The sequence below is a fragment of the Arthrobacter sp. efr-133-R2A-120 genome (assembly GCF_030209835.1).
In the GTDB taxonomy this organism is placed as follows: domain Bacteria; phylum Actinomycetota; class Actinomycetes; order Actinomycetales; family Micrococcaceae; genus Arthrobacter.
Genome location: NZ_JARVRF010000032.1, coordinates 54,971 through 111,876, shown reverse-complemented (window position 1 = coordinate 111,876; position 56,906 = coordinate 54,971). Strand labels below are relative to the sequence as shown.

General features: G+C 64.1%; 51 protein-coding genes and 1 tRNA gene (2 of these 52 running past the window's edge). 24 read left to right on the top strand and 28 right to left on the bottom strand.

From position 1 onward, the window contains the following. A protein-coding gene (locus QRN52_RS15865; RefSeq protein ID WP_284754164.1) for a cation:dicarboxylate symporter family transporter crosses the window boundary here: on the top strand, positions 1-873 show its 3' portion. It extends 618 nt beyond the left edge of the window; 873 of the gene's 1,491 nt are visible here — the last part of the coding sequence; its start codon lies off the left edge, out of view; its stop codon occupies positions 871-873. 66 nt (positions 874-939) lie between these two features. On the opposite strand, the gene QRN52_RS15860 is transcribed toward QRN52_RS15865, so the two are convergent. Genes QRN52_RS15860 through QRN52_RS15850 form a run of 3 tightly spaced genes read right to left on the bottom strand, consistent with a single transcriptional unit; the run spans position 940 to position 3,973 of the window. Then, positions 940-1,326: a sterol carrier family protein gene (locus tag QRN52_RS15860; RefSeq protein ID WP_284754162.1), complete on the bottom strand. Its 387-nt coding sequence runs from the start codon at positions 1,324-1,326 to the stop codon at positions 940-942. A gap of 16 nt (positions 1,327-1,342) precedes the next feature. After that, positions 1,343-2,359 carry an asparaginase gene (locus QRN52_RS15855; protein ID WP_284754160.1) on the bottom strand — a complete coding sequence of 339 codons (1,017 nt, stop codon included), beginning with the start codon at positions 2,357-2,359 and terminating at the stop codon, positions 1,343-1,345. A gap of 36 nt (positions 2,360-2,395) precedes the next feature. Beyond that, complete coding sequence (locus tag QRN52_RS15850; protein WP_284754158.1) at positions 2,396-3,973, bottom strand: molybdopterin-dependent oxidoreductase; 1,578 nt, start codon at positions 3,971-3,973, stop codon at positions 2,396-2,398. Positions 3,974-4,108: 135 nt separating this feature from the next. On the opposite strand from QRN52_RS15850, the gene purD reads away from it, so the two are divergent. Further along, positions 4,109-5,419 carry a phosphoribosylamine--glycine ligase gene (gene purD / locus QRN52_RS15845; RefSeq protein ID WP_284754179.1) on the top strand — a complete coding sequence of 437 codons (1,311 nt, stop codon included), beginning with the start codon at positions 4,109-4,111 and terminating at the stop codon, positions 5,417-5,419. Positions 5,420-5,422: 3 nt separating this feature from the next. Next, positions 5,423-6,358, top strand: a complete 936-nt coding sequence (locus tag QRN52_RS15840; RefSeq protein WP_284754156.1) for a phosphoribosylaminoimidazolesuccinocarboxamide synthase — start codon at positions 5,423-5,425, stop codon at positions 6,356-6,358. A gap of 64 nt (positions 6,359-6,422) precedes the next feature. On the opposite strand, the gene QRN52_RS15835 is transcribed toward QRN52_RS15840, so the two are convergent. Beyond that, on the bottom strand, positions 6,423-7,709 hold the full coding sequence (locus QRN52_RS15835) for a helix-turn-helix domain-containing protein (RefSeq protein WP_284754155.1): 1,287 nt from the start codon (positions 7,707-7,709) through the stop codon (positions 6,423-6,425). Between the two features lie 137 nt (positions 7,710-7,846). Here QRN52_RS15835 and QRN52_RS15830 point away from each other — a divergent pair, with 137 nt between their 5' ends. Then, positions 7,847-8,110 (top strand): hypothetical protein, encoded by a 264-nt coding sequence (locus QRN52_RS15830; RefSeq protein ID WP_284754154.1) that lies wholly within the window; start codon positions 7,847-7,849, stop codon positions 8,108-8,110. A gap of 296 nt (positions 8,111-8,406) precedes the next feature. On the opposite strand, the gene QRN52_RS15825 is transcribed toward QRN52_RS15830, so the two are convergent. From QRN52_RS15825 to QRN52_RS15805, 5 genes are all read right to left on the bottom strand, one after another. Continuing rightward, positions 8,407-8,483 (bottom strand) — tRNA-Pro (locus QRN52_RS15825). An 84-nt stretch (positions 8,484-8,567) separates the two neighbouring features. After that, positions 8,568-10,385, bottom strand: coding sequence for an ABC transporter ATP-binding protein (locus tag QRN52_RS15820; RefSeq protein ID WP_284754153.1), 1,818 nt, complete (start codon positions 10,383-10,385; stop codon positions 8,568-8,570). Beyond that, on the bottom strand, positions 10,382-12,211 hold the full coding sequence (locus tag QRN52_RS15815; RefSeq protein ID WP_284754152.1) for an ABC transporter ATP-binding protein: 1,830 nt from the start codon (positions 12,209-12,211) through the stop codon (positions 10,382-10,384). The genes QRN52_RS15820 and QRN52_RS15815 overlap by 4 nt, the downstream gene beginning before the upstream one ends. 248 nt (positions 12,212-12,459) lie before the next feature. Beyond that, positions 12,460-13,422: a metallophosphoesterase gene (locus tag QRN52_RS15810; protein ID WP_284754151.1), complete on the bottom strand. Its 963-nt coding sequence runs from the start codon at positions 13,420-13,422 to the stop codon at positions 12,460-12,462. Then, positions 13,415-15,724: a transglycosylase domain-containing protein gene (locus QRN52_RS15805; protein WP_284754150.1), complete on the bottom strand. Its 2,310-nt coding sequence runs from the start codon at positions 15,722-15,724 to the stop codon at positions 13,415-13,417. The genes QRN52_RS15810 and QRN52_RS15805 overlap by 8 nt, the downstream gene beginning before the upstream one ends. Here QRN52_RS15805 and sp36 point away from each other — a divergent pair. Genes sp36 through QRN52_RS15790 form a run of 3 tightly spaced genes read left to right on the top strand, consistent with a single transcriptional unit; the run spans position 15,723 to position 17,346 of the window. Further along, positions 15,723-15,878 carry a Sp36 family protein gene (gene sp36, locus QRN52_RS15800; RefSeq protein WP_009359196.1) on the top strand — a complete coding sequence of 52 codons (156 nt, stop codon included), beginning with the start codon at positions 15,723-15,725 and terminating at the stop codon, positions 15,876-15,878. The two genes, QRN52_RS15805 and sp36, sit on opposite strands and share 2 nt — an antisense overlap. Before the next feature lie 2 nt (positions 15,879-15,880). After that, entirely contained in the window at positions 15,881-16,417 is a 537-nt protein-coding gene (locus QRN52_RS15795; RefSeq protein ID WP_284754142.1) for a RidA family protein, read from the top strand. A gap of 17 nt (positions 16,418-16,434) precedes the next feature. Beyond that, positions 16,435-17,346, top strand: coding sequence for an NUDIX hydrolase (locus tag QRN52_RS15790; protein WP_284754141.1), 912 nt, complete (start codon positions 16,435-16,437; stop codon positions 17,344-17,346). A gap of 92 nt (positions 17,347-17,438) precedes the next feature. Here the strand turns inward: QRN52_RS15790 and QRN52_RS15785 are convergent, their stop codons facing one another. Further along, a complete protein-coding gene (locus QRN52_RS15785; RefSeq protein ID WP_011775987.1) occupies positions 17,439-18,116 on the bottom strand; it encodes a Crp/Fnr family transcriptional regulator in 678 nt (225 codons plus the stop codon). A gap of 247 nt (positions 18,117-18,363) precedes the next feature. On the opposite strand from QRN52_RS15785, the gene QRN52_RS15780 reads away from it, so the two are divergent. Further along, positions 18,364-19,548 (top strand): MarP family serine protease, encoded by a 1,185-nt coding sequence (locus QRN52_RS15780; RefSeq protein WP_284754118.1) that lies wholly within the window; start codon positions 18,364-18,366, stop codon positions 19,546-19,548. A 19-nt stretch (positions 19,549-19,567) separates the two neighbouring features. Here QRN52_RS15780 and aroQ read toward each other — a convergent pair whose 3' ends face one another. The 5 genes from aroQ to QRN52_RS15755 all read right to left on the bottom strand — a co-directional run bounded on the left by aroQ (position 19,568) and on the right by QRN52_RS15755 (position 25,779). Next, positions 19,568-20,032 (bottom strand): type II 3-dehydroquinate dehydratase, encoded by a 465-nt coding sequence (gene aroQ, locus QRN52_RS15775; protein ID WP_059389485.1) that lies wholly within the window; start codon positions 20,030-20,032, stop codon positions 19,568-19,570. 116 nt (positions 20,033-20,148) lie between these two features. After that, complete coding sequence (locus tag QRN52_RS15770) at positions 20,149-22,338, bottom strand: alpha-galactosidase (protein WP_284754117.1); 2,190 nt, start codon at positions 22,336-22,338, stop codon at positions 20,149-20,151. A gap of 117 nt (positions 22,339-22,455) precedes the next feature. Continuing rightward, the gene (locus tag QRN52_RS15765; RefSeq protein WP_284754116.1) at positions 22,456-23,808 is read right to left on the bottom strand and encodes an ABC transporter substrate-binding protein; all 1,353 of its coding nucleotides are present in this window, start codon (positions 23,806-23,808) and stop codon (positions 22,456-22,458) included. A 57-nt stretch (positions 23,809-23,865) separates the two neighbouring features. Next, entirely contained in the window at positions 23,866-24,825 is a 960-nt protein-coding gene (locus QRN52_RS15760) for a carbohydrate ABC transporter permease (protein ID WP_284754115.1), read from the bottom strand. A 12-nt stretch (positions 24,826-24,837) separates the two neighbouring features. Continuing rightward, complete coding sequence (locus tag QRN52_RS15755) at positions 24,838-25,779, bottom strand: carbohydrate ABC transporter permease (protein WP_284754113.1); 942 nt, start codon at positions 25,777-25,779, stop codon at positions 24,838-24,840. 227 nt (positions 25,780-26,006) lie between these two features. Between QRN52_RS15755 and QRN52_RS15750 the strand changes: the two genes are divergently transcribed. Continuing rightward, the gene (locus QRN52_RS15750; protein ID WP_284754111.1) at positions 26,007-27,209 is read left to right on the top strand and encodes a Gfo/Idh/MocA family protein; all 1,203 of its coding nucleotides are present in this window, start codon (positions 26,007-26,009) and stop codon (positions 27,207-27,209) included. Positions 27,210-27,223: 14 nt separating this feature from the next. After that, positions 27,224-28,243 carry a LacI family DNA-binding transcriptional regulator gene (locus QRN52_RS15745; RefSeq protein WP_284754109.1) on the top strand — a complete coding sequence of 340 codons (1,020 nt, stop codon included), beginning with the start codon at positions 27,224-27,226 and terminating at the stop codon, positions 28,241-28,243. A 145-nt stretch (positions 28,244-28,388) separates the two neighbouring features. On the opposite strand, the gene QRN52_RS15740 is transcribed toward QRN52_RS15745, so the two are convergent. The 6 genes from QRN52_RS15740 to acs all read right to left on the bottom strand — a co-directional run bounded on the left by QRN52_RS15740 (position 28,389) and on the right by acs (position 36,752). Beyond that, positions 28,389-29,168, bottom strand: coding sequence for a DeoR/GlpR family DNA-binding transcription regulator (locus QRN52_RS15740; RefSeq protein WP_284754107.1), 780 nt, complete (start codon positions 29,166-29,168; stop codon positions 28,389-28,391). 29 nt (positions 29,169-29,197) lie between these two features. Continuing rightward, positions 29,198-31,258 (bottom strand): beta-galactosidase, encoded by a 2,061-nt coding sequence (locus tag QRN52_RS15735; protein WP_284754106.1) that lies wholly within the window; start codon positions 31,256-31,258, stop codon positions 29,198-29,200. 5 nt (positions 31,259-31,263) lie between these two features. Next, positions 31,264-32,175, bottom strand: coding sequence for a carbohydrate ABC transporter permease (locus tag QRN52_RS15730; protein ID WP_284754105.1), 912 nt, complete (start codon positions 32,173-32,175; stop codon positions 31,264-31,266). Continuing rightward, positions 32,172-33,176: a carbohydrate ABC transporter permease gene (locus QRN52_RS15725; protein ID WP_284754104.1), complete on the bottom strand. Its 1,005-nt coding sequence runs from the start codon at positions 33,174-33,176 to the stop codon at positions 32,172-32,174. The genes QRN52_RS15730 and QRN52_RS15725 overlap by 4 nt, the downstream gene beginning before the upstream one ends. 14 nt (positions 33,177-33,190) lie before the next feature. Further along, positions 33,191-34,507 carry an ABC transporter substrate-binding protein gene (locus QRN52_RS15720; protein ID WP_284754102.1) on the bottom strand — a complete coding sequence of 439 codons (1,317 nt, stop codon included), beginning with the start codon at positions 34,505-34,507 and terminating at the stop codon, positions 33,191-33,193. A gap of 199 nt (positions 34,508-34,706) precedes the next feature. Next, complete coding sequence (gene acs / locus QRN52_RS15715; RefSeq protein ID WP_284754100.1) at positions 34,707-36,752, bottom strand: acetate--CoA ligase; 2,046 nt, start codon at positions 36,750-36,752, stop codon at positions 34,707-34,709. A gap of 671 nt (positions 36,753-37,423) precedes the next feature. On the opposite strand from acs, the gene QRN52_RS15710 reads away from it, so the two are divergent. The 4 genes from QRN52_RS15710 to QRN52_RS15695 all read left to right on the top strand — a co-directional run bounded on the left by QRN52_RS15710 (position 37,424) and on the right by QRN52_RS15695 (position 41,101). Then, the gene (locus QRN52_RS15710; RefSeq protein WP_284754099.1) at positions 37,424-38,188 is read left to right on the top strand and encodes a TM2 domain-containing protein; all 765 of its coding nucleotides are present in this window, start codon (positions 37,424-37,426) and stop codon (positions 38,186-38,188) included. A gap of 236 nt (positions 38,189-38,424) precedes the next feature. Then, entirely contained in the window at positions 38,425-39,621 is a 1,197-nt protein-coding gene (locus QRN52_RS15705; RefSeq protein ID WP_284754098.1) for a hypothetical protein, read from the top strand. Positions 39,622-39,632: 11 nt separating this feature from the next. Beyond that, a complete protein-coding gene (gene nth / locus QRN52_RS15700) occupies positions 39,633-40,424 on the top strand; it encodes an endonuclease III (RefSeq protein WP_284754097.1) in 792 nt (263 codons plus the stop codon). After that, complete coding sequence (locus QRN52_RS15695; protein WP_284754096.1) at positions 40,421-41,101, top strand: NUDIX hydrolase; 681 nt, start codon at positions 40,421-40,423, stop codon at positions 41,099-41,101. Before nth ends, QRN52_RS15695 begins: the two co-directional genes overlap by 4 nt. Before the next feature lie 70 nt (positions 41,102-41,171). On the opposite strand, the gene QRN52_RS15690 is transcribed toward QRN52_RS15695, so the two are convergent. From QRN52_RS15690 to QRN52_RS15680, 3 genes are all read right to left on the bottom strand, one after another. Beyond that, positions 41,172-41,450 (bottom strand): YegP family protein, encoded by a 279-nt coding sequence (locus QRN52_RS15690; RefSeq protein WP_350225159.1) that lies wholly within the window; start codon positions 41,448-41,450, stop codon positions 41,172-41,174. Positions 41,451-41,581: 131 nt separating this feature from the next. Then, positions 41,582-42,445: a CHAD domain-containing protein gene (locus tag QRN52_RS15685; protein WP_284754095.1), complete on the bottom strand. Its 864-nt coding sequence runs from the start codon at positions 42,443-42,445 to the stop codon at positions 41,582-41,584. A gap of 44 nt (positions 42,446-42,489) precedes the next feature. Beyond that, positions 42,490-44,184, bottom strand: a complete 1,695-nt coding sequence (locus tag QRN52_RS15680; protein ID WP_284754094.1) for a bifunctional 3'-5' exonuclease/DNA polymerase — start codon at positions 44,182-44,184, stop codon at positions 42,490-42,492. Positions 44,185-44,371: 187 nt separating this feature from the next. Between QRN52_RS15680 and ssd the strand changes: the two genes are divergently transcribed. From ssd to QRN52_RS15645, 7 genes are all read left to right on the top strand, one after another. Then, the gene (ssd, locus tag QRN52_RS15675) at positions 44,372-45,502 is read left to right on the top strand and encodes a septum site-determining protein Ssd (protein WP_284754093.1); all 1,131 of its coding nucleotides are present in this window, start codon (positions 44,372-44,374) and stop codon (positions 45,500-45,502) included. Further along, positions 45,499-46,752 carry a TadA family conjugal transfer-associated ATPase gene (locus tag QRN52_RS15670; protein WP_284754092.1) on the top strand — a complete coding sequence of 418 codons (1,254 nt, stop codon included), beginning with the start codon at positions 45,499-45,501 and terminating at the stop codon, positions 46,750-46,752. Before ssd ends, QRN52_RS15670 begins: the two co-directional genes overlap by 4 nt. Positions 46,753-46,892: 140 nt before the next feature. Beyond that, positions 46,893-47,558, top strand: coding sequence for a type II secretion system F family protein (locus QRN52_RS15665; RefSeq protein WP_284754091.1), 666 nt, complete (start codon positions 46,893-46,895; stop codon positions 47,556-47,558). Further along, positions 47,558-48,190 (top strand): type II secretion system F family protein, encoded by a 633-nt coding sequence (locus QRN52_RS15660; RefSeq protein WP_284754090.1) that lies wholly within the window; start codon positions 47,558-47,560, stop codon positions 48,188-48,190. The genes QRN52_RS15665 and QRN52_RS15660 overlap by 1 nt, the downstream gene beginning before the upstream one ends. 202 nt (positions 48,191-48,392) lie before the next feature. Then, positions 48,393-48,764, top strand: coding sequence for a DUF4244 domain-containing protein (locus tag QRN52_RS15655; RefSeq protein WP_284754089.1), 372 nt, complete (start codon positions 48,393-48,395; stop codon positions 48,762-48,764). Continuing rightward, a complete protein-coding gene (locus QRN52_RS15650) occupies positions 48,761-49,408 on the top strand; it encodes a TadE family type IV pilus minor pilin (RefSeq protein ID WP_350225158.1) in 648 nt (215 codons plus the stop codon). The genes QRN52_RS15655 and QRN52_RS15650 overlap by 4 nt, the downstream gene beginning before the upstream one ends. Then, positions 49,405-49,782, top strand: coding sequence for an Rv3654c family TadE-like protein (locus QRN52_RS15645; RefSeq protein ID WP_284754088.1), 378 nt, complete (start codon positions 49,405-49,407; stop codon positions 49,780-49,782). The genes QRN52_RS15650 and QRN52_RS15645 overlap by 4 nt, the downstream gene beginning before the upstream one ends. Before the next feature lie 8 nt (positions 49,783-49,790). Here QRN52_RS15645 and QRN52_RS15640 read toward each other — a convergent pair whose 3' ends face one another. Both QRN52_RS15640 and QRN52_RS15635 read right to left on the bottom strand, forming a co-directional pair. Next, the gene (locus QRN52_RS15640; RefSeq protein WP_502869720.1) at positions 49,791-52,115 is read right to left on the bottom strand and encodes a DEAD/DEAH box helicase; all 2,325 of its coding nucleotides are present in this window, start codon (positions 52,113-52,115) and stop codon (positions 49,791-49,793) included. Between the two features lie 160 nt (positions 52,116-52,275). Beyond that, on the bottom strand, positions 52,276-52,971 hold the full coding sequence (locus tag QRN52_RS15635) for a GNAT family N-acetyltransferase (protein ID WP_284754086.1): 696 nt from the start codon (positions 52,969-52,971) through the stop codon (positions 52,276-52,278). Between the two features lie 125 nt (positions 52,972-53,096). On the opposite strand from QRN52_RS15635, the gene trhO reads away from it, so the two are divergent. After that, positions 53,097-53,990 (top strand): oxygen-dependent tRNA uridine(34) hydroxylase TrhO, encoded by an 894-nt coding sequence (trhO, locus tag QRN52_RS15630; RefSeq protein ID WP_284754085.1) that lies wholly within the window; start codon positions 53,097-53,099, stop codon positions 53,988-53,990. 9 nt (positions 53,991-53,999) lie between these two features. On the opposite strand, the gene QRN52_RS15625 is transcribed toward trhO, so the two are convergent. Further along, entirely contained in the window at positions 54,000-54,533 is a 534-nt protein-coding gene (locus QRN52_RS15625) for a DUF6023 family protein (protein ID WP_284754084.1), read from the bottom strand. A gap of 43 nt (positions 54,534-54,576) precedes the next feature. Continuing rightward, positions 54,577-55,014: a DUF6023 family protein gene (locus QRN52_RS15620; RefSeq protein ID WP_284754083.1), complete on the bottom strand. Its 438-nt coding sequence runs from the start codon at positions 55,012-55,014 to the stop codon at positions 54,577-54,579. 97 nt (positions 55,015-55,111) lie between these two features. On the opposite strand from QRN52_RS15620, the gene QRN52_RS15615 reads away from it, so the two are divergent. Both QRN52_RS15615 and QRN52_RS15610 read left to right on the top strand, forming a co-directional pair. After that, positions 55,112-56,785, top strand: coding sequence for a DUF7059 domain-containing protein (locus QRN52_RS15615; protein ID WP_284754082.1), 1,674 nt, complete (start codon positions 55,112-55,114; stop codon positions 56,783-56,785). Positions 56,786-56,821: 36 nt separating this feature from the next. Next, on the top strand, positions 56,822-56,906 hold the 5' portion of the coding sequence (locus QRN52_RS15610; RefSeq protein WP_284754081.1) for an ArsR/SmtB family transcription factor. The gene runs 557 nt beyond the window's last position; 85 of the gene's 642 nt are visible here — the first part of the coding sequence; it begins with the start codon at positions 56,822-56,824; the stop codon falls past the right edge of the window.

Genomic DNA, 56,906 nt, shown 5'->3' with positions numbered 1-56,906 from the left:
TCCTGGATCATGAAAGTGGCGCCCATCGGTGCCTTCGGCGCCATGGCATTCATCATCGGCCAGTACGGACTCGACACCCTCGGGACCTATGCGCTCCTCATCGCCTCCTGTTATGGGGCAGCCATCGTCTTCATCGGCCTGCTGTTCCTGGTGGCCTGGAGCTTCGCCCGGGTGCCCCTGTGGCAGTTCCTGAAGTACACGCGTGAGGAATTCCTCCTCGCGCTGGGCACGGCATCCACCGAGGCGGTCATGCCGCGCATCATGACCAAGCTGACCAACGCCGGTTGCTCCCGGGCCACCACCGGCCTGGTTGTTCCCACGGGCTACTCCTTCAACCTCGACGGCGCCGCGATCTACCTTTCGATCTCGCTGTTGTTCCTGGCCCAGGCCTTCGGCCACCACCTCGACCTCGGCCAGCAATTGGCAGCGCTGGGTGTCCTGCTCCTGACGTCCAAAGGCATGGCGGGCGTCCCGGGCTCGTCGTTCCTGGCTCTCTCGGCCACGGCCGCCGCACTGGGTATCTTCCCGGTTGCCGGCGTCGCGCTGCTCCTGGGTGCCGACCGCCTCATGGACTCCATGCGCGTCGTCGTCAACCTCCTCGGCAACTGCGTGGCTACTTTCGTGGTCGCGAAATGGGAGGGCCAATTCGACCGTTCGGTCATGGTCCGCGCCTTCAACGGTGAAATCACCAATGAGGATTCCGCCATCATGCTGGGAGCCGAAGACGTCTTCGAGGAACAGGAAATCGAGCGCCTCAGCGAAGGACACGAGCCTTCGCCGAAATTCCGGGGCGGCCCGAATCCCGACGCGATTCCGCAGTTCGAAATGATCAAACCGGGCCAACACCGGAGCCCTTCGGTCAGTCCGGACTAGGTACCACGCACGATTCAAGTTGATCGCCCCACGGCACCGCCGCGGGGCGATCAACCATTTATACGCTCAGAGCAGCGGCAGAAGCTCCGACAAATCCGCGCGCAGACCCGACGCGGCTACCCGGCCGGCGTCGACGGCTGCGGACCAAGCCAAGCGGCCGGTGACCATCGCGAGCCAGGTGGCGGCGTCGCACTCAATGACATTCGGCGGGGTGCCGCGCGTGTGCCGGGGGCCCTCCACGCACTGGGTGACGCCGAACGGCGGCACCCTGACTTCCACCGAGTTGCCGGGGGCGCGGGCGGTGAGTTCCTCCAGTGAGTAACGCACCGCGGTGGCCAGCACAGTGCGCGACGGCGGCGTCCCCGGTCCTGTTTCCTGCCCGACGGCGGCCTGCCATGCGGCCAGTGCCGCGCGGCCTTCCTCAAGGTCGATCCGGCGTCGTGCAATTGCCATAGTTCGCAAGTTCCAATCAGTCCAGCAGCGCGGAAACGGCGTGGCCCAGGCGGATCCTGCCGACCGAGTGGCCACCGCCGAGGACGGGCTCCACGACCTTTTCGAGCACGCTCGAGACACCGGGAATATCCACGGCGCCCGCAACTGCGAGAAGCGTGAGTCCAACCAAGGTTGCCGCGCGGGGATTCCCGTCCAGGATCTTGACCGCAACTGCGGCGCCAGCGGGTGTTGCCAAGACCAGGACACCTTCCGCGCCGCCCTTGGCAAGTACGTCGAGTTCGTCCATGACGATCGTGTTCGCCTCGCCGCGGCCTTGCACTGCCCAGGGGTAGTCCAGCATGGACGTGGCAATGGTTGCCGCGCGGGCGTTGGAGCTCTGGTCCCGCGGGGCCCGGGCCAAGCGGGAATAGGCCCGCGCCAGCCCGGTCAATGAAAGCGCGGCAACGGGTGCACCGCAGCCGTCAATGCCCAAGTGGGCGATCTTCTCGTCGCTGTATTCCTCGATCACGGACCGCACGCGCTGTTGGAGCGGATGGTTGGGTTCCAGGTAACTGTGGGTGTCCCAACCGTTCTCGGTACAGGCCCAAAGGAACGCAGCGTGCTTGCCTGAACAATTGAAGGCCAGCTTGGATTTGCCGTGCTCCGAACGGATCAGCCAATTGCGGGCGACCTCGTCCTGCGGCCACGCCGAGGGGCATTGCAGTTGTTCTTCCCGGACGCCGGCGGCTTTCAGCATGCCTTCCACCACGTCCATGTGATCCAGCGAGCCCACATGGCTGGCGCAGGCCAAGGCCACCTGGGCGCCGCGGAGCGGCACCCCCGACTGCATCGACGCGAGGGCCTGGAAAGGCTTGAGCGCGGAGCGGGCGTAAATGGGCGTGCTGATGTCGCCGAGCTGGGTCACCACCGAACCGTCACCGGAAAGAACCACCGCGGAACCGATATGGCGCGATTCGATGAAGCCGCTGCGTTCGATCACTGCCAGTTCGACGGCGGACTCAACGCTGAAAGTTTCATGCGAACTCAAGGGCATGATGCAAGTCTAGGGCGAAGGAACCGTCTTCCCGGGCTACTCCACGGTCACCATAACGGACTGCCATCCCGAGGCGCCGTCAGGGACAGGATCCGCCCGTTTTTCAGTCTGCAGTTCGCCGGTTCCGTCCGTGGCACGGACCTTGATGTAGTGGGGTCCTGGAGTAGCGTCCCAATTGAAGGACCACTGCCGCCACGTGACAACAGATGCCTCCGCGGCAAGGGTGGCTTCGGACCATGGGCCGTTGTCTATCTGGACTTCCACCTTCTTGATGCCACGGGTCTGGGCCCAGGCCGTACCACCCAAGGCGACCCTGCCGGCAGGCACTTTGGCGAAGGATTTGGGTACTTCAAGCCGGGCCATGGTCTTGATGGGACCCCGCTCGGACCAGCCGCGGGTGGTCCAATAGGCTTTGCTGTCCGCGAATAGGGTGACTTCCAGGTCCACCACCCATTTGGTCGCGGAGACGAAGCCGTAGAGACCGGGAACCACCATGCGCACGGGGTAGCCGTGTTCCAGCGGGAGGGGTTCGCCGTTCATGCCGATAGCCAGGATGGCATCGCGGCCGTCCTGGAGCACTTCCAGGGGAGTGGAAGCGCTGAAGCCGTCGATCGAGGTGGAAAGGACCATGTCTGCTCCGGGTTTGGGTCGGGCTTGTTTGAGTGCGTCGCGGATGGGCATGCCCAGCCATTTGGCGTTGCCGGCCAGGTTTCCGCCTACGGGGTTGGATACACAGGTGAGCGACACATGGGTTTCGATCAGTTGCGCGTCGAGCAGGTCCTGAAAGTTGAGCCGCACTTCTTGTTCCACCAGCCCGTGGATCCGCAGCTCCCAATCCTGGGCATTGATCTCCGGCACGCTCAAGGCAGTGTCGATCCTGTAGAAGTCCTTGGCCGGGGTGAGCCAAGGGGTGACTCCGGGCGTCGGGGACTGGACGCCCGCGGGGACAGGAGCAGCCGCCCGGGCCGGAGCGGGGAGTTTCAAAGAATCCCGCGCCTTGGCCACATTGCTACGTGCGGCGCTCAGGAACCGACCGCCGCCGGCTGCGATGGCCGCTGCGGCAACGGTGACACCGGTAGCGGCGAAGAACGTCCGGCGCGTCGTGGCGGGACGTTCGATGCCTTTGGCCGCGGTGTCGGTCGGGGCGTCCGGGAAGGACTTCAGCCGCCAGAGCCGGGCCACCAAGAAGCGGAGGACGACGAGCCCGGCTACAGTGCCGATCAGGCTCGGTATGGCATCCACGGGCTTCACGCCGGCCCGGGTCACCACGGCAGCCACAATGACCGCACCCATGCCGAGCACACCCAACACGCCCAACGCCCAATGGCGGAAAGCCACGATCCCCAGCACGCAAGCCAGCACGAAGATGGTCAGGCCCATGCCGACGAACAGCGCGGCCTTGTCATTGGTGCCGAACGTGGTCACGGCAAAGTCCTTCATCCACGGCGGCGTGAAGTCGATGAACGTAGAGCCCAGCGCAATGACAGGGGTAGCCCGGGCCGTAGAGAAGGCCCCGATCAGTTCCGCAACGGAAAGTACGACGGCGGCAGCGGCCACCCCTGCCGCCGCAGCCAATGCGGTGGGTCCCCTGAGCCAGTTCCTGAGCTTCTTCATGCAGGTTGTTCGTAGCCGGAGGCCCCCGAGATGGGTTGGACATGCTCCCTCTTGGTGCCCGCGGTAGGGGTGGGCATGTCCAGTGGTGGAGATAGCTTAGGAGACCTGCCCCCGCACAAAGTACCCTTGAAGACTGTGAAGGTACTCGTCATTGGCCCCGGCGGCCGCGAACACGCAATTGTCCGCTCCTTGCTCAAGGATCCCAACGTTTCCGAGGTCCATGCGGCTCCGGGAAACGCCGGCATCGCCAAGCTGGTCCCCACGTACGCGATCGACGGGAACAACCCCGGCGCCGTCGCAGCGCTTGCGACAAAGCTGGCAGTTGACCTGGTTGTGGTCGGCCCTGAAGCACCACTCGCGGCGGGCGTGTCCGACGCCGTCCGCGAAACCGGCATTCCGGTCTTTGGCCCCAGCAAGGCCGCGGCACAGCTCGAAGCCTCCAAAGCGTTCGCCAAGGAAGTCATGGCCGAGGCCGGCGTCCCCACCGCGATGGCCCGCGTGGCAACAAACGCTGCAGAAGCTGCAGACGCACTGGACACGTTCGGCGCTCCGCATGTCGTCAAGGATGACGGACTGGCCGCCGGCAAGGGCGTCGTGGTCACCAATGACCGCGAGGAAGCACTCGCCCACGCCCAGGCCTGTTTCGACGCCGGTGGAACCGTGGTGATCGAGGAGTTCCTGGACGGACCCGAGGTCTCCCTGTTCGTGCTGTGCGACGGCCGCACCACGGTGCCGCTGTCCCCGGCGCAGGACTTCAAACGGATCTTCGACAATGACGAAGGCCCCAACACCGGCGGCATGGGCGCCTACACCCCGCTCGACTGGGCACCTGAAGGCCTGGTCCAGGAAGTCATCGACCGCGTGGCGCAGCCGACCGTGGACGAAATGGCAAGCCGCGGCACACCGTTCGTCGGCGTCCTCTACTGCGGCCTGGCCCTGACCTCCCGCGGCACGCGCGTCATCGAATTCAACGTCCGTTTCGGCGACCCCGAAACGCAGGCCGTCCTGGCCCGGCTCAAGACCCCGCTCGGTGCCCTCATGCTGGCAGCCGCCAAGGGCGAACTGGACCAGGCCGAAGAGCTGCGATGGTCGAAGGAGTCGGCCGTCGCCGTCGTCGTCGCCGCCGAAAACTATCCGGACACCCCCCGCACCGGGGACCGTATCCGCGGCCTGAACAAGGTGGACGCGCTGGAAGGCGTCCACGTCATCCACGCCGGCACCAAACTGGACGAAGAAGGCCGGATCGTCTCCGCCGGCGGCCGAGTGCTGGCTGTTGTGGCGTTGGGGACGGACCTCGTGGAGGCCCGCGAGCGGGCTTACGACGGCGTGGAGCTGGTCCAGCTCGACGGCGGACAGTTCCGTACCGACATCGCCGGCAAGGCCGCCCGCGGCGAGATCCACGTGGTCTCCCCGGCCACCGGCTCCATCCCGAATGTGAAGGCCTGAACCATGCCCGAAAGCAACGCAAACGGCCTGCAGACCGAAACCCTCGACCTGCCGGGGTGGAAGCACTTCTACTCGGGCAAAGTCCGTGACCTCTACGTTCCCGCGGACGATTTCAGCGGGGCCGAATCCAGCCAGGACCGCGTCCTGGTAGTGGCCAGCGACCGCATCAGCGCCTACGACCACGTCTTGAGCAGCGAGATCCCGGACAAGGGCCGGGTCCTCACGCAGCTGAGCTTGTGGTGGTTCGAACAGCTTGGCGTGGAGCACCACGTCCTCGCGTCCACGGCCGCCGAGGGTGTGCCCGCGGAAGTTGAGGGCCGCGCGATGATCTGCAAACGGCTGGAGATGTTTCCCGTGGAATGCATCGCCCGCGGGTATCTCACAGGCTCCGGCCTGGCCGAGTACCGCCAATCGGGCACCGTCTGCGACATCCCCTTGCCCGAGGGCCTGGTTGACGGCTCGCGCCTTGATCATGCCATCTTTACGCCTTCTGCCAAGGCTGAGGTCGGCGAGCACGACGAGAACATCACTTACGACGACGTCGTCGCGATGGTGGGCGACGATATCGCCGCACGCCTGAGCGAACTCACGTTGAAGATCTACACCCGCGCGGAAGAGATCGCCCGCAGCCGCGGCATCATCCTGGCCGACACGAAGGTTGAGTTCGGCATCGACGTGAACACGGGTGTCATCACCTTGGGCGACGAAGTCCTGACGCCGGACTCCTCGCGGTTCTGGGACGCTTCCACGTACGAGCCCGGGAAGGCGCAGCCGTCGTTCGACAAGCAGTTTGTGCGTGACTGGCTGACCTCTGCGGAATCGGGCTGGGACCGCTCGAGTGACACCCCGCCGCCCGCGCTGCCGGCCGACGTCGTCGAGAAGACGCGCGCCCGCTATGTGGAAGCCTACGAGAAGCTGACCGGCCGGACTTTCATCTGACTTGCAGTTGTTGTCGTTTAGCGGCGGCTAAACGACAACAACTGTTAGCTAGTTGGGTTCGCCGCTAGCTTGCGCGGGAAGACTGCGCGCTCCCGCCATGGCCCGACGCCGCCCGACGCTCGGCCAGCCGGATCTCCAGCACAGAGTCCATGGCCTGCTGGACGCGGTCGGCTGCGCCCGCAGCTGTGAAATCGCGTTGGGCTTCTTCGAGATGTTCCAGTGCGTCCTTGTTTTCACCGGCCGCCTTGAGCGCTTTGCCGAGGAGGAAAGCGACTTCACCTGCGGTGTGCCGGGCGAGGACGTCGCGGTCCGCATGGATTTCGCGCAACTTGGTGATGGCTGCCGGGATGTCGCCCGTCAGGTAGAGCCAGCGGGCGCGGATAAAGGCAACTTCCAACTGGTCCGTCTTGTTTCCGCCCACAATCGACAGGGCGAGTTCGGCGCGTTCGATGGCCGAAAGCGTCTCCGGCTCCACGATTCCCGAGGAGAGGCGGACAGCCGCGGACGCCTTGTTGAAGCGGGCCCACAGCTCTATGTCATTGGCGGGGGAGAGCAACTTGGCGGCGCGCTCGTGATGCTTGATGCCTTCCACGTAGTCGTGGCGCATGAATGCCACGTTTCCGACCACCCAGGCGACTTCGCCCGCGAGCTGTGACATCGAATGGTCGTCCATCTGGTTGTTCATGGCCTGGCAATACGTCCAGGCCTCGTCCAACCTGCCACTCTCGGCCAGCGCTCCGATCAGTGCCCTGTGCGCCCCGATGATCAACGTTGAGCCTTTGGGCAGCTGCTCGGAAAGCCTCACGGCTTCCTTGGCGTGCTCGACGGCGGTGGCCAGCTGCCCTTGTCCGTGGCAGACAGCGGCGAGCATCTGGCGGGCGCGGACTCCCAGGCCCGCAGATTCCGTCGCCATGGGATGTTCCAGGAGATGCTGGATGATCTGCTGGCACTCCTTGAGCTGCCCCTGCTTCATGAGGCATTCGGCCTGCATGTAGGTCATGTTCCACCAAGCGCTGGTGTTCTTTGCCTCGAGCGCGATCTGGGCGGCGGTTGATGCGTGGCTTGCGGCGAGCGGGTAGTCCCTGAGGTCCCAGGCTTGCCTGGCGTACAACCCTGCGAGCACGTATTCGGCGTCACTGACGGATACGGGCTGGCTCCAGGCTTCCAGGGCTTTTGGAGCCAGTTCCAGACGGCGGGCGAGTTCTTCAATGACTTCGGCCGTGGGCTCCCGCCGGCCGGTTTCAAGAAGTGAAATGTAGCTCGGTGAGTAAAGGTCCCTGCCCAATTCAGCCTGGGTCAGCCCACGTTCGAGCCGTTCGGCACGGAGCTTTTCTCCGAATCCGTTCCCCACAGGTTCCTCCTAGAGGCTTGTCTTTGCGCTGTCTTTACCCCAAAGCTTGACAGTCGCTGTGGAAAACATTTTACAATGAATGTCAACAGGGACCGCGTAATTTCCGTAACGAATCCGACTCGCATTGAGGAAAAATTATGTTGAAGAAGATTGCTGCAGCAGTGGCCTTGGCCGGCGCTCTTGCATTCTCCGCCGCGGCGCCAGCCGTCGTTTCCGCAGCCCCTGTGGCAGACACCGTCAGCACGGTGCTCAGCATTGGTAACTGGCCCGACCCGATGAGGGTTTCGCGGGCTATCGGTAACTGGCCCGACCCGATGAGTGTGGTCTCCCAAGCCATCGGTAACTGGCCTGATCCCATGCGGGTATCGCAGGCTATCGGTAACTGGCCCGATCCCGTGTAGCTGAGGCTCCACGGCGGCTCCCGGCGAACCCGGCAGCCGCCGGGTAATTCAAATGAAGTGAAGAAGTCCCCGGTTGTCTGAAATCGACACACCGGGGATTTCTTTTGCGCGAGGATCCGCCTGGCCCGTGATATACCCCGGAGTCATTGTGTCGGGGTTGTTAACAACACTTGTCTCTAAACCTTGGGCCGGGCGAGGAAAACCGGTCAGGGGAATGTTTCTCGCGATTTCGGCGACCGTGGAAAAGCTCGTTAAATAAAGTAGAAGGCCTTCCGAGTGGAAGGCCTTCTACTTTTTGGTCGGGATGACAGGATTTGAACCTGCGACCTCTTCGTCCCGAACGAAGCGCGCTACCAAGCTGCGCTACATCCCGATCCGCTGCGAAAGCAACTGTTCAAGAATAGCCGATCCCTCCCCGGATGCGAAATCGAAGGAAGCCTCCCAGAGGGCAACTGCCTCAGACCAGCGAGTCCTTCCAAGCGCCGTGTAGGCGGGCGAAGCGTCCTCCACCGCCGATGAGCTCGGCAGGCGTGCCATCTTCCACGATGCGTCCCTCGTGCACCACCAACACCCGGTCGGCGGTCTCCACCGTAGAGAGCCGGTGGGCGATGATGATCGCGGTGCGCTCGGAGTCCGTTCCGGACAGCAGGCTGCTGAGACCGGCCTGCACGAGCCGTTCGGAAGGAATGTCCAAGGACGACGTCGCCTCGTCCAGGATGAGTACCGCGGGGGCGGCAATGAACGCCCGGGCAAAGCCGATCAATTGCCGTTGCCCGGCGGAGACCCGGCCGCCGCGCTTGTTAACGTCGGTATCGTAGCCGTCAGGCAAGGCGGAGATGAAGTCGTGTGCCCCCACTGCCCGGGCAGCTTCTTCAATCTCGGCGCGGGTAGCCTCAGGCCGCCCCAAGGCGATGTTGTCCGCCACCGAGCCGCTGAAGAGGAAGGCTTCCTGGGTGACCATCACGACGGCGCGTCGCAGGTCCGCCGTCGAGAGCTCCCGGAGGTCGACGCCGTCGAGGGTCAAGGATCCTTCGGTGACGTCGTAGAAGCGGGCGATCAGCTTGGCGAAGGTCGATTTGCCGGCGCCGGTCTGTCCGACGAGCGCTATGGTCTGTCCTGCGGGAATGTGAAGGTCCAGCTTAGGGACAACCACCTTGCCGTTGCCGTAGCCGAACTCGACGCCACGGAAGTCGATTTCGCCGCGGGCATGGGGCAAGGGTACGGGGTTCTTGGGCGGCCGGACGGTCGGAACTTCTTCGAGCAGGCCGGAGACCTTCTCGAGCGCAGCCTGGGCGCTCTGGAAGGAGTTGTAGAACATGGCCATCTGGTCCACTGGCTGGAAGAAGCGCTTTGTGGAAAGGATCAGTGCCAGGAGCACACCCACCGCCAGGTCGCCGGAGAGCACCCGGAAGCCGCCGAACAGCAGGACCACTGCCACGCACACGTTGCCGATCAGGACCAAGCCCGGTTGGAAGACGCCGTTGAGGTTGATGGAGCGAACCGTGACCTTGCGGTAGTCCTCGGAGAGTTCGGCGTAGCGCTGGGCGTTCTCCGGCTCCTTGCGGAAGGCCTTGATGGCCCGGATGCCGGTCATGGTCTCCACGAAGTGCACAATCAGCCTCGCCGATACTACCCGCGATTCGCGGAAGGCGATCTGCGAGTGCTTCTGGTACCAGCGGGCAAGGAAGTAGGCGGGCACACCCGTGGCGAGCATGAGGAGTCCGCTGCGCCAGTCGAGCGCAAATACGGTACATGCCGTGAAGAGCATGAACAGGATCCCGGATGCCAGCGAGCTGACGCCCGAATCGAGGAGTTCACGCAGCGCCTCAAGGTCCGAGGTCTGGCGCGCGATGATCCGGCCCGAGGTGTACTTCTCGTGGAACTCCAAACTAAGCCGCTGGGTGTGCCGGAAGACCCGGAGCCGCAGGTCCAGGAGCATGGATTGGCTCAGCTTCGCCGTGGATGTGACGTAGAGTGCCGTCAAAACCGCCGTTGCGACGGCCGCCGTCAGATACAGGACGCCTGCCAGGACCACCGGCATGTTGTTCCCGGCGAGCAGCGAGGGAAGCGCGTGGTCGATGCCGAAAGCGATGATCGCCGGCCCCGCCACCCGGGTTGCTTGGGAAAGAACCACCATGCCGAGCGTCAGCCAGAACCGCAACCGCACCGGGCGGATGAGCGATCCCAGCAAGGCGACCGACCGCCGTCGTACTGCTTTGCTGTCGCTGCGGCTCAGGTGGGCGTTGTCTTCATTGGCGGTACCGAACGTGCTCATCGGCGGCCCTCCCCGGCTTGGTCCATGTGCTGTTCCGAATCCAGCTCGTGCTCTAGTTCATCGAGTTCGAGGTCGAGGTCCTTCGGACCGGCGTCGAGGCTCGCGATCACGTAGCGGTAGTGTGCGTTGTTGGCCAACAGTTCCGTATGGGTTCCGACGGCGGTGATGCTTCCGTTTTCGAGTAGCGCCACGCGGTCGGCCAGGGCCACGGTGGAGGGCCTGTGCGCGACGATGAGCGTGGTGGTGTCGCGGAGGACTTCGCGGAGCCTGGCTTCGACGAGTTCCTCCGTGTTCACGTCCAGGGCCGATAGCGGATCATCCAGCACGAGGACCTTGGGCTTGGCGGCGATGGCCCGGGCCAGGGCGATCCTCTGCCGCTGGCCGCCGGAAAGACTCAGGCCTTCCTCGCCGATGAGGGTCCCGACGCCGTCGGGCAACGAATACGCGAAGTGCGCCTGCGCGACGTCGAGCGCTTCCTCAAGGGCTTCCTCGGACGTGTCGGGAGCGCCGAGCAGCACGTTGTCCCGGACCGAGCTGGAGAACAGGGTGGTGTCCTCGAAGGCGACCGCCACGACCGTCCTCAGCTGCTCGACGCTGAAGTCGCGAATGTCCACGCCGTCGATAGTCACGGATCCTTCGCTCACGTCGTAGAGCCGGGGGACCAGCTGGAGCAAGGCGCTCTTTCCGCTGCCGGTAATGCCGACCAAGGCCATGGTTTCGCCAGGCCTGATGTCCAGGGTGATGTCGCTCAGGAGCCGGGCGCCGTCGTCGAAACCGAAACCGGCGGCCTTGAAGCTCAAGGCCCCGCGCAGTTCCTTGGGTGTCCTGGGGTTCGCCGGACTGGTGATGGTGTTGGGAGTGTCCATGACCTCGAAATGGCGATCGAGGGCGGTCTTGGCGGTCAATGCCATGGCCAGGAGGGTCCCCGAGAATTCCACCGGTGCCGCCACAACCGCTGCGGTGCCGAAGAACGCAACGAGGGAACCGATGCTGAGTTGGCCGGCGGAGACGAGCAGGACGCCCGCCACGAGCCCGACGCCGAGCGCCAGTTCGGGCAGCAGTGTCACCACAAGCGTGAAGGTGGCTTGGTGCTTGGCCTTGGCGATCTCGGTCTGCCTCAGCTCCTCTGCCTGTTCATTGAAGTTCTCCAGCGCTTCGCGGCTGCGGCCGAACGCCTTGAGCACGCGGATGCCGTGAACGGACTCCTCAACCGTGGTGGCGAGGTCGCCGGCCTGGTCCTGGCTGAGCCGGGTCACCAGGCTGAAGCGGCGGCGGAAACGGAAGGAATAGACCATGATGGGCACCGCGGCGGCCAGGAAGATCAAAGCCAGCTGCCAGCTCATCGCGAACATAACCACGACGCCGATCACCACGGTCAAGGTGGTCACCACCAGCATGATCGCGCCGAATGCCATCCAACGCCTCAGGAAGTTCAAGTCCGTCATCGCGCGGGACAGGAGCTGCCCCGAACCCCAACGGTCATGGAAGGAAACGGTGAGGTCCTGCAGATGCCCATAGAGGGACACCCGCATCCTCGATTCCACCGTGGTTGCGGGGTTGATGACGAACTGGCGCCGAAGCGCCACGAGCCCGGCTTCTGCGATACCGAGTGCCAGGACCACGGCGGCGGCAATCCAGACAGCGTTGGTGGGGCCGCCAGGGTGGAGGGAGCCGTTGATCAGGACCCGCAGCACCTGTGGGATGGCAAGCGCCATGATGCTGGCCAGCAAAGCGCTGACCAGCCCCATGAAAAGCCGGGGAAGGATCGGTTTGACGTGCGGATAGAGACGTTTGACGGAGGTGAAGAATGAAGTCTGTTTGGCCATGCCCGCTTCTCAACAGCTTTGTCCCGGCGTTCCGCGCCTGCCCGGCGCGACGCACGGAGGTAGTTTCCTATAGCAACTACCCTATGCCATCGCGTAACGGGATTCCCAGCACCATTGCGTTGCGTGATACGAGGTATTCGGAACTACCCCTCCCCGGACATGCCCAGCTTTGGTAGCCAAGGATGGACATAACGCTGTTATGCCCATTCTTGGTGCGGCGGGATGCGCATGCTCCGTGGTGGTGTTGGCTATTGGCGCGCTGTCAGTGTCAGCAATACGGCTTCGGGCTTGCACGCGATCCGGACCGGAGCGAAGCGTGAGGTGCCGATGCCGCCTGAGACGTTGACCGGCGTCGTGCGTCCGTTGTTTTCCCAATCATTTAGGCCCTTGGCGCGCCACGTGGGGAGATCGCAATTGGCAACCAAGGCGCCGTAGCCGGGGATGCAGATCTGGCCGCCGTGGGTGTGGCCAGCGAGGATGAGGTCTGCTGAGTCGTTCGTGAAATGGTCAAGGACCCGTTGGTAGGGGGCGTGGATCACTGCAACGCGCAGATGCGGGCGGGAGTCCTGTCCGGCGGTACCGCGTGGCCAGCCGGCGTAGCGCTCCCGATTCAGATGGGGATCGTCCACTCCGGAGAAATCGAAGCGGATCCCGTTGATGGGCAGGGACTGATGCCTGTTGGTGAGGTCGATCCAGCCGGACATCCCGAAACCTGAACGAAGGCGTGGCCAGTCAAGCTCGAGGGGATTGTCACTGAGGCGTGACGGGCCGAGGAAATACGCGGCCGGGTTCTTGAACCGCGGGGCGTAGTAGTCGTTGGAGCCCGGAACAAAGACGCCCGGGAACTTCAATAGCGGCCGCAGTGCATCCAGCAGCGGCACGACGGCGTGGGGGTGGCTGAGGTTGTCACCCGTGTTCACTACGAGGTCGGGTTCAAGCGTCGCGAGCGAACGCAGCCATTCGGCCTTCTTGCGTTGGCTCGGTACGAAATGGATGTCGCTTATGTGCAGAACCCGGAGGGGAGACGAGCCTGCCGGGAGGATGGGAAGGGTCTCCTCGCGGAGTACGAACTGGTTCTTCTCCCAGAGGCCATAAGCGAGGCCCGCAACACCAGCGGTTGCGCCCGCTCCTGCAGCTACGGCAAAGCCGCGTCCGATCCTTCGGACGCGGCTTGCCAGCGATTCAATGATGGGCTTGGAGCCGCTAGCCATTCTTTTTTCCATTGCCGTTCCCGTTGCTGCTCGGCTGGGTACTCGGAGTCGTGTTGCTCGGAGCGTTGTTGCTCGGAGTCGAAGTCTTGTACCCCGGCGGGTCGAGGAGGTTCGAGGGCGGGGCCGGGAACGGGTTGGTGCCGTAGGCAGGTGCAATCTGGGTCATGTAGTTGGAGAACTGCGGCCCGGCGATCATGTAACCGTCAATGCCTTGGTAGAACTTTCCATTGATCGTCACATTTTGGCCTGGCCGTTGCTGGTTGCCCAGCGGATCGCCAAACCAGGTGGCTGTCGCGAGGCCGGAGGTGTAACCGGCAACCCACGTTGAGCTGTTGACGTCGTTGGTTCCGGTCTTGGCCGCGATGGGGAACGTGGTCTTTGTAGAGATACGCGGCTGGATCAGCGAGCCGGAACCCTTGTTCAGAACCTCTTGCATCGCATAAGCAACGCCGTGAGCGACCTCAGGGGTGACCGCACTTCTGCAGCTCGTGGATTGGGCCGGAAGTTTGGCGCCCGTCTGGTCGGTCACCGAAGTGATGGCGATCGGCTCGCAGTATGTGCCGTTGTTCGCAAAGGTGGCGAAGGCACTGGCCATGGTGAGCGGCGAAGTCTGCGTGGCGCCAATCAGGTTGGACAAACGGGTCATGGGAATCTTGGGATTCGGGTCGCCGGTAGTTGAATTGGGGAGGCCACCGTGGATGCCAACAGCATCGACGATCTTCTGGATGCCGCACAGATCAACCCGTGCGGCCGTGGCAAAGGTCATGGTGTTGATGGAGTTGGCCAAACCATCGACCACCGTCATGGGCTTGTAGTAACCGCCTTCGGCGTTCTGAAGGTCGAAGCTGCCCGCCACGGTGCTGTCGTAGAAACCGTCTTCAGGTGTCGGGCACGTGTTCTTCCAGGGGAAGTTCGGCGAATAACGCCGGACGGTACCGTCCAGCACGGTGTTCATGGACTTGCCCTCGTTCAACCATTCGGCAAAGGTGAAGGGCTTCATGGTGGAACCGGGCTGGAAGCCGCCTAGGCCGTTGAGGTCATTGCCGTTGGCGTCGAGTTTGTCGACGTTGAAGTTCTGTGTCTGATCGAACTTCCCCGCGGTGGGAAACCAGACGGTGTTTTGTGCCATCGAGATGATCTTGCCGCTGCCAGGCTGGACCGACACCAAGGAAGCGCCCCATTTGTCCGGATTGGCGCCAGCGGAAGCGTCAACCTGGGTTTGGGCCACGGCTTGTGCCTTGGGGTCCAGAGTGGTTTGGATGGTCAGGCCGCCCCGGGAGACGCGGTTCACGCGGTCGTCGAGCGTCGCGCCGTAGGCCGGGTTGTTGTAGAGCAAATGCAGCACGTAGTCGCAGAAATACGCAGCGGTGGGGGAGTAAGGGCAACCTTGGCGAGGCTGCGTGACCTTGGTGGTGACCGGCGTCGCGATGGCGGCGTCGTAGTCAGCCTTCTTGATCTTTCCCTGGTCCAGCATGAGGCCGAGCACCAGGTCGCGACGCTGCTTCGCGTGGTCCGGGTTGGTGACCGGATCGTAGTAGGACGGGCTGTTGACGACGCCGGCCAGCAAGGCAGCCTGCGGCAACGTGAGGTCCTTGGCGCTTGTGCTGAAGAAGAGCCTTGAGGCGGCCTCGATGCCGTAGGCGTCCTTGTTGAAGAAGACGATGTTGAGGTAACCCTCAAGGATCTGCTGCTTGGAGAACTTCTTCTCCAGCGCGATGGCCAGCTTCATTTCCCGAAGTTTGTCGCCGACGCCTTTGTTGACGCCATTGAGCTTGACGTCGGCCGACTGGCCCTGGGACACGAGCGACTCGTTGATGACGTTGTTCACGTACTGCTGGGTGATGGTGGAAGCACCCTGCTTTTGGCCGCGAGCCGTGCTGACGATCGCCCGCATGATGCCGGTGGCGTCGATGCCGCCGTGCTCATAGAAGCGGCTGTCTTCGACCGAGACGATCGCGTCCTTGATGAAAGGACTCATCTGGTCGAGCGTGACCCGCGTGCGGTTCTCGGAGTAGATCGAGGCTATCTGGCTACCGTCCGCCGCCAGGATGGTGGTCGCCTGGCTGGGCGGGTTCACCTGAAGCTCCGCCGGCAGCGTGTCGAAGAACTGAATGGACCCACTCGCCGCACTGCCTGAAACGGCGGCCGCGGGGACGAGCAAGCCCGCCACCAGGACACCACAAATAGCGCTCACACCAAGGAATCCGAGGATCTTTCCAAGAGTGGTGGCAGTGTCGAATAGAGGGTTCCTACGAGTCACCATGTTCTCCACTTTACCGGCAAGGGCTAGTCTTTCTTTCATGACCAAATGGGAGTACGCGACGATTCCGCTCATCATTCACGCCACAAAGCAGATCCTGGACCAGTGGGGAGAGGACGGCTGGGAGCTTGTCCAGGTTGTTCCCGGACCCGATGGAAACGGACTTGTTGCATACTTGAAGAGGGAGAAGCAGTAACAATGACAACCCCCGCAGAAGCCACCGTTGGCGCGGATTCCACAGCTCCGGCATCCGCCGTCGAGCAGCGCCTTGCCGAACTGGGACTGACCCTGCCGGCTGTTGCCGCTCCGGTTGCCGCCTACGTTCCGGCCATCGTCTCCGGCAACCACGTGTACACCTCCGGACAGCTGCCCTTTATTAACGGCAAACTCGAAGCTACGGGCAAAGTCTCCAGCGGTGAAGAAGGCCTTTCGGATGAGCCCACCGTGTCTCCGGAAGACGCGCAGATGTATGCAGCCGTCTGTGCGGTCAATGCCTTGGCTGCCGTCAAGAGCGTCATCGGAGACCTCGACCGCATTACGCGCATCGTGAAGGTGGTCGGCTTCGTGGCCTCCGATACCTCCTTCACCGGCCAGCCCGGTGTAATCAATGGTGCATCCGAGCTTCTCGGGCGTGTCTTCGGCGACAAAGGGCAGCACGCGCGTTCCGCCGTCGGCGTTGCGGTCCTTCCGCTCGACTCTCCCGTTGAGGTCGAGTTGATCGCTGAATTCAGCTAAGGAACCGGTTCACTCAATTGCCACAACTAGCCCGACGCCTGTTTGCGTTACCCCCTGAACTAGAAGGGGCTGCACGGAATTGGCTTGAGCTCGGCGAGCGGGTCCCCCGCGCCGCGCGTTTTGCATCATCTGTTGTACTGCTCCGGGACTCGCCTACCGGCCTGGAAACGTGGATGGGTTACCGTCCCGGTTCCTCGCCGCTGGGTGTTGTCGCGTTTCCCGGCGGATCGCTTGAACCCAGCGACGACGACGCCCTCGGCTGGCTCGGCCCCTCGCCTCAGCATTGGGCTGAGGCGCTAGGGACCGCCGACGTCGGACTTGCGCGCCGCCACGTGGTGGGCGCCATCCGCGAACTGTTCGAGGAAACCGGCGTGCTGCTGGCCGGCCCGGACCTGTCCTCCACAGTGGAGGCAACGTCCACTCCCGAGTGGATGAAGGCCCGCGAGGCCGTAGCTGCGCAGGACAAGTCGTTCACGGATGTCCTGGCCAAGCGTGGCTTGTCGTTGCGGACTGACCTGCTCAAGCCGCTCGTCAACTGGCTCAGTCCGGACTTTGCGCACCGGCGCTTCAACACCCGCTACTTCGCGGCCACCCTTCCTGTTAACCAGCAGCCCTCGCTGCTGGTGAGCAAGGGTGTCTGGGGGCGCTGGGTGTGCGTTTCCAAACTCATGGCCGAGCGCGAGACCACTGCGCTTGGGGACGAAATCGGCCAGGAAAACACAGCCGGCTTGGCTTTGGGCCAACTGCTGGTGCCGGGCTCGGAGATCATCCTCGAAAAGATGGCCGCTGCCCAGGGTTGCATTGCGTACCTCAGCTACAAACGCAAACCGCACATGTACCAGCCGCGGCTTGTCCAAGAGGATGGCGCACTCATGCTCGAAGTCGAAGCGGCCCGCACGGTTTCAGGCGAACCGCAGCGGGAGCGCTGACGACGCGGCGACGCGCATCCGCTGGCGAAACGAAAAATGCCTGGCGACTCCGGAATTCCGGGGTCGCCAGGCATTTTCCGTTTCGCAGGAAATTAGCGCGAGCGCTGGCGGAGGCGCTGCATGTCCAGGATGACTACTGCGCGGGCTTCGAGGCGGAGCCAGCCGCGCTGGACGAACTCGGCGAGGGCCTTGTTGACCGTCTCGCGGGAGGCTCCGACCAGCTGGGCCAGTTCTTCCTGCGTGAGTTCGTGGGCCACCAGGACGCCGTCGGTCGCGGGCCGGCCGAAGCGGTCCGCGAGGTCCAGCAGGGCCTTGGCGACGCGGCCCGGGACGTCCGAGAACACGAGGTCGGAGAGGGAATCGTTGGTGCGGCGCAGGCGGCGGGCGAGTGCCTGCAGCAACTGTGCGGACACTTCGGGACGGGTGCGCAGCAGGGCGTTGAGGCTTTCGTTCTTCAGTCCTGCCAGGCGGGTCTCGGAAACAGCGGTGGCCGTTGCGGTGCGCGGGCTGGGGTCGAACAGGGCCATTTCGCCGAAGAGCTCGCCTGGGCCGAGGATGGCCAAGAGGGATTCGCGGCCATCCGGAGAGGTGCGGCCGAGCTTAACCTTGCCGGACACGATGAAGTAGAGCTGGTCACCCTGATCTCCTTCGCGGAAAACAGACGCTCCGCGTGAAAGGTCCACCTCTGTGAGTTCGTCCGTCAGCAGACGGAAAGCGTCGTCGTCAAGGGTGGCGAAGAGGGGTGCGCGGCGCAATACCTCGATATCCATGAAATCTCCTGAGTAAAAGTTCGGCTGGGGCGCTTCAGCCATTGTTTCAGAATTTTGTCGCGTCTGTGACGTACTTGGCACTCGAAACGCCCTAAATCACGCGGAAGCGGCACAAAATCGCGCCCCAACTCGCCGGGAATGCCCTGCTCGGCAGCGGCTTCGCGATCTGGATGACAGCTTGCTTCCGAAGGGAAGCTGTCAGTCTGTGCAACTACAATTGGGGCTTACTCGGCTGTGAGGAGCTTTGGTGTTCGGCTTGACCATCTTGGACCTGGCGTTGATTTTGACGCTTCTTTCCTACCTGATCTACGGACTGCGCAACGGCTTCTTCGTGACGCTCGGCGGAATCGCCGGCTTCGCCGTAGGAGCAGTGGCTGCCTTTGTCGCGGTCCCGCTCGTCGGCGACTGGGTCAAGGACAGCGGCTGGAGACTGACCGCCATTATCGGCTCGGCCGTAGTGCTCATTGTTCTGGGGCACGGGCTTGGCACCTGGATCGGCCAGAAGGTCCGCAAAGCCGTGCGCATCCAGCCACTGCACGCACTCGACCGCCTGCTGGGCGGTTTCGTCAGCCTGGTTGTCGCCGCGCTGGTCATGTCCATGTTGGCGTTCAGCATCGGCTCCTTGGGTGTGCCGCTCGTTTCGCAGCAACTGGCCGATTCCAAGGTGATTCGCTTTATCGACACCATGACGCCCACACCCGTCAAGGCCGGCGTGGCGCAACTGCGTTCCACGGTCATGGGCAACGGCATCCCCCAGCTCATCGAGGGCATCGGCCCCGTGGCTCCTGTGCCCATTCCGAACACCAGCACGGACACTCCTGCCCTCAACAATGCGGCCCATTCCGTGCTGAAGATCGCCGGCACTGCCTACCAATGCGGCCAGAACCAGACGGGCTCCGGCTTTGTGGTCTCCCCTGGCCGGGTGGTCACTAACGCGCACGTAGTGGCCGGCGTGTCGCAGCCTGTAGTGGAAATCCCCGACGGCGGCGCTATGCCGGGGCGTGTGGTCTACTTCGACAGCCAACGCGACCTGGCCGTGGTCGCCGTCGACGGTCTCCCGACGGCGCCGCTGCAGTTGAGCGCCGACCTTCCGCCCGGCTCACCCGCGGCCTTCGCCGGCTACCCCCACGGCGGTCCGTTCCAGTCCAAACCAGCCGCGGTGGAAGGCATCTCGACCCTGCTGGTCCCGGACATTTACGGCAACAATCCTTCTCCGGAACAGGTTTACAAGCTTGCAGGAGACGTGCAGCCTGGCAATTCGGGCGGTCCGCTTCTGACGACCCAGGGACAGGTTGCCGGCGTAGTGTTCGCCAAGACCACTTCGGATGTGGCAGTGGGCTACGCCCTCACCATGGAAGAGCTCTCGCCCGTGGCCCAGCAGGCACCGTCCCTGAGCGCGGCAGTGTCGTCGGGCCAGTGCACCAAGAAGTAACCCTGCCCCGTCCGAGGATCTAGACCGCGGTGGCGAGGTAGTCGATGGCCAGCTTGTAGCCCTGGACTCCTGCGCCGACGATCACTGCGGAGCACACCGGGGACAGGTAGGAGTGATGGCGGAATTCCTCGCGCTGGTGCACATTGGTGATGTGGACCTCGACGGCGGGAAGCTGCACTGCTGCAAGGGCGTCCCGCAGCGCCACGGACGTGTGCGTGTAAGCACCCGCGTTGATGACGATCCCGACGGCGGTCCCGCGGGCGCCGTGGATGGCGTCCAGGAGGTCGCCCTCATGGTTGGACTGCACGCAATCTACCGTGAAGCCGTTGGCCTCGGCGGCTGCCATGGCGAGCTGCTCGACGTCGGCCAAAGTGGAGGTGCCGTACTTTTCCGGCTCGCGCGTGCCCAGCAGGTTCAGGTTGGGGCCGTTGAGGACGAGGATGGTGCCGCGACCGGCTTCGGTGGCGGTGGGAGCTTCAGTCATGACTCCCAATCTATCGGTGCGCCGAGCCTGTCCGGCGTTTCTTACGCTGCCCTGCTGCGCCGCGGCGCTGGACAGCGTAAGAAACACCAAACAGCGTAAGAAACACCAAACAACAGCTACAGCGCCGTGATGCGGAGCAGCAGCGCGTGTTCCGGGTTCAGGACTGGCATCGGGAGCCCGACTTCTGCCAGGAACCGACCGCTCGCCTGAGCCCCGGATGGCAGCCATGCGGGCGGCTGCACCTGGGTGAAGGTGCGGGCGTAGTCGGCGTCGACGGGGGCCGGGAAAATGGCCTGCACAATGTAGGAACGCTCGGGGTCGAGGCCCGGAATAGCGACGCGGCCGGGTTGTTCTGCGAACGACGTCCGGGTGCTGACGACGGCGAACAAGCCAGCGTCGCCGTCGTCGGACACCACACCGTGCAGCATGATCGAGTCGTCCGGCACGTCCGCACGGACCATCCGGCCGCTATGGATGAGCCCGCGGTGCTCCTTGTAGAGGCCGATGAAGCGCTTGAGTTCCTCGCGTTCGGCGCCCTGCACTTGGCGGACATCCCATTCCATGCCGAAATGCCCGAACATCGCAGTGATGGCGCGGAAGGAGAGATCGTGCGTGCGGGCCGTGGTGTGCGAAGTGGTGGGGCCGATGTGCCCGCCCACCAGTTCCGGCGGAACCACGACGCCGGTCCAGCGCTGGATGGTCTGCCTCTCGAGGGCGTCGTTGCAGTCCGATCCCCAGATCCGGTCGGTCCGCTCAAGGATGCCGAGGTCCACGCGGGCGCCGCCGGAGGAGCAGCTTTCGATTTCGACGCCGGGGTGGGCCTTTCGGAGCTCGTCGAAGAGCCGGTAGGCAGCCAGGGTTTGAGCATGCACGGATGCGCGGCCTGCATGGCCGTGTTCGGTGAGGTCCCGGTTCTGGTCCCATTTGAGGTACTTGATGTCGTTCTCCCCCAGCAGGGCGTCGATCCGCTCGAAGACGTACTGCCAGGCCGCCGGGTTGACGAGGTCGATGATGTGCTGGTGGCGCCATTCAAGGGGGAGGCGGCCGCCGTCCTTGTGTGAGATGGCCGCAGGGCCCACGATCCAGTCGGGGTGCGCCCGGGCAACATCGGAATCCAGGTTGATCATTTCCGGTTCCACCCAGAGCCCGAATTCCATGCCGTGGGAGTTCACGGCCTCGATGAGCGGCGTCAGCCCGTCGGGCCAGAGGCTTTCGTCGACGTACCAATCGCCCAGGCCGGCATGGTCGTCGCGGCGCCCGCGGAACCACCCGTCGTCGAGCACGAAGCGCTCAACGCCCAGCTCAGCAGCGGACTCGGCGAGCTCGATCAGGGCGTCGAGCCGGTGGTCGAAGTACACGGCCTCCCACGTGTTGAGGACCACGGGGCGGGGCTTGCCGGCGGGGAGTCCCGTGGAAGCCGCGGGAAGGACATGGTGCGGGCGGGACCGGAACCAGCTGTAGAAGGCTTCGCTGATGCCGTCCAGGCCGCGGTCAGAGTAGGCGGCAAACAGCGCGGGTGTGGTGTAGCCCTCGCCGGGCTGGAGCACCACTTCGGCGGGCCCCAGGAGCTCGGAGCCGCCGATCATCGTGCGGCCGTCGGCCACGGTGTCGGCGAATTGTTCGTGGTTGCCGCTCCACGCCAAGTGGGTGGCCCAGACCTTCCCATGGCGGTTGCCGAATCCAGGGGTACCCGCCGCGAAAAGCAACGAGGAGTCGTGCCCCGTGCGGCCGTGGCGTCCCGTGCGTACCCACGTCCCTTGTTGGACGGACCGGCGCTGTGGGTGCCGTTCGCGGCACCAGCGCCCGGTGAGGTCAAGGAGTTCGACGGCGTCGGGCCCCACCGGGAGAACGGTGGCCAGTTCGTCGAGCTGGAAGGGGGACGTGCCGTCGTTGACGGCAGTGTGGCGCAGCTCGAGAAGGCCGCCGGGGTGAAGGGTGAGGGTGGACGTCACGGTGATTCCGGCGTCGGGATCCTTCTGGACAATCGCTGCGGAGGCGACGGCGGAGCTGCCGTCAGCCTGCACTTCCACCACACGAAGCCGGGTCGAAAAGTCCAGTCCCGGAACGCCGTCGGCGATTCGCTGGCCGCGCAGGCCCGGGCGGCCCCGCCATGCGGACGAACCTTGCGGGAGGAGGGCCGCCGGTACGTTGGCATCGACGGCCGAGTGTGGGATGGGTTCGCCCAGGATCGCGAGGTCCGGAAGGGTGCTGCCGAGATCGGCACCCCAGTGGATGACTTCGGCCTCTCCGTTATCGAAACTGACCACGAGGCTTGTGCCGGCGGAACGGAGGTGGAGCGGGTCCATGGGCTGGTTCACTTTCAGGGAGTCGTTGTGTGTCGCGTTGGGAGGGAGTGGAGAGTCCGGGCACCGCCGTCAAAGGAGTGAAGCGGCGGCGCCCGGACTGGTTTGGCGGGGCTGGTGTTACTTGAAGAGGTTGTTGACCTGGTTGTTGGCATCGGAGAGCGAGCTGGCCGGCTTCTTGCCGCTTAGTACTGCGTCCATTGCGGGCTTCATGATGCCGTCAACTTTGGCAGCCTTGTCCGCGATGGGGAAGAGGAACGTGGTGCCGTCTTTGACCTGCTGGGTGAAGGCGGAGACGTCAACACCCTTGGCCGCGAACGCCTTGGCGGCCAAGTCCGAGGACGTGCTGATCGCCGGGAACACGACGGCCTTGTTGGCAACGACGTCCTGGCAGGCTGAGGAACCAAGGTATTCGACCCACTTGGTGGCTGCTGCGGGGTTCTTGGTTCCGGCCCAGATGGAGTCGGCCAGGCCGTTGAACATGGACGCGCGCTTGCCGTCCGGTCCCGTCGGGGTGGGGGCGATGGCAGTCTGGATACCCTTGTATCCGGTGTACTGGCCGATCATCCATGAGCCGCTGGTGTTGATGGCGGCCTTGCCTGCACCGAAGTTGTCCGAAACGCTGGCGCCTACCGTTGTTTCGAGTTTGGGCATGTAGCCCTTGTCGGCCAGTCCGGCCCACCAGGAGATGGTTTCCTGGAACTTGGGGTCGTCGTAGTTGAACTTCGTGCCCCACGGGTTCTTGTCGGTAGCGGTCCAGCCGGTGGTGGCTGCGAGGAAGCTCCACTGGGTCTGGCCCTGACCGGAGCCGGAGGACTCCAAGCCCAGTCCGTAGACGGCCACGTTGTTCTTGTCGAAGCCGGCTTCGTCTCCGCGCTTGCCGTTCTTGTCTACGGTCAGGTGGGCGATGGTCTTTTCGTAGCTGCCGCCGTCCTTGGGGTTCCAATCCAGCTTTGCCATCTGCTCGGCAGTGATGCCGGCGGAGTCGGTCATGGCCTTGTTGTAGAAGAGGCTGATGGTGTCCCAGTCCTTCGGGAGGCCGTAGCGCTTGCCGTCCTGGCCCACCCAGAGATCGGCCAGGCCCTTGTTGTAGCTGTCCAGTTTGACGCCGTCCTTGGCTACGGCGTCGTCGAGGGCCAGCAGCTGCTTCTTGGAAGCGAACTCCGGGTACTTGGACAGGTGGTCGGTGAAGACGTCAGGGGCGGTACCAGACACGAAGCCGTTGGTCAGGGTGGTCCAGTAGTCGTCCCAGCCGCGCTGGGTGATTTTGACGGTGATATTCGGGTTGGCCTTGGTGAAGTCACTCGCGCACTGTTGGTAAGCCGGGAGCTGGTTGGCGTCCCACAGCCAGTAGTTGATCTCGCCCTTGGCTTCGCTGGAGGCGGGGGCGGAGCCGCCACAGGCGGAGAGTGACAGCGCGGCCGCGACAGCGACGGTGACGGCAGCTGCGACGGTGCCAATGGATTTCTTCATGGTGGACCTTTCAGGGGGTTGCGATAGAACGGGGCGGCGCTTGGGGAGAAAGATGACTTACTTGATGCCGGAGAATCCGATGGAGTTGACCACCTTCTTGCCGAAGGCGATGAAGAGGATCAGGACGGGCAGCGCTGCCACGAGGGTTGCGGCCATTAGCCCGCTCCAGTCCGGTGCCCCTTGCGGGGACTGGGACTTGAAGACGCCCAGGCCCACGGTGAGGACGCGGACATTCTCGTCCTGGCCTACCAGGAGCGGCCAGAAGTACTCGTTCCACTGACCGATGAAGGTCAGCAGGGCCAGGGTGGCCAGGGGTGCTGCGGCGTTGGGGATCACGATCTGGAAGAAGATGCGGAGGTGCTTGGCGCCGTCGAGCATGGCGGCCTCTTCCACTTCGCGGGACATGCTCAGGAAGAACTGGCGCAGGAAGAAGATGGCAAAGGGCGTCATGAACATGAAGGGCAGTGCCAGTCCGGCGAAGGTGTTGAGCAGGCCCAGGTTCTTGATCATCAGGAAGTTGGGCAGGGCGGTGAAGATCGGCGGGACCATCATGGTGGCCAGGAAGATCGCGAAGACCTTGTTCCGGCCCGGCCAGCGCAGCCTGGAAAAGGCGTAGGCGGCCATCGCGCTGAAGAACACCTGGCCTGCGGTAGTCAGGGTGGCGAAGATGATCGAGTTGCGCAGGTAGAGCCAGAAGTTGATGTCGGCCCCGGACCCGCCTTCGGCGATGGCCTGCTCAGGACTTTGCAAGCCGAAGACTCGTTGGAACGCGCCCCAGCTAAAGTCGGCCGGAAGAAGGTTGCCGGCGTTCGAGGCCAACGAATGGTTGCTGGACAATGCCGTCCGGAGCATCCAGAGGAACGGAGCGATGGTGACCACGACGGCGATCACCACGAGGACCCAAGCGCCTGCGCGGCGCCAGTTCACGGGTTTCGTGCGGGGGCGGCGTGATCGCGGGGAGCCTACGACGGCAGTGGCGGACTCTCGCGAGTGGCGGGAATTGGTGGAGGTACTCATGGCGGGGTTTCCTTAGTCCAGGTCCGTCTCATTGCCCTTGAGGAACTTCATCTGGATGAAGGCCACGAGGGCGAGAATGATGAAGAGAATGACGGACAGCGCTGAGGCGTAGCCGAAATCTGACTCGCCGAAGGCCTTCTGGTAGATGTACATCTGGATGACCCGGGAGGCATTGACGGGTCCGCCTCCGGTCGTCACGGCCACGGTGTCGAAGACCTGGAATGAACCGATGACCGTGACCACGAGGACCAGGACCAGCACCGGGCGAAGGAGCGGCATAGTGATGCTCCAGAACGTCCGGGTGGGGGAGGCCCCATCAAGGTTGGCCACCTCATAGACGTGATTGGGGATGGCCTGCAGGCCGGCGAAGATCAGCAGGGCCGTGTAACCCATGTGCCGCCATACGTTGACGAAGGCGATGGTGGGAATGGCCCATTGATCGCTGCCGAAGAAGGCGATGCGCGGCAGGCCTAGCCAGCTGATGACTTCGTTCACGATGCCCAGCTGGTAGTCCAGCATCCAGAACCAGAGCAGCGCAACGATCACATTGGCCACCAGGAACGGGAGCAGCAGGACGCCGCGAATGAAGGTGGATTTGGCCACGCGGTGCATGAGGAGCGCGAGCCCGATGGCGATCACGGTCTGGAAACCGATGTTCAGTGCCACGTACTGCACGGTGACGGCCATGGCGTTCCAGAACAGGTCGTCGCTGAAGATCGTCGTGTAGTTCTTCAGGCCGATCCAGGTGGGATCGCCGAGGATGCTGTACTCGGTGAAGCTGAGGTAGATGCCCCGGATGGTGGGGACGAGGAAGAAAAGAACAAAGCCGATCATCGCCGGGAAGATGAAGAGCAATGCGATCTTCAAGTCACCGATCCGGCGGATGCCGAACTTGGATGGTTTGCCCGGTTGGGGAGGTGCGGCGGGTTCCGCTTGTTTGGCAAGGGTGGTCATCTTCGACCCTTTCCTGACTGTGATGTGGGTTACAACTGATGTGAATCTACACGAGTAGATCCGAAGGGGTCAAGTAATTTTGTGAAGTTTTGTTCGATTATTTTGGATTTATTGCTTTTTGTTGACTCGAGTAGATCCCAGTGATTCACTGGCATGAGTCACTCGTCGAGCCTCTCCGGGCGGGCGAGGGCATTCTGAAGCCATCCACCCGAATCGAAGGGCTAACAATGACGTTTTCAATGGGAGTAGTAGGCCTTGGCCAGTTCGGCGGCCAATTCGCCCACCTCTTCAAGCTCCACCCCGGGGTTTCCGCTGTCTACGCAGTGGACGAGCTCCCTGAACGGGCGTCCAAAGCTGTTGAACAGCTGGGGCTCGACGGCACCATGGGCAGTTTCGACGAGTTGCTGGCGTCCGACGTCGACGCCGTCGCCATCTTCACGCAGCGCTGGACGCACGGGCCCTTGGTGATCAAGGCGCTGCGCGCCGGAAAGCACGTCTATTCGGCTGTTCCGATGGCAATTTCCGAGGAACAGATCGCCGGAATCATCGAAGCCGTGCGTGAGACCAAACTTGTCTACGCCATGGGGGAGACCAGCTTCTACAACCCCGCAACCGTCTATGCGCGCAAGCAGCACGCCGCCGGCAAGTTCGGCCGCATCTTCTACACCGAAGGCGACTACGTCCACGACATGGACCTGGGCTTCTACGAGGCCTACCAGTACAGCGGCGGCGAAAACTGGAAAGCAACCGCCAGCTACCCGCCCATGCTGTACCCGACGCACGCCATCGGAGGCGTGCTGGGCGCCATACCGGGCCACGCCGTGAGCGTCAGCTGCATCGGCGTCAAGGACGATCGCGGCGACGGCGTCTTCGACAAGGAAGTCAGCATGTTCGACAATGACTTCTCCAACGCCACTGCGCTGTTCGAAATGAACGACGGCGGCGTGATGCGCACCAACGAGATGCGCCGCGTGGGCTACCCCTCGCACATCCGCGAATCGCGCTTCCGTTTCTTCGGCACGGAGGCAAGCTTCGAGCAGTTGGCCACCACCACGCTGTGGCAGGACAAGGAGGGAGTCCTGGACGTCTCCGAGCAGGTGGAGACCAAGCCGAGCATGTCGGCGGATGACCCCTCCTTGGCGGACGTCGCCCCCGAACTCCGCGGTGCCTTCATCTCCGGCCTCGCTCCGGTGCACGACGCCGGCCGGCTCCCCGTTGAATTCGAGGGAGCTCCGACCGGGCACGAAGGCAGCCACCAGTTCCTCGTGGACGACTTCGTCACAGCCGTGAACAAAGGAAGCCTTCCGCCGGTCAACGCGTGGGTGGCCGCCCGCTTCACGCTCCCCGGCGTCGTGGCTCACGAGTCCGCGCTCCGCGGCGGCGAACGCCTCCCCATCACGGACTTTGGAGATGCGCCCGAGGCTTTGTAGTTAGCATGATCACCATGACTAGTTCGGCAGTGCACACCCCGCGCGGACCGGTGACGCGCAAAGACGTGGCCCGGTACGCCGGGGTGAGCACCGCCGTCGTGAGCTATGTGGTGAACGGTGGCCCCAAGAAAGTGGCGCCGGCGACGGAAGCGAAGGTCCAGGACGCCATCCGGATCCTGGGGTACCGCCCGAATGCCGCCGCGCGAGCGCTCAAAATGGGGTCCAACCAAACCCTCGGCCTGGTGATTCCGGACTCCAGCAACCCGTTCTGGGCGCTGCTGGGACACGCTGTGGAAGTGGCGGCCGCCGAGCGCGGATATGCCCTTCTGTTGACGAATTCCGACAACAAACTGGAATCCGAACGCCGCCACATCCGCAACCTCGCTGCCAGGCAGGTTGATGGAGTGGTCCTGGCCAGCGTCATGTTCGAACCCGATCTACTGGAGCTTGTCGGCGCGGAAATCCCCTCGGTGCTGCTGAACCATGCCTCGATCGCTCCTGGATTCAATAGCGTTGGCGTGGACCTCGAAGCCGGAGCCCGCCTTGCCGTGGAACATTTGATCGGCCACGGACACACCAATATCGGACTTGCCATGGGCATCACAGCGGACAACGAGGCCGATGGGCGTGAGGAGGGGTGGCGGCGGGCGCTCGAAGCTGCCGGACTCCCTGTTGGGCCGCTCGCCCGCGGCGGGTTCGACCGACCCGGGGGCTACGCTGCCGGACAACAGCTCCTGGCCGCGGACAACCGCCCGACGGCGATCTTCGCCAGCTCCGATATGCAGGCAATCGGGGTTCTGCGGGCAATCCGCGAGGCAGGTCTATCCGTTCCGGAGGATATCGCCGTGGCGTCCTTTGACGGCTCGGTTGAGGCGGAGTATAGCTGGCCGGCCCTGACCACCGTGGAGCAGCCGGTGTGGGAGATGGCGGAGGCGGCCGTGTCCGCGCTGGTGGGCGAGAATCGCAACGAACCCCCGCAGCACAGGGTCTTCCCCACGCAATTGCGGATCCGCCAATCGTGCGGGTGCCCGTAGCGCCTTCCCACCCCAACTAGCTCGCAGTTGTTGTCGTTTTGAGCGCTCATAACGACAACAACTGCGTGGGCCCACGCCGCCCGGGTTCCCTGGCCGAGCTTGCGAGGCGAGGGTGGCGGTGGGGATCAGTTGGGTCTCCTACGCGCTAGGGAGCTGCGATCCTGAGCTTCCCGACGCCGTCGGCGAGGATGCGCCGGGCATCCTCGCCGAGATGCGAGTCCGTCACGAGCACGTCGGCTTCCTCCAACTGGGCAATCGAGGCGATGCCCACCGTTCCCCACTTGCTGTGGTCCGCCAAGACCACCACGTTGCGGGCCGCACTGATGAACGCCCGGTTGGTTTCGGCTTCCTGCAGGTTCGGGGTGGTGAACCCGGCGTCCGCGTCCATGCCGTGGACGCCCAGGAACAGCGTGTCCAAGTGCAGTTGCTTCAGCGCGGCCGTCGCGATGGGACCCACCAAAGCGTCCGACGGCGTGCGCTCGCCACCCGTCACGATGACCGGGAAACCCTCCCGCGAACCCGAGGCATTGTGGAAGAGATCCGCAATCCTGATGGAGTTCGTCACCACCGTGATCCGCGGGCCTTCCAGGAGTACCTTGGCGAGCTCGTAGGTGGTGGTTCCGGCGCTCAGGCCCACAGCCATGCCCTCGTGGACCAGGGTGGCGGCCTCGACGGCGATCGCGTGTTTTTCCTCGATCAGCTGGGTCGATTTCAGCTCAAAGCCGGGCTCGTGGGTCCGGGCATCGCCGGGTATCTTGGCCCCGCCATGGATACGCTCGACGAGCCCGGACTCCTCAAGCGACTCGATGTCGCGCCGAACAGTCATGGCTGAGACGCCCAGCAGTTGCGCGAGATCCGAGACACGGACAACCCGTTCGCGCTGGACGGCGTCGACAATGGCGGTGTGGCGGGCTGCCTGAAGCATCGGAGCCTTTCTGGAGGGACGGCGGGTGGTTAGGCGGGAGTGGCGACGACGGCGACGCCTCCGGCAGTAAGGTTCAGCGTACCTCCGGTGGGTGTCCCGCTGAGGAGCTCGACGCCGTCGAGCGTCACCTCAGCGTCCCGCGCACTGTGGTTGATGACGAAAGTCCAGTCCTTGGTGCCGTTGCTCCTGCGGACGATTTCCACGTCCTCCGGGGGCTGAACGCCCAGGACCGGTTCCACCCCGGCGTCGGAGCAGAGTAGCTGGACCAGTTCGGCCAGCCCTCCGCGGCCCAGGCTGGTGGCCACGTAGTAGGCGGCACCGCGTCCGGCAGATCCCGCCCGGCGGGTCACCGCGGGCGAGCCGTCGACGCCGGTGCCCGCGCCGCTCATGCCTGCGCCGGCGCCGAACGTGGCAAGAACCTCCGCCCCGGTTGCCTTCCCCAGCTCGCTCCAGAGTGACCCGGAGCCGAAGCGGCTCAAGCCCACCGTATCGTCGGAGCGCAGTGGGAAGAATTCCTCCATGCTCACGCCCAGCAGTTCGGAGAATGCGCCCGGATAACCGCCGCCGTTGACCGGGTCCATCCGGATGTGGTCGTTCTGGTCAACGATCCCGGAGAAATACGTGATCACGAGGGTTCCGCCGGCTTCGACATACTCGTGGAGCTTCGCGGCGGACTCATCCGTGACTAGGTACAGCATGGGCGCGATCACCAGTTTGTAGCCGGAGAGGTCATCGGTGCTTTGCTGGATGTCCGTGGTGACGCCTGCCCGGTAGAGGGCATCGTGCCAGCGCCGCGTTTCCGGGAGGTTCCGGGCGTCCTCGCTGGGGTGCGAGTCCAGTTCGGTGCCCCAGCGGGCGTCGGTGTCGTGGATGATGCAGGCTTCGGCCTGGACCGTGGAGCCGGCCACCTCCGAAATGCTTTCGAGCGCCCGTCCCAGCTCCACCACTTCGCGCCACACCTTGCTGTCGCGGCCGGCGTGGGGGACCAGTCCGGAGTGGTACTTTTCGGCCCCGGCGCGGGAGGCACGCCATTGAAAGAACAACACGCCGTCGGTTCCGCGGGCCACGTGCTGCAGGGAGTTGCGCAGCATTTCGCCCGGGGCTTTGGCCACATTGCGGGGCTGCCAGTTGACTGCCGAAGTGGAGTGTTCCATCAGGAGCCATGGTTTGCCCTGTGCCCAGCCGCGGGTGAGGTCCGCCGTCATGGCCAGGTCCTGGAAGTTCCGTTCGTCGGCGGCGATCAGGTAGTGGTCATTGGACACGACATCCATGTGTCCGGACCAGCGCCAATAGTCCACAGGGGCGGTCAGGCCCATGTTGAAGCCCATGAAATTGGTGGTCACGGGGTGCTTCGAATGCGCCCTGATGATCTCTGCCTCCGCGTTGAAGCACTCGAGAAGGGCATCTGAGGAGAACCTCGCGAAATCCAGTTGCTGGGTGGGGTTCACCCACGTTCCGGAGCGGCGCGGCGGGAGGATCTCGGCCCAGTCGTAGTAATGCTGGGACCAGAAAGCCGTGCCCCAGGCCTCATTGAGCGCATCGAGGCTCCCGTACCTGGCCTGCAGCCATTCCTGGAAGCCACGCTCAGCATGGGGGCCGAAGTCCGGCTGGTTGTGGCAGCCGTACTCGTTGTGGACATGCCACATCACGACGGCGGGGTGCCCCGCGTAACGCTCGACTATCGCCGTCGTCAGGGCTGCTGCCGCCCGGCGATAGTCGGGCGAGCATGCCGCGAAGGCTTGCCGGGAACCGTAACTTTGCCGGACGCCGTCGGCATCCACGGGGAGCGAATCGGGGTACTTCCGGCTGAACCACGGCGGCGGAGAGGCACTCGCGTTCGCAAGATCCACGCTGATCCCGTTGCTGTGGAGCAGGTCCAGGATCCTGTCCAGCCAGCCGAATTCGTACCGGCCTTCTTCGGGCTCCAGCAGCGCCCAACTGAAGATTCCGACACTGACCAGGTTCACCCCGGCTTCCTTCATGAGGGCGACGTCGTGTTTCCAGACCTCTTCGGGCCATTGTTCGGGGTTGTAGTCGCCGCCGAACGCGATCCGGCCGCCCAACTTGTCGACGATGTAGTCCATTGCCATGCGTTTTATCCTTTGCTGGAACCGAGCGTGAGACCGGCCACGAATTGGCGCTGCAGCACGAGGTAGATGATCAGGGTGGGTATCACAGTGATGGTGGCGCCGGCCGCCAGGAGGTTGTAGTTGCTGAGGAACTCGCCCTGCAGGTTGTTGATGGCCGTCGTGATGGGCAGCCGGTTTCCGCTTTGGATGAAGAGCAGCGGCCAGAAGAAATCGTTGTAGATGAAGATGACTTCCAGGGTTCCGAGCGCGGCGAGGGCGGGCCGGCACAGTGGAAGGATGATGTTCCAGTACTGCCGCCAGATCCCGGCGCCGTCCACGAGCGCGGCCTCCGTCAGGTCGGAGGAGAGGGCCTTCATGTAGTTGGAAAGCACGAACGTGCAGAACCCGATCTGGAACGCCGTGTCCACTGCGATCACCGAGATGTAGGTGTTGAGCAGGTTGCCGGAATCGCTGAAGGAGTAGGGCAGCGTGACGTGTTTGAACATCTCGAACAACGGGGCCGCCAGGACCTGCGGGGGCAGGAGGTTCCCGGCGGTGAACATGATCAGGAGGGTGACGTTGAATTTCCAGCTCACCCTGGAGACGGCGAATGCCATCATCGAGGCGAAGAACAGGGTCAGCAGCACCGCCGGGACGGTGATGATTACCGAGTTCAGGAGGTACTTCGAGAATCCGCCTTGGGTCCAGGCCGTGATGAAGTTGTCGAAATTGAAGGTGCCGCCAAGGCTGAAGTAGCCGTATTTGTCCGTGTCCGCCTTGGGCCGCAAAGCAGTGAACAAGGACCAACCCAGCGGAATCAGCCACATGATCGCCATGACGGTCAGGAAGATATGGGTCCCGTAGTGGCGCTTGCCCGAGTTCACGGTGACGGCCGCAGCTCCGGCGGTGCTTGGGATGGGGTTGGCGAGGGTGCTCATGCCTTGCTCTCCTTGCCGAAGGTGCGGATGAGGTAGAAAACGATGGGGATCAACGAGATGACCAGGAGAATGACCGCGAGGGACGAGCCGACGCCGATCACCTGGCCTTCGCCGACCAGGTTCTGGATCACCAGGGCGCTGATCAATTCAAGGCCGTTGGTCCCCCGGTTGATGACGTAGACGATGTCGAAGGCACGTAGCGATTCGATGATGGTGATCACCACGATCACGATGTTCACGGGGCGCATTGCCGGGAAAACAATGCGGAAGAACGTCTGGGCGGCGTTGGCGCCGTCGATCGACGCCGCTTCCCGCAGCGAGGGGTCCACGCCCTTGAGCCCGGCCAAGTACAGGATCATGACGTAGCCCGCGTGACGCCAGGTGGCCGCAACCATGGCCGCCCAGATATTGACGTTCGAATTTCCGAACCAGTCCACGGCTTGCGGTGTGCCCGCCGTGCCCAGGAGGTAGTTCAGCAGCCCGCTGTCCCGGTTGTAGAAGAGCTGCCAGATGATGCCGATGAGGGCCAGCGACAACATGACCGGGGTGAAGAAGATGCTCTGGTAGATCTTGCTGCCGCGGATCTTCTGGTCCAGGAGCACGGCCAGAAGCAGGCCGAGGGGTGTCGCGATCAGGGCCAGGAAGACGAGCCATAGAACGTTGTGTTGGATGGCGGGCCAGAACGGGGGATAGTCCTGGACCACGTAGCGGTAGTTGTCCGTCCCTGCGGCCTTGATGTCCTTCAGGTCCAGGCCGTTCCAGCGGGTGAAGCTCAGGGCAATGGAGAAGAGCGTGGGCAGCCAGACCAGCAGGAGCTGGATCAGGGTCGGCACGCCCACCATGACCGCGAGGACGATCTTGTCACGGCGCGTAAGGCGGCGGACCCTGCCTGCTTTGCCGGTCCGCCTGTCCGTGCCGGGCTGGCTCTTGCCGGCCGTGGTTCGCCCGGCAGCACCGGGTTCGCTGTCCGGTGCTGCCGGTTTCTCGGCGGTAGTACTCATGGGGATTCCTTCAGCTACTGGGCTGCGTAAAGGGTCTTGGCCTGCGCTTCAAGGTTCTTGACGTCCACGGTGCCGTCCTTGATGAAGGACTGCAGCGCGGGGATCATCACGTTGTTGGCCATGGCGGGGAGAGCGTCCCGGTCCAGGAACTGGCTGATGTACTTGGCGTTGGCGATGGTGTCCGCGCACTTCTTGTTCAGCGGGGTGAACTTTGACGTGTCGGCGCCCTTGACGGTGGCGATGTTCGAGGTGTCCACGGCTGAATAGGCGTTCTGGCCTTCGGCGGATCCCATGAATGCCAGGAAGTCGTGCGCCGCCTTGTTGTCGCCGCCCTTCTTGGACAGGAGCAACCCGTCGATGGGGGCCTCGACGGCGTCGGTGCCTTCCACGGCGATTTCCGGGAACGGGAAGAAATCGATGTCCGCCAGCACCGCGGGATCCGTGAATTGCTGGGTCACGAAGGAACCCAACAGGTACATGCCGGTCTTCTTGGCTTCGAGGGCCTTGGCCGCGTCCTGCCACGTCTGGCCGAGGGCATTGGGGTCCTGGAACGGCAGGAGGGCCTTCCAGGTGTCGAAGACGTCGCTGACCTTCTTCTGGTCCCAGCTTTCCTTGTGGGCGGTCAGGTCGATGTGGAACTGGTAGCCATTGAGGCGCATGTTGATGTAGTCGAAGGTGCCCATGGCCGGCCAGCCGTCCTTGTCCGCGAAGCCGATGGGGATGATGCCGTCGGTTTTCATCTTGGCCGCCAGGGTCTTCAGTTCGTCGAACGTCTTGGGCACTGCGTAGCCCTTTTCGGCCCAGAAGCTCTTCCGGTAGAAGAAGCCCCAGGGGTAGTTGTAGTTGGGGACGAGGTACATCTTGCCGTCCGGCCCGGTGGAGGCCTTCTTCATGGCGTCGGAGAAGTTGCTGCCGATGGTTGCCCACACGTCATCCACGGGAGCCAGCAGGCCCTTGCCCGCGTAGTACTGCATGCGGTAGCCGGCGAACCACGTGAAGGCATCGTCGGGGCTGCCCTGGAGGTAGGAGTTGATCTTGTTCTGGAAGTCGTTGTGCGGGACGACGTTGGTGGCCACGGTGATGCCGGACTTCTTGGTGAAGGCATCGGTGACGGCTTTGTAGGCGGCCTTGGGAACGTCGTCCGAGGAACCGGAGCCGAAGGTCAGGCTGCTCGATGAGGCTCCCGGAGCCGGCCCGGAGCCACCCGTGCAAGCAGCCAGCAGCGGAATGCCGGCGAGCCCCGCGGCACTGATTCCGAGCGTTTTCAGGATGGTGCGGCGTCCAGGGCCAGCATTGTGGGCCGACTGGAACGGGTCAAGATTCGCTGCCATGTTCTCTCCCTTGAAAGCGTGGTGCTTGTGAGTTTTCTCACGTAGAACTCGACTATAACCGCTCAAAAGAGAACATGAAAGAACTAAATATAACATTCTTGCGACGGAGGGTTTTAAGACAAAAGCGGCGGTCCTCTTTGGGGAGGACCACCGCCTTGGCCTGGCCGGCCTTGAGGGCCTGGCTTGATTGTGACAGAGCCTACTTCTTCAACGACTCAGCGATCTGGGCCATGATCGTGGGGTCGGAGAGGGTGGTGGCGTCGCCCACTTCGCGGCCTTCTGCGACGTCCTTTAGGAGGCGGCGCATGATCTTGCCGGAGCGTGTCTTGGGCAGTTCGGGGACCACGAGGATGTGCCTGGGTTTGGCGATGGGGCCGATTTCCTTGCCCACGTGGTTGCGCAGCTCGGCGACGGTGGCGTCGCCGCTGTCCTGTCCCGACGGGGCGGATTCACGCAGGATCACGAACGCGACCACGGCCTGGCCGGTGGTTTCGTCGGAAGCCCCGACGACGGCGGCCTCCGCCACCCAGGGGTGGGACACGAGCGCGGATTCGATTTCGGTGGTGGAGAGCCGGTGCCCGGAGACGTTCATGACGTCATCCACCCGGCCCAGGAGCCACACGTCTCCGTCTTCGTCCTTCTTGGCCCCGTCCCCGGCGAAGTACATGCCCTCGAAGCGGGACCAGTAGGTGTCCTTGAACCGTTCCGGGTCGCCCCAGATGCCCCGCAGCATCGCGGGCCAGGGTTCGCGGACCACGAGGTAGCCGCCGTGCCCGTCCGGGACGGACTCCCCGGCCTCGTCCACGACGTCGATCGCGATGCCCGGCAGCGGGACCTGCGCCGAACCCGGCTTGGTCGCGGTCACGCCCGGCAGGGGCGCGATCATCTGGGCGCCGGTCTCGGTCTGCCACCAGGTGTCCACGATCGGGGCGGGGTGCTCCTTCTTTTCGCCGTTCTTGCCGGCGTTGCCGCCGATGACGTCCCGGTACCACATCCAGGCCTCGGGGTTGATGGGCTCACCCACCGAGCCCAGGACCCGGATCGAGGACAGATCGTACCGGCCCGGGATCTCCTTGCCCCACTTCATGAACGTCCGGATCGCCGTGGGGGCGGTGTACAGGATGGAGACCTTGTACTTCTCCACGATTTCCCACCAGCGGCCCTGGTGCGGGGAATCCGGGGTGCCCTCGTACATGACCTGGGTGGCGCCGTTGACCAGCGGGGCGTAGGCGACGTACGAGTGGCCGGTGACCCATCCGACGTCGGCGGTGCACCAGAACACGTCCGTCTCGGGGTGCAGGTCGAAGACCGCCCTGTGGGTGTACGCGGTCTGGGTCAGGTAGCCACCGGTGGTGTGCAGGATGCCCTTGGGCTTGCCGGTGGTCCCGGAGGTGTACAGGATGAACAGCGGGTGCTCGGCGTCGTGCCCGACGGCGGTGTGCTCACCGGAAGCGGCGCCGACGGTGTCCTCCCACCACTGGTCCCGGCCCTCGTGCCAGTCCACCGGTTCGCCGTTGCGCTTGACCACCACGACGTTCCGGACCGAATGTCCCTCACGGGACAGGGCCTGGTCCACGGCGGGCTTGAGCGGGCTGGGCTTCCCGCGCCGGTACGTGCCGTCCGCGGTGACCACGAGCTTGGCCTCGGCGTCATCGATCCTCGAGCGCAGGGCGTCGGCGGAGAAGCCGCCGAACACCACCGAGTGCACGGCCCCGATCCGGGCACAGGCCAACATGGTGATGACGGCTTCGGGGATCATGGGCAGGTACACGGCCACCCGGTCGCCCTTGGCCACGCCGAGGGACTCGAAGGCGTTCGCGGCCTTCTTCACCTCTTCGGTGAGCTGCGCGTAGGTGTAGGAGCGGGTGTCGCCCGGTTCGCCTTCGAAGTGGATGGCCACCCGGTCCCCGAGCCCGTTCTCCACGTGCCGGTCCAGGGCGTTGTATGCGGCGTTGACCTTGCCGCCGACGAACCACTTCGCGAACGGCGGGTTGGACCAGTCCAGGGCCTGGGTGAAGTCCGTGTCCCAGTCCAGCAGTTCCCGGGCCTGCTTTGCCCAGAACGCGGGACGGTCCGCATTCGCTTCCGCATAGACTCCGGCGCCGACTACCGCGTTGGCCGCGAACTCAGGGGTGGGCGCGAACTTCCGGTTCTCGTGGAGAAGATTTTCGAGGGCATCGCCGTTGCCTGCCCCGTCGGATCCGGGTGCAGCGGTGGTCGTCGATCCATTGGCGTCCTGGGACATGTGAACCTCATCATTCATCGATCTCTGCCGCGCGGTTGTCCCGTAGCGGGGCCGCCCCACCCGCCAATCTTGCACGACGTTGGGCTGCGGCGCCTCACGGGATTCCGCAAAGAGCTTTTCCGGAACCCACCTTAGCGTTTTGAACCGACAACAGGTGTCCGCGGTCACAATCCGGACCGTGAGCGGCGGGTGATTCGCGCCGAACGGCGGCGAAGGCTCTTGACCTCGGCCCTGATTAACAAATTTGGTGGACACGAAGTCGGTCACTAAGTAGCCTTTGCTTGTTGGGCGGCTAAAGCCACTCATTTCTTGGGGGAAGCGAGCACCACATGAGCCCGCCATAGAGCACAGAGCCGCCTACGCCGCGTCCCGCAACGGGATCCCATTCATCGTCCGCAACGGCTAACACTGCCGCGGAACACCCGCTTCACACTTTTCCGCAAGGCGCAAGGTCGCGCCTATCGAAAGGAATCCCCATGAGTCAGAACACCCCTCCTGTAGGGCCTCCCGCCGGATATCCAGCCCCCGGCTCACCACAACCCGGACCATACGCGGGAGGACCCGCACAGACATCTGGTCAGTATCCGGGGTATCAGGGCGCACCTGCCGGATACCCTGGGTATCAGGCAGCACCAGTCGGTTACCCTGGCGCGGTTCCCGGTGGACAGTTTGTGGGTAACAAGTCATTCCTGACAGCTTGGCTATTGGCACTTCTCCTTGGCGGACTCGGCGTTGACCGGTTCTACTTGGGCAAGATCGGCACAGGCATTCTGAAGTTGGTCACGCTTGGTGGTTTGGGTATTTGGTCACTGATTGACCTGATCCTGCTTCTGACGAACAAGCAAACCGACAAACAGGGCTACAAGCTGGCTGGCTACGAGAAGCACAAGACGGTGGCCTTGATCGTGACCTTGGCGTTGATTCTCTTGAGCGTCGTCTTTAACATTGCCAGAGTCGGTGCCTCCACCACGCCGAGCGGGTCTACCGCTGTCGTTCCGGCCGCATCCGCTGCCTCGAACCCCGGTGCTACGACCGCCGCGGCACCCGCCGGATACACAGTCGGCCAGCCGATGTCCGTCGATATGGGCGATGGCAACGTTGCCAAGGTGACTATCGTTTCGGCCAAGTACTCGGCGACGGCGAACGCGACCCTGAACGCGCCCGCCAAAAATGGGGGTTACCTGATCCTCGATGTTCTGTGGGAGACCGAGAAGGGCAAGACCTCCTCGAACCCGTTGTACTTTGAGGCGAAGGATGCGGACGGCCGCAAGGGCGACGTTGAGATGTTTGTCGACGGCGCACTTGGCTCCGGCGTTGTCCTTCCCGGCGACAAGGCTCGCGGCAACGTCGCTTTCGACATCGCGCCGGGCACATCGACTGTGATCATCACGACGCCGCTTCTGCAGGAGGCTGCGCGTCTCCAGGTGACCCCGTAGTAGCTTTGGAAGCTGCACTATGGCTCCGCACGGGTCACCCGTGCGGAGCCATTCTGCTTTTCACCCGTTCGCATCCAGCTTTCGTAATGGCTTCAACTAGTGGACTGTCAGACGGGTGGCATAGGCTGAAGAGGTCTCGAGACGCGAAAACTTGCCGCCCGGTCCGGCCCGGAAAATACTGGGTGCAGCCTTGAGCGGCAGCGTCCGGAACACCGCCGTACTAAGGAGATTTGCACATGAACCAGACGAGCCTAGGTCCGAAGAACGGCGCGCAGACGCCCGGATCGGCCCCCGAAGCAGCAACTGGATCCGTGGCGCCACAGCCCGGCAGCGTGACCTCCCCGAAGTACCAAGCCGTACTGGGTCCGTTCACCATCCGGGACGTGACCGTTTTCGGTTCCACCTTGCTGATGTTTGTGGGGTCCCTCCTGCCGATGTTTGGCGGGCGCTACAACCTGTGGAACCTCGATAACCTTTTCTTCCTGGCGCTGGGCATCATTCTTCCCCTCGTTGTTGCCGCTTTGTTCGTTGCCCGCCGCCTGCAGCCGGGGAACATTGTGCGAATCGGCTCCCTTTCGACTGACCAGTTCGCGTCCGTCGTGGCGTCGTTCGCCGTGACCCTGTTCTTCCTGTCCGCAGCAGGCGCGTTTACCGTTTTCGTGCTCGTCGGACTCATTGGTTCGGTAGGTCTTCTGGCTGCGACGGTCCTGGCTCCCCACTTGCCCCTCCTCCGCGACGACTTCAAGGGCCGGGCCGAACAGCCCGCGCACGTTGTGGCCCGCGAGTCGGCCATTCCAACGCGCAAGCCTGCCGCGCCGAAGCCGGCCAAGCCTGAGCCGGTCGCGCCGAGGCCGGAAACTGCGGTCGCTGCTTCCGGGCCTGGAACTTCCATGCCCGAAGCTCCCGCCCACTGGGCTCCGGCAGCAACCACCGCCGCACCGGCAGAGACTCCATCCGCCGCCACTGAAGGCCCCGCCACCGAAGCCGCCGCCGTCGTACCTGCCGAATACGCGGAGGCGGCAGTTGCCGACGGCGCACGGGAAGCGCAGGCGCCCACGCCCGAGGAGCCCAAGCACATGCCCGCCGCCACCATGGCTACGCCCATTGTCGGCGGCCCAGACGCCGGCACCGGGCCCGCCACCCAGCACATCGGCACGGTCAACCAGCCCCGGGTGCACGAGCCCATCGGCGCCACCGTTGACCCAGCCACGCGAAGGGACGAATCCGGGCACGAATCCGGGTACGAGGCATTCTGGTTCGCAGTGGCCCACCCCCGCGTCGTTGTCGACGAGCACACCCGGATGCCCGCCTTCACCATCGAACCGGGCGCGTGGGTCCTGGCACTCGAAGACCGCGGCGAGGAATTCCTCGTCCAGGATACTGATGGCAAAGTGGGCGTCCTGCGCGATCTCAGCCACATCGAACGCGGCTAACCAGGCCGGCCGTGGACACCGTCGTCGAAACCCCGCTGGCTTTGAAGCGGCGCGCGCGCAAAATCAACAAGGCGCTCGCTGAGCTCTATCCCTACGCCCACGCTGAGCTTGATTTCCGGAACCCGTTCGAGCTGGTGGTGGCCACGGTGCTGTCCGCCCAGACCACGGATGTGCTGGTCAACCAGGTCACCAAGATCCTGTTCGCGCGCTATCCGGATGCCCGGAGCATGGCCGAGGCCGAGCTTGCCGAGCTGGAGGCGATCCTGCAGCCCACCGGCTTCTTCCGTGCCAAGGCGAAGAACGTCCTGGCGCTCAGCACACGCTTGGTGGACGAGTTCGACGGCGAGGTTCCCGGCAGGCTGGAAGACCTGGTGACGCTTCCCGGCGTCGGGCGAAAAACGGCAAATGTGGTGCTGGGCAACGCGTTCGGCGTCCCTGGAATCACTGTGGACACGCACTTTGGCAGGCTGGCGCGCCGATTTGGCTGGACGACGTCCGAGGATCCGGTGAAGATCGAGTTCGATGTCGCGGAGCTGTTCGAGCCCCGGGACTGGACCATGCTGTCCCATCGTGTGGTTTTCCATGGCCGCAGGGTTTGCCATGCGCGCCGGCCAGCGTGCGGAGCGTGTGCCGTGGCCAATTGGTGCCCGAGTTACGGCGAAGGCGAAAAGGACCCCGTCAAAGCGGCCAAGTTGCTTAAATACGAACTGGCGCCGGGCAACGAAGCGCTTCTCGCAAAGCTGCTTGCCGAGACTCATCGCGCGGCGGAGATTCGGATGGAATCGCAAAGGAGACCGGGATGACCGCGCTCGAGGACCTCGTCAGTCTCATTACAAGGATTGATTCCGGGCTGCATCCGGGCCCTGATCCGCGGATTGCGGCCGCGACTATAGATCCGGACAAGGCGCGAAAAGCGGCCGTGCTCATGCTCTTCGGCGTCTTGGACGACGTCCCCGCCCAATCAGGGAAACCGGTGGCCCCGGCGGATTTGGATGTGTTGCTTCTGGAACGCGCCCACACCTTGGACGACCATCCGGGACAGGTGGCGTTCCCCGGCGGAAGTATCGATCCCGGGGATGAATCGGCCGTCGCTGCAGCTATCCGGGAAGCAGTCGAGGAGACCGGTCTGGACAGCGGGGGCGTGCAGGTGCTGGGTGTCATGCCGGAACTAGGCCTGATCCGCAGTAATTTCGTGGTCACCCCGGTCTTGGCATGGTGGGCGTCGCCCTCGCCTGTGAGGGTGGTGGACTACGCTGAGTCCGCTCAAGTGTTCCGTGTCCCGGTGCGGGACCTCTTGGATCCCGACAACCGATACACCGGGACGCTCACGCGACTCGGACGGACCTTTTCAAGCCCCGTCTTCCAGGTCAACGGACTAGTCGTCTGGGGTTTCACCGGGATGGTGCTCAGCGGCCTGTTCGATGCTTTGGGCTGGACTGTTCCGTGGGACACGGAACGGCTGCTTGAGATCGAGATCTAGCTTCCCGCTGCAGGCGTGCCGCCCCACCCGGGAACACTGCGGGCTGTTGCTCCGGGCCCCGCCCGGCCCACTATGCTGCGCGTCGGGCAGGTTTTGAGTGATCCACGACGATGCCCGTGGCGGCATTTTCCCGTACGGCGTTGATCCCCGCCACTACGGCTTTCAGGTGTTTGAACCGCGGCGATTCCGCCACCAGGGTTCCATCGGAAGCCGTCAGCCGAAACCGGTAGCCATCTTCGCCGTCTCTGAGAATTTCGAATCGTCCAGCCATCGTTGCTGTTCCCCCTTGAATACTGCCCGCACAGTGAGCGCGTCTTTGCACTGTGGCGCTTCTCACTTCGAACGCCATAAGGCGAGACTATCCAGAAGGAAGGGGAGTGCTGAAGTTACTTCGGGGTACATTACTTGCCTGAGTCATGCCGGGTTCGTTTCCGCCATATGACTAGCTTTCGGCCCCGCTGGAGGTTATGGTTCCGGGCTTCAAAAGATCAGTGCGCGCCTCGGCGCCGGCACGGGGTATTCGGCGATCGCCATCCGGAACTCTTCTTCGGCGTTGAGTCGCCGCCGGACTTCCATCGATTCCAGCCTTTGGGCGTCTTCGGCGTCAATGCCGGGGTTTTTTGCCAGTTCCCTGATCCATTCGCCAGCCACGACAGCGTCATGTTGCTCGCCCAACAACCGCTGCAGGCCGATCGCCGGCTGGATCACCCCGGAAGCGTGATGGCTGAAGGCGTCCGCGACTGCCTCCACTGAGTAACGGAGGCACTTGACGTCCTTGCGTGCTTGGTGGAGCGCAGCGTTGCGGACCTCCGGGTCGCTGCTGCCTGCCTGCTCCGCGATGCTGTGCTGCAACCGCTCCCACCGGGCCTGGAGGCGCTCCGCAAGGTCCGCCGTCGGGTGTTTGTATTCCCTGCCGGCAGGGACTTCCAACAGCGCTGCCCTTGCGGCCCGCACCGTGCGCTTGCTGCGTTTGTGCCCGCCAAGGGCAGCGGCCAGCCGGGCGCTGGACGCTTCCAGTTCCTCCACGGCCTGGCGCACGGTTTCGGGGCTTTTCCATGAATCCTTTGTGTCGAGCGATAGCCGTATCCTCTGCGCCAGGACATAGGCATCCCTGGACTCGCCGAGTGAAGTTGCGAGCCAACGGACTTCCTCGCTGGCCGGCCGGGGAAGTTTAGGGATCATGCCGCGATAGCAGCTGAGGACTGAACGGAGCCGGCGAAGGGCAAGCCTGGCGTTGTGTACGGCTTCTGGATCGGCCGCTTCAATCAGCGGCAATTGTCCTTCCAGCTCGGTCAGTTGGAAGGCGATATATGCAGCCAGTGGTGCCTGGCCCTTGGTTCCCACGGGGCAATCGTCCTCTGCTGTCGCCCTCGGGGCAATAGAGCCTCTTACTTGGCTTTGTCGTAAGAATCGACGACGGCGATGCTCACCGGAAATTCCACCGGAATCCGCCCGAACAACAGTTCCTTCGCGGCGGCCGCGGCCTCCTCGATGGCCTTGATGCACGTTTCAACCGACTCTGTGGGCGCGTGGACCATGACTTCGTCGTGCAGGAAGAACACGAGTTCCCCGGCAGGCAGGCCGTCGGCACGCGCGGTGCGCAGCCGCCGTCGAAGTTCGGCGAGCCAGCACGACGCCCAGTCCGCCGCGGAACCCTGCACCACAAAGTTCCGCGTGAAACGCCCGCGCGAGCGGGCGATGCTGTCCGCGCGCCGCTGTTCTTCCGCCGTCGTGGATTGCTGGCTGCGGATCCAGCGTTCCGACGGCGGCGGGCTGCTGCGGCCCAACCTTGAGGTTACGGTGCGGCCGCCTTCGCCGTCGCGGGCTGCCTGTTCGACGAAGCCGACCGCCCGGGGATAAGTCCTGGTCAGCTGTGGCATGAGGCGCCCGGATTCGCCTGTGGTAGCACCGTAAATTGCGCCCAGCAAGGCGATCTTGGCCTTCGAGCGATCGCCACCGAAGCCCTGTGCGGCGATGCCGGCGTACAAATCCTTGTCCCGCGCAGCCTCGGCCATCTTCGAGTCCTGCGCCAGCGCCACCAGAACCCGGGGCTCGAGCTGGGACGCGTCCGCGACGATCAATTTGTGCCCCGGATCGGCATGCACCGCGCCCCGGATCTGGCGAGGGATCTGCAACGCCCCGCCTCCCCTCGACGCCCAACGGCCGGAAACCACGCCCCCCACCACGTATTCGGGGCGGAACCGCCCTTCGCTCACCCACGCGTCCAGCCACGACCAGCCGTTCGCAGCGAACAAGCGGGAGAGCTTCTTGTACTCCAGCAGTGGCTCGATGGCCGCATGCTTCGATTCCTTGAGTTCCCACTGGCGCGTGGTTTTTACTTCGATGCCGTTCCGGTGTAGGGCTCGCATGAGGTCCTGGGGTGAATCCGGATTCAGCTTCGGAGAGTGGAGAATCCCTCGAAGCTCGTTGCAGAGCGCCTCCAGCCTGGCTGGCCGGTGGCCAGTTGGAGGCCGGGGACCCAGGTGGCCTTCCAGGATTTCTTCGTGCAAGGCCTCCTGCCAGGGCACACCCGTGAACTGCATTTCGGCGGCAATCATGGCGCCGGCGGATTCCGCAGCCAGCAGCAGTTTAAGGCGGTGCTGCCGGCCTTCTTCCCTTGAGGCCTGGCCGAGCGCGTGTTGCTGGGCCGCGAACTCAGCCCGGATCTCGTTCAGGCTTGGCTGGGTGCTGCGCGGGACAAGCTCGTCGAACAGTGCGTCCTGCTCGGCGGGCGGAGGGGGAGGCTGGAGGACCCGCGGCGGAACCGGCATTTCATCGTCCTGCGTGAGCTTTTCCGCGCTGCGGGCATAGTCCGTGTGGGCCGTGAACTCAGAATGGACCAGGATGGCGCGGCAGAGCGTGAGGTCATGGCAACGTTCCAGCTCCACCCCGGCCTGGAGCATCGCCGGGTACCAATCCTGGGTCCGGTTCCAGACCCAGCGCGGACGGCCCTTCTCCAAGACGCTTACGACGCCGGCGAGATCGGCCTTTCGTACGACGCGCGGTTCTGCCCGGGATACTCCGGCAGCGTTGATTTCCTGAATGGCTGCGCCGTCTGGATGGGCGGCGAGCAGCAGGTACATGCTGACAATTCTGCCCTGTGATTCCGTGGAACTTTGCACTTTGCGGACAATTGCCGTCCGCAAGCTTTTGTCCGGGCTGCTTCCGTCGGCACGCGGACTGGTCCTCCACAGGGGTTGTTGTGGTTGCTTATCCACATACGCCGATACAGGCCTCCAATGCTCGTGGCGAAACGGAGATAGTGGCTTCATGAGCGGGCAACATCTCGAACGGAACCACAACAGCCGTGGAAGCGGGGCGGAGCCAGGCCCGGTGTCCGGGGACCCGTGGCTTCCTGCCGGTTCCGGGGAGGTTCTTCTGGTGACGGCGAATGTCAGGTTACAAGCCGAAACAGAAAGGATCGCAGCCGCTGTCGGTGCCAGTCTCCGGACAGTCGTCGATTCATCCGGTGCCTTGCCCCTGTGGGACACCGTGGGGATGGTGCTTCTTGGCAGCGATATCCGCGAACTTCCGCCCCGTCGTCGTGCGCCTTCAGTCTTGCTGGGCCTCAACAGTGAAGGGGACGCTTTGTGGGAATTGGGAGCGGCGCTGGGGGCCGAACGCGTGGCTGTGTTGCCGGAAGCTGCAGCCTGGCTGGCGGAGCACCTCGGTAGGTCCCAAGATCCGGACCCCGGAGGAATGGTGCTCGGGGTGACAGGAGGATGCGGCGGAGCGGGCGCGTCCACGGCTGCCGTCTGGTTGGCTAACGAAGCGGCCGTCCACGGCATACGGACGCTCCTGGTTGATGGCGATCCCCGCGGAGGGGGCCTCGAGCTTTGCCTGGCCGCCGAAGATGCGCCAGGGCTGCGCTGGCCCGATCTCGCGGGTGCCAGCGGGAGCATCGGCACCGGGCAGCTAAGCGATTCACTGCCCCAAGCCGGAGGATTCTCCTTCCTGTCTTGGCCGGGTAGTCGTGACCGTCCCCTGGGCGTGGAGCCCGGGGCCGTCGCGGCTGTCCTTGACGCGGCGAGACGGGGATTTGAACTAATCATTGTCGATATCGGCCGCGGAACGGAATCGCTTGGCAGCTTCGCCTGGGACTGCGACAGGATCCTCCTTGTGGTACCGGCCCAACTCCGCGCAGCAGTAGCTGCGGCCAGGCTTCTCCAGGAGCTGCCGCCCGTTGACACAGCCCTGGTAATCCGCGGAAATGCGGGTACGGTCCTTGACGGACCCCTCATAGCCGAATCGCTTGGCCTGCCCCTTCACGGCGTTCTCCCCGAACTCCGCGGTACTGCCGCGGCGGCTGAGCTCGGACGCCTTCTGGAATTCGGTAAGCGCAAGGCCGTGCGTCGCTTTGCGGAATCCGTCCTTCAACTACTCGACGACGGAGCAGTATGAGTGCCTCTGCATTCCCGGGCGGCGAGCGCCGACGCAAGACCCGGCTCGTGGACGCCGCGCTCCTTGAAACCGTCCGGGAAACCGTCATGGCCGACGCCGGACCGGTCACTCCGTCACGCGTGGCAGCGGCCGTCCATGCCACGGGCAGGCTGCTCGGGACCACAGGGGCGCTTGCCGCCGTCGAATCGATCAGCGCCGAACTGAGCGGACTTGGACCCCTCCAACAGCTTGCACACGATGCCTCGGTGACGGACATCTTCGTGAATGGCCCGGACTCCGTGTGGTTCGACCGCGGCAAGGGACTGGAACGGGCCCAGGTGCGATTCGACGGCGAACCTCAGATCCGGGCCTTGGCCTCCCGGCTTGTGGCGGCCGGTGGGCGTCGTTTGGACGACGGTTCGCCGTGCGTCGATGTCCGTCTCGACGGCGGATACCGGGTGCACGCGGTGCTGCCTCCGATTTCCGCCGCCGGAACTTTGTTGTCCGTTCGGATTCGGCGCGAGGAGGTTTTCTCCATGGACGAGCTGCGTGCCGGAGGCATGTTCGGGGCGCCCGTCCAACAGGTGCTGCAGGCCATGGTTGACCGCAGGTTGAGTTTCCTGATCAGTGGTGCCACCGGTTCCGGGAAGACCACATTGCTGTCCACGATGCTCGCATTGAGTAGCCCCCATGATCGGCTTGTCCTGATTGAAGACGCTTCGGAGTTGAACCCGGTGCACCCTCACGTGGTCTCCCTTGAGTCCAGGCACGGAAACCTTGAAGGCGGGGGTGCACTCGACCTTGGCGAACTCGTTCGGCAGGCGCTGCGGATGCGGCCGGATCGGTTGATTGTGGGCGAGTGCCGGGGTGCGGAAGTCCGTGAGCTGTTGACGGCGCTCAATACCGGCCATACGGGTGGCGGAGGCACTATCCACGCAAACACTGCCTCCGCCGTCCCGGCCAGGCTCGTGGCCTTGGGCGCGCTCGCAGGCTTGAGCCGGGAAGCTGTTCAGCTGCAGCTTTCAACAGCATTGGACGCAGTGGTCCACGTCGAGCGGACGCCTGCCGGCAGAAGAGTTTCCTGCATTGGATTGTTGGCGGAGGACGAGTCCGCCCAATCGATCGTCCCCGCCGTTGATCTGCGGGCCGGTGTCGCCGTTGCCGGCCCCGCGTGGAGGGACCTTGCAGCTCGACTTGAGCTGGACCCTGGGCTTTTGCCTGGTCCGCTCGGGCCGATCTCCCGCGCAGATCACCTCGGAGCGGTCGCGTGAGCGGATTACTCATTCTGGTCCTGGCGGCCGGTGCGTGGGTGGTCTTGCAGCCATCCCGACGACTTGGCAAACGGGTAGCGCGCGCTCTGCCTCGTGCTGCCCCGGCTGGGGCTGGCGATGGGGCCGCCGCTGGGGTGCGCATGCCGCGGAGGCGCTCCCGCCCGGATGCATTGCCGCTCACGGTATTCGTACAGCAGTTGGCCGCTCTGCTCCGGGGCGGCCGTTCGACGTCGAGGCTCTGGGAGGAACTCTGGATCGTACATGGGGACTCGGAGCACCGCATTGCTTCGAGCGACTCCGATGTCCGCAAGGCGCGAGCGAAGGCCCCGGGATTACCGAAGCTGTCGTCTGGGTCTCTCCAGGTTCTCGCGGCAGCGCGGGCGGCCTCGATGATCGGGACGTCGGTAGCCGAAGCCATCAGAACGTCGTCAGGGAAGAATCTTAAGGGCGGGAATCTCTTTGAATACCGAATCTGGGGAGAACTTGCCGCCTGCTTGGACGTTGCGGAGGCGAGTGGTTGTCCGCTGGCCGACGTGTTGACGCGGTTCGCCGCCCAGCTTGAGGCTGAGGACGACGCCGGTGATGCCCGGCAGACTGCCTTGGCCGGGCCGAAAGCCACTGTGCGCCTTCTAACGTGGCTGCCGGTGTTCGGGTTGGGGCTGGGCATGATGCTTGGGGTGGATCCGGTGGGGGTCCTGTTGGCCAACGGGGTCGGATTGGCGGCGCTCGCGGCTGGGGGTGTCCTGACCGTCACCGGCAGAATCTGGTCATCTCGGTTGGTGCACGCCGCGGTGGGCGTTGACTGATGGGCTCGGCATTCCCTGCCATCGCAGTGTCCCTCGTGTTGGTCTTTGCAGCAATTCTCGGGCTCGCGCATCAGGGAGGAACCCGGCGGCGGACAGCCTTGCGTATGCTTCGCGGCTCACGCGGGAACAAGGGCCCGCTGGAGAACGCTCGCAGGGGCGAGGCCGTGGGCGCTCCCCGGAATCCCGAGCGGCCGGAAGGTCTGCGAAATGTGCCCATGATCCTTGAGTTGGTGGCGGCCATGCTCGACTCGGGCGCGGGACTCGGACGCTCCCTTGAGTTAATCGCCGGATGCGCTTCCCCGCAGCTCAGCCGCCCCCTGAGGACGGTGGTTGCAGCCCTCGACATCGGAACGGACTGGGAGACGGCGTGGCGGAGTTCGGGCCAACAGTGCGCTGAAGCGCGCAGGCTCAAGGACGCGCTCGCCTTCGCTGCCCTGACCGGCGCGCCATCATCGGCAATCCTTTATGCCCAGGCAGCACGGCTGCGGCGTGAACAGTTCAGGATGGCGGAAAAGCGCGCTGCCGCGCTCGGAGTGAAACTCGTGATTCCACTGGGTCTGTGTTCTTTGCCTGCCTTCATCTGTCTTGGTGTGGTCCCGGTGCTGTTGGCAATGCTTCCGTCCGGGGGATAGCCGGGAGCCCCGCCGTGGATAGCTGTGATCCCCGCCCGGGTCGGCGCTTGAGTTTGCCTCCACACAAGACAGTTTCCCTCCACAGGAACGTTCGGAAGGGAGTTTTCCACTTAGGAGACTTGGGGCCTTTCGAAGCCCAAATGCCAACGGAAGAGTCTAGGTACAGCCGGCAGCCAAGCCGGCCCCGCAGAAAGGAACTGAAATGAACGCAACCGTCGATACCGCACAGGCCCCCCGGACCGCCCTGGCCCTGGCCCTCGCTGCCCCTCCTCGGCCCGTGGCCGAAGTCCTCGAACTGTTCCCGGGCTCGCAGGGAATCAGGCCCGTTCGGCTACCAACCCACTTGCATTCCCACGCCGAGACAGGCCGCGCGCGGCCCAGCGACGATTCGGCCGCTCCGAGACGGTCGAAGATGCGGCTCATGGGGTCCGAGCTCGGTATGGCAACGGCAGAGTATGCCATCGCCACGCTTGCCGCAGTGGGCTTCGCGGGACTCTTGGTGGTCATCCTTCGCAGCGAGGAAGTACGGGGCTTCCTCCTCAACCTCATTCGCAGCGCGCTCTCCCTGCCATGACACCGCTGCGGGTTTCAAAGCATTGCGCCGGGAGTTCGATGCGGCCGCGGGCATCGGCATCGGGGCTCGCCAGGCGCCCCAGACTCGCCGGGCCCTTCAGAACTGCGCGGCAGTGGCCTCCTTCGATCAGACGGCCTCCTCCTGCGGAGAAGCTTCACGGTCCGCGGAGGGACCGCCGGCGAGGGGTCTTTCCTGAGAGCGAATACGGTGCCGTCACTGCGGAATTCGCCGTGGCACTACCCTCTGTTCTGCTTCTTTTGGCCTTGCTCTTGGCAGGATCGGCCGCGGGACTTACGCAGTTGCGCTTGGAAGAAGCGGCTAGAGCGGGAGCCAGGGCCTTAGCTCGCGGAGATAGCCACGCAACCGTGAACGGAATCGTTCGGATGCTGGCAGGCGATGCCGCCTCGACTGTCGTTGCGGAAGACGGCGAATGGATCAACGTCACGGTCTCCGACAGGGTCGTCGGTCCGTTGGGTTCCCTCATCCCGTGGAGGCTTTCGGCGACGGCATCAGCAAGGGGAGAGGCTCCGCAGTCGTCATCGGCCACAGTGCCACTGCTTGCGGACCGAGACGGCGTTGTTGACTTCAAGGGCGCTGTGCCGGTGACAGGGCTCCACGCTTCTGTGGAAGAGGTCGCGGCGTGAGGGCTGGTAGCGCCCGCGCCGGCGATTGCGGTCGCGTTCTGGAACACGGCTCGGGAACCGTCCTGGCTGTTGCCCTGGGCCTTGTCGTCATGATCTGCTTAGCGGCGTGGTTGACCCTTTCCCAGGCCATGGCGATGGCCCACCGCGCAGCGTCTGCCGCCGATCTCGCTGCGCTCGCAGGAGCCGACGCGGCCCGTGGCCTGACAGCGGGAGACCCTTGCGTGGTCGCCAGCGAAACTGCGGCACGGCACGGAGCTTCGCTGTCGGCGTGCACAGTGGGCGGAGACGGGATCGTGGAGATCCGCACTGAGCTGGACCGCGCCGCAGTCTTCGGGACCGCGACCGGCCGCTCCCGGGCCGGGCCGCCGCCCTAGACGTGTGCCTAGGTCGCGTCACGCAGGAGCACGTCGATCAGCGTGACCGCGGCGTCCTTGTCCAGCGGGTTGTTCTTGTTGCCACATTTGGGGGATTGGACACAGGAAGGGCAGCCGGTGTCACACTCGCATGCTTCGATGGCGTCCCTTGTGGCGGTCAACCACACTTTGGCTTTCTCGAAGCCACGCTCGGCAAATCCGGCGCCGCCTGGATGGCCGTCGTAAACAAAGATCGTGGGAACTCCGGTGTCCGCGTGGAGCGCTGTTGAGACTCCACCGATATCCCAACGGTCACTTGAAGCGACCAGCGGGAGAAGTCCGATGGCGGCGTGTTCCGCGGCGTGAAGCGCACCAGGGAACTGGGCCTCGACAAGGCCCGCGCCGGTCAGTGAACGGTTGTGAACCACAAACCATACCGCCTTGGTGAAGAGATCCCTGGCTCCGAGTTCCAGCGGTTCTTCCCCCAAAACCTCATTGGAAATCAATGCCTTACGTTGGAAGGAAACCACCTGCGTTGTTACCTTCACTTCGCCGAAGTGGACCGCGACATCCCCCCATTCCACGCTGCGGAGAGTCTGCAGGACCTCGATCTGCGTCACGTCACGTGCAGTCGTGTAGTAGTCCGGGTTGGTTCGACGAACCACCACGCAATGGTCCTCTTCGTTCAGCTCCTCGACCAGGTAGCTGTCGCCTTGGTGGACATAGATTGCACCCGTATGCGCCTGGTAGTGCGTCTGTGGCGAGTCCATGGTGCCCAAGAGGGAGCCGGTCTCGGAGTCCACGATGCTCACGGGGCCGCCGCCATCCGCGCGGAGGTTCACCATGGCAGCGGCGCTCTCGGGATGGGTCCAGAACCAGCCCGCAGGCCGTTTCCTCAGGTACCCCTGTTCCACCAGCTGATTCAGCAGGGATTCGGACGTTGGCCCGAACAGGTCAAGTTCGGCCACACCGATCGGGAGCTCGGCCGCGGCCGCGCACAGATGGGGGCCGAGCACGTAGGGGTTTCCGGGATCGAAGACGGTGGCCTCGACTGACACATCAAAGATCGCCTCCGGATGGTTGACCAGGTACGTGTCCAAGGGGTCGTCGCTGGCCACGAATGCTGCAATGGCGTTTTGGCCCGCGCGCCCTGCCCGTCCGATCTGTTGGAACAGGGACGCCCTCGTCCCTGGCCAGCCGGCCACCAGAACCGCGTCAAGCCCGGAAATGTCGATGCCCAATTCCAATGCGGACGTGCTGGAGACTCCAAGCAGCTCGCCCGAACGCAAAGCCTTTTCCAAGGCCCGTCTCTCTTCGGGGAGATACCCGGAGCGGTACGCGGCAACCCGCTGGGGCAGGCTAGGGTCCACCTCATCGAGGAGGCGCTTGGTGATAGACGAAATTGTTTCTGCGCCGCGCCTGGATTTGATGAAGGCGATGGTCCGCACACGGGAGGACACCAGATTGGCCAGCAAGTCCGCGGTCTCGGCGACGGCGGTCCTCCGGGATTTTGCCCCGTTTTCGCCCTTCAGCTCGGTCAGGGCTGGTTCCCAAAATGCCACCGTGGTGGAGCCATGCGGAGAACAGTCCTCGGAAACTTCGCGGACGGGAGTGCCGATGAGCCGGGCAAAGGACGTGCCAGGGTCCGAGGCCGTCGCCGACGCCGCAATGAACACCGGCTCAGGAAAGGAGGTGCCGGCACCGTAGTAGGCACAGATTCGCCGGAGCCTCCGCATGAGGTTGGCGACGTGCGACCCGAATACTCCCCGGTAGCTGTGGGCCTCGTCCACGATGACGTACCGCAACCTACGGAAGAAACGGGCCCACCACGTGTGGTTGGGCAGGATCCCGAAATGCAGCATGTCGGGGTTGGCGAGGATGAAATTGGCATGATCGCGGATCCAGCGGCGCTGGGACTGCTCGGTATCGCCGTCGTACGTTTCCGCCCGGACCGTAGGGAGCTTGAGCGCGCGGATCGCTGCCAACTGATCGGCTGCAAGCGCTTTGGTGGGGGAGAGGTACAGGGTGACAGCACCGTCGTCGTGGATCTTGCCCGGCTCGGACAGCGCACGCAACTCGGAACGGTGGATCGCGTCGAGGGCAGGCAGCTGATAGGCAAGCGACTTGCCGGAGGCGGTCCCCGTGGCAATGACGACGTTTTGGCCCGAATGGGCGAGCTCGGCTGCTTCGATCTGGTGCCGGTACGGTTCGTGGATGCCCAAGGATCCGTATGCGGCAACCACATCGGGATGGGCCCAGCCCGGCCATGCCTCATGGACAGCCTCCCGCGCCGGAATAGTGCGGACATGTCGCAACTGCTCCGGGTCCGGGCTCGTGCCCAGAAGGGAGATCATCGATTCAGTTGCGTTCACGTGAACATTCTGTCATCGCACCGGAAACCGGCTGTCGTCGGCGCCGCCGAAGACCGGTTGTCGGGGTGGCCGCGGACCCGCTGCGGGCGGCTTCCGGCGCAGAAAGCCGGCCACGCCAAAGGTCGGCTACGCCAAAGGTCGGCTACGCCACAGAAAGGTCAGTCTCGTCGACCGACTTGGTGGACATCATGAGTACCTGGCACACATGCTTCCAGCCAAGGTGCGAATAGAGATGCTGTCCGTCCAAGGAGGCCAGGAGGAGGCCACTGTCAACATCGTGTTGAAATGCCTGCGCGGCGAGGGCTTTCATGATGAAACTGCCCAGTCCCCGGCGCTGGTAGTTGGGTTCGGTGACAATCTTGTCGAACACCGCTGTCTGCCTGACCACGAATACCTGACCGCTGGCTGCCACCTTTTCGCCGGCATGGACCACCGCGTAGTGGACGCCCTTGCTTTCGGAAGTCGCGAGCTTGAGGTCGTCATCCGAGAGCCACGGATCTTCGGCATCCTGCGTCCCCATGTCCACGATCATCATGGTCTGTGAATCCGAAGTGACGTTCAATCCGTTCTCGCGAGCCAATTGGGTGTAGCGTCCGACGTCGTTCGTGAGGATCGTCAAGATACGAGTGTCCGCCTGGGCTGTCTTGGCAGCCAGCTCGGCGAACTCAGCGTCCGATGGGTCGTGCGCGAAGTATTCCCAGTCGCCGGTTTTGTCCGCACGCAGGGCTGCCGGGAACCGGCCTTCTTTGCGCGTTTCGTAGCTCCGGGACCCAGACCAGCCAGCCACCCAGACTTCGAGCAGCTCAGCGATGTCTTCAACCAAGGCGTCGTGACTCATGTAGAGAGACTATGCCAGCGGTCTGGGAATCAACAGGGGCCGTCAGTAACAGCTCCATTAACACTTAGGGCGGCCGGACGGCAGCCCGACACATGGGTTTGGGGCCACCAAGTACCCTTAAATACGTGGCTTTAAACAGAATTGTGCTCTTCTATGGCTTTACTCCGATCGCAGACCCGGACGCCGTTCGGCTCTGGCAGCGCGCCCTGTGCGAGAAGCTCGGCCTGACCGGGCGCATCCTTATTTCGCAGGACGGCATCAACGCCACAGTTGGTGGGGAACTGAACTACGTCAAGCAGTACGTGAAGACCACCAAGGAATACAAGGGCTTCCACGATATCGACTTCAAATGGTCTGAAGGCGGAGCCGACGACTTTCCGAGGCTCAGCGTCAAGGTTCGCGATGAGATCGTGTCCTTCGGTGCCCCCGGCGAATTGAAGGTGGATGAGAACGGCGTCGTCGGCGGCGGCACCCACCTTCAGCCTGAAGAGCTCCACGCACTCCTGGAGGAAAAGAAGGCGGCCGGGCAGGATGTGAAGTTTTTCGACGGACGCAACGCGTTCGAAGCCCAGATCGGCAAGTTCAAGGACGCGATCGTTCCCGACGTCGCCACTACCCACGACTTCATCAAGGAACTCGACTCGGGAAAATACGACGACCTCAAGGACCAACCTGTAGTCACGTACTGCACAGGAGGAATCCGGTGCGAAGTCCTTTCCAGCCTCATGGTGAACCGCGGTTTCAAGGAGGTTTACCAACTCGACGGCGGGATTGTCCGCTACGGCGAAACCTACAAGGACCAGGGTCTGTGGGAAGGCTCCTTGTACGTTTTCGACAAGCGGATGCACATGGAATTCAGTGAGGACGCCAAGACCATTGGCGAATGCGTCCGCTGCCAGGCGCCCACCAACAAGTTTGAAAATTGCTCCAATCTGAGCTGCCGCAACCTAACGCTGTATTGCGCCGAATGTGCCTCGAGCCCGGAAACGCTGCGTTGCCCGGAAGGCTGCGCAGCCTAGCTCCGGTCATCAGATCCGGCTCACCCGGTACGCGAAGTTCGCCGGCGCATTGGCGGTGATCGTGATGCCCAGGACGGCATCCGTCTCCAGCTGCAGGACCTTGACCCGTGTGGTGCCGCAACGCACCATCACCTCGATGAGCACTTCGCTCCCGTTTCGCACAGTGAATTCGGCGCTGCGGGCACCGCGGCACGCAAGCGTCACCGCATACGTACCCCCGGGAAGCTGGGTCGTTTCTTCGTCGCGGGATTCTCCGGCGGACAACAGGCCGAAGCTGCTGTAGAAGGACAATCCGTTCACGTCCGGAAGCACGTCCTGCGCCCAAGCCTTCATCGCATCGCCCGTGACGGTCTGTCCCAGGGCCGGGTCGCGGGTAAGCACCGGATCCGTGATGACCGCCGACGGCGGACTGCTCGCCGCCGCACGGCCGTCCTCGTAGGTGTATTCGCACGACGACATCGTGCCGCACGCGAGCACACTGCAAAGCACGACGGCGGGAATCGCGGTCGTCGTCGGTACTTTCAGGGCGCGTGCCCACCCCATAATCCGACTCTACGCCCGGCTTGAACCGGGAACGAGGCGGCAGTTACGAGGCCGGCACCAGTTGGTACGCGTAGATCACGGGCGCATCCACGCTGCTTGCGCTGATGCTCAGTGGACCCGTCGAGGGAATTTTGATGCGGGACGTTTCGCGGCTGCCATTGCACGCCGCCCCGGCCTCGGTGATCTGAGTACCGGCCGAGGAAACGTCGAAGAATGCCTTGCCGCCGCCGTCGCAGGCCACGGTCAAGGTGTAGCTTCCCGCAGCGACGTTCGCGAAGCTCTTGACCAGGGGGTCTCGGTTCGGGATTTTCCCGGAGTCTTCCACGACCACCCCGGCCGCCGAGGGCATGGTTGTCGCCTTCCACGCGGGGATGTCGGCGTTGGAGACAGATCCCCCGGAGGAGCAGGCCGTCACGGCCAGGGTGCCTGCGCCGATGACCAGAAGTGCAGCGCGACGCCAAGTAGAGGGGTGAAATGCCATGATTCAACGCTACCTGCTCGAACGCCTCCCCGCCGACGCAGAGGCCGACGCAGACGCCGCGCAGAAGGCCAGCCGCCAGCCCCAATAGAATTGCACAGTGACTGATCCCGCAACATCCGCCGTCTTTGGGACCGCCCCCACCACCCTCGACGCTCCCCGCAGCGACCTTCCCGGGCTGCTCACAGCGCTCGCCGACGACCTGCGAAACGTTGGCTACACCGTGGACGGAGTGGCAGGACTTCTTGGAGAGTCCGCCCACTCGGCCCTCGCCCGGGATCAGCTCATCCCTGCGCTCATCGTCACCGAACCGGCTGACTCAGCCGGAGACCCGGCGACGGACCGCGCGAAAGCCGCGCTCGCCGTCGTCGTGCGCTTGTGGCTTCTCGCGGTCCCGCAAACCGAAGGCGACGTCGACGCCGCCCTGCCGCGCATCCGCACCGCGGGCCTAATGGAGCTTGGCCTGGTGGAGAAGAACGACGGCGGTGCTGTCGCCGCGAAGGTGGATTTGCGGCCGTACGGCTGGGAATGCGACTCCGGAGCAGACAACAGCGGGAGCGGCGGCGCCGAACTGTGGGTTTCCAGCGATCTCGCTGCCCACCAGCAGCCTGGCGTGCTCCGGCATGACCATGTGCTGGGCATTGGGCAGGCCTCCACGACGCTCGTCCAGACCACCATCCGGCGGCACTCGAAACGGGCACTGGACCTCGGGACGGGCTGTGGAATCCAGACCTTCCACCTTCTGCACCACAGCGAACACGTCACGGCCACCGACATCTCCGAACGGGCACTCGCGTTCACCCGTTTCAACTTGATGCTCAATGCCGAGGCCCTCCACCTTGACCCGGCCGATCTCGAGTCCAGGGTGAGCTTGCGGCTGGGCTCGCTCCTGGAACCCGTCGCAGGCGAGACTTTCGATCTAGTGGTGTCCAATCCTCCTTTCGTCATTACCCCGCGAAGTGTCGGCGAGCATTCTTCGGATCAGTTCACCTACCGCGACGGCGGCCTGCCTGGCGACGACATCGTCGCCAACCTCGTCCGCACGCTGCCCGACGTTCTCGCGCCCGGCGGCACGGCGCAGATGCTCGGCAACTGGGAGATCCCCGCGGGTAGCGGATGGAGCGAACGGCCGACGTCCTGGCTGGCTGGGTCCGGCACGGAAGCGTGGTTCATCCAGCGGGAACAGGTCAGCCCCGAGCTGTACGCCGAGACTTGGCTGCAGGATGCCTCCGAGGGCCGCGACCGTAAGCTCTACCGCGATGCCTATGCCGCCTACCTGGAGGATTTCGCCTCCCGCAACGTGGAGGCGATCGGCTTCGGAATGATCTGGTTGCGGCGCCCCGAGGACCCGCGTTCAGGAGCTGCGCCCACCCGATTCGAAGAGATCACGTACCCCATCGAGCAACCGATAGGCCCGCACCTTGCCGCGGCTGTCGAACGCGCCGACTGGCTCGATGCCCACGAGCTCTCCGAGGCCCACCTGGTGGTGGCCGAGGACGTGACCGAGGAACGCCACCAGCGGCCCGGCGCGGAGCACCCCGGTGTCATCTTGCTGCGCCAGGGCGCGGGACTGCGCCGGACGAACCTGTTGAGCACCGAGCTGGCCGGCTTCGTGTCGGCATGTGACGGCGAGCTGTCCGTCCGCCAGCTGATCGGCGCCTTGGCCGCCTTGCTGGGTGGAGGGGACGACTTCGACGACGGCGCTTTCCGCACCGGGTTGCTCTCCGATGTGGGGAACCTGGTCCGCGATGGCTTCTTGCTTCCCGCGGCATAGGACAATTGCGGCTTCACCGGCGGATAAACTGTTCCGGTGAATGAAGACAATGGGGTATCCACCGGGCTGGCATCCCCGAAGCGCCGGAAACGGCCCGAGAAGACGGTGGAGATCACCGACC

Coding starts and splice junctions, on each gene's coding strand:
- QRN52_RS15860 (WP_284754162.1), bottom strand. CDS start 1,326: ATGGCAATTGCACGACGCCGGATCGACCTTGAGGAAGGCCGCGCGGCA.
- QRN52_RS15855 (WP_284754160.1), bottom strand. CDS start 2,359: ATGCCCTTGAGTTCGCATGAAACTTTCAGCGTTGAGTCCGCCGTCGAA.
- QRN52_RS15850 (WP_284754158.1), bottom strand. CDS start 3,973: ATGAAGAAGCTCAGGAACTGGCTCAGGGGACCCACCGCATTGGCTGCG.
- QRN52_RS15840 (WP_284754156.1), top strand. CDS start 5,423: ATGCCCGAAAGCAACGCAAACGGCCTGCAGACCGAAACCCTCGACCTG.
- QRN52_RS15830 (WP_284754154.1), top strand. CDS start 7,847: ATGTTGAAGAAGATTGCTGCAGCAGTGGCCTTGGCCGGCGCTCTTGCA.
- QRN52_RS15820 (WP_284754153.1), bottom strand. CDS start 10,385: ATGAGCACGTTCGGTACCGCCAATGAAGACAACGCCCACCTGAGCCGC.
- QRN52_RS15815 (WP_284754152.1), bottom strand. CDS start 12,211: ATGGCCAAACAGACTTCATTCTTCACCTCCGTCAAACGTCTCTATCCG.
- QRN52_RS15810 (WP_284754151.1), bottom strand. CDS start 13,422: ATGGCTAGCGGCTCCAAGCCCATCATTGAATCGCTGGCAAGCCGCGTC.
- sp36 (WP_009359196.1), top strand. CDS start 15,723: ATGACCAAATGGGAGTACGCGACGATTCCGCTCATCATTCACGCCACA.
- QRN52_RS15805 (WP_284754150.1), bottom strand. CDS start 15,724: ATGAAAGAAAGACTAGCCCTTGCCGGTAAAGTGGAGAACATGGTGACT.
- QRN52_RS15795 (WP_284754142.1), top strand. CDS start 15,881: ATGACAACCCCCGCAGAAGCCACCGTTGGCGCGGATTCCACAGCTCCG.
- QRN52_RS15785 (WP_011775987.1), bottom strand. CDS start 18,116: ATGGATATCGAGGTATTGCGCCGCGCACCCCTCTTCGCCACCCTTGAC.
- aroQ (WP_059389485.1), bottom strand. CDS start 20,032: ATGACTGAAGCTCCCACCGCCACCGAAGCCGGTCGCGGCACCATCCTC.
- QRN52_RS15770 (WP_284754117.1), bottom strand. CDS start 22,338: ATGGACCCGCTCCACCTCCGTTCCGCCGGCACAAGCCTCGTGGTCAGT.
- QRN52_RS15765 (WP_284754116.1), bottom strand. CDS start 23,808: ATGAAGAAATCCATTGGCACCGTCGCAGCTGCCGTCACCGTCGCTGTC.
- QRN52_RS15760 (WP_284754115.1), bottom strand. CDS start 24,825: ATGAGTACCTCCACCAATTCCCGCCACTCGCGAGAGTCCGCCACTGCC.
- QRN52_RS15755 (WP_284754113.1), bottom strand. CDS start 25,779: ATGACCACCCTTGCCAAACAAGCGGAACCCGCCGCACCTCCCCAACCG.
- QRN52_RS15750 (WP_284754111.1), top strand. CDS start 26,007: ATGACGTTTTCAATGGGAGTAGTAGGCCTTGGCCAGTTCGGCGGCCAA.
- QRN52_RS15745 (WP_284754109.1), top strand. CDS start 27,224: ATGACTAGTTCGGCAGTGCACACCCCGCGCGGACCGGTGACGCGCAAA.
- QRN52_RS15740 (WP_284754107.1), bottom strand. CDS start 29,168: ATGCTTCAGGCAGCCCGCCACACCGCCATTGTCGACGCCGTCCAGCGC.
- QRN52_RS15735 (WP_284754106.1), bottom strand. CDS start 31,258: ATGGCAATGGACTACATCGTCGACAAGTTGGGCGGCCGGATCGCGTTC.
- QRN52_RS15730 (WP_284754105.1), bottom strand. CDS start 32,175: ATGAGCACCCTCGCCAACCCCATCCCAAGCACCGCCGGAGCTGCGGCC.
- QRN52_RS15725 (WP_284754104.1), bottom strand. CDS start 33,176: ATGAGTACTACCGCCGAGAAACCGGCAGCACCGGACAGCGAACCCGGT.
- QRN52_RS15720 (WP_284754102.1), bottom strand. CDS start 34,507: ATGGCAGCGAATCTTGACCCGTTCCAGTCGGCCCACAATGCTGGCCCT.
- acs (WP_284754100.1), bottom strand. CDS start 36,752: ATGTCCCAGGACGCCAATGGATCGACGACCACCGCTGCACCCGGATCC.
- QRN52_RS15705 (WP_284754098.1), top strand. CDS start 38,425: ATGAACCAGACGAGCCTAGGTCCGAAGAACGGCGCGCAGACGCCCGGA.
- QRN52_RS15695 (WP_284754096.1), top strand. CDS start 40,421: ATGACCGCGCTCGAGGACCTCGTCAGTCTCATTACAAGGATTGATTCC.
- QRN52_RS15690 (WP_350225159.1), bottom strand. CDS start 41,450: ATGGCGTTCGAAGTGAGAAGCGCCACAGTGCAAAGACGCGCTCACTGT.
- QRN52_RS15680 (WP_284754094.1), bottom strand. CDS start 44,184: ATGTACCTGCTGCTCGCCGCCCATCCAGACGGCGCAGCCATTCAGGAA.
- ssd (WP_284754093.1), top strand. CDS start 44,372: ATGAGCGGGCAACATCTCGAACGGAACCACAACAGCCGTGGAAGCGGG.
- QRN52_RS15670 (WP_284754092.1), top strand. CDS start 45,499: ATGAGTGCCTCTGCATTCCCGGGCGGCGAGCGCCGACGCAAGACCCGG.
- QRN52_RS15665 (WP_284754091.1), top strand. CDS start 46,893: ATGCCGCGGAGGCGCTCCCGCCCGGATGCATTGCCGCTCACGGTATTC.
- QRN52_RS15660 (WP_284754090.1), top strand. CDS start 47,558: ATGGGCTCGGCATTCCCTGCCATCGCAGTGTCCCTCGTGTTGGTCTTT.
- QRN52_RS15655 (WP_284754089.1), top strand. CDS start 48,393: ATGAACGCAACCGTCGATACCGCACAGGCCCCCCGGACCGCCCTGGCC.
- QRN52_RS15650 (WP_350225158.1), top strand. CDS start 48,761: ATGACACCGCTGCGGGTTTCAAAGCATTGCGCCGGGAGTTCGATGCGG.
- QRN52_RS15640 (WP_502869720.1), bottom strand. CDS start 52,115: ATGATCTCCCTTCTGGGCACGAGCCCGGACCCGGAGCAGTTGCGACAT.
- QRN52_RS15635 (WP_284754086.1), bottom strand. CDS start 52,971: ATGAGTCACGACGCCTTGGTTGAAGACATCGCTGAGCTGCTCGAAGTC.
- QRN52_RS15625 (WP_284754084.1), bottom strand. CDS start 54,533: ATGGGGTGGGCACGCGCCCTGAAAGTACCGACGACGACCGCGATTCCC.
- QRN52_RS15620 (WP_284754083.1), bottom strand. CDS start 55,014: ATGGCATTTCACCCCTCTACTTGGCGTCGCGCTGCACTTCTGGTCATC.